Below are 55,697 nucleotides of genomic sequence, written 5' to 3' on the forward strand. Positions count from 1 at the left end.
CCTCGTCACGTACGCCTGCCTCGAAGCCTTCCCGGAGACCTGGGAGGCGCTGCTCGTCGCCATCGTCGTGATGGTCCTCGTGTCGTACGTGGCCGTCGGCGTCTCGCCGCGCACCATCGGCCGCCAGCACCCGCTGAACACGGCGACGGCCGCCGCGTACGTCCTGCTGCCGCTGGCCCGGATCATGGGGCCGATCCCGCAGCTCCTGATCCTCATCGGCAACGCGCTGACCCCGGGCAAGGGCTTCCGCAAGGGCCCCTTCGCCTCCGAGGCCGAGCTGCGGGCCATGGTGGACCTCGCCGAGCAGGAGTCGCTCATCGAGGACGAGGAGCGCCGCATGGTGCACTCCGTCTTCGAGCTGGGCGACACGCTCGTGCGGGAGGTCATGGTGCCGCGCACCGACCTCGTCTGCATCGAGCGGTACAAGACGATCCGTCAGGCCCTCACCCTCGCGCTGCGCTCCGGTTTCTCCCGGATCCCGGTGACCGGCGAGAACGAGGACGACATCGTCGGCATCGTGTACCTGAAGGACCTCGTCCGGAAGACGCACATCAACCGCGACTCCGAGGCCGACCTCGTGTCGACCGCGATGCGGGCCGCCGCCTTCGTCCCCGACACCAAGAACGCCGGCGACCTCCTGCGCGAGATGCAGCAGGAGCGGAACCACGTCGCCGTCGTCATCGACGAGTACGGCGGCACGGCCGGCATCGTCACCATCGAGGACATCCTGGAGGAGATCGTCGGCGAGATCACCGACGAGTACGACCGCGAGCTGCCGCCCGTCCAGGACCTGGGCGAGGGCAGTCACCGCGTCACGGCCCGCCTCGACATCGGCGACCTCGGCGAGCTGTACGGCCTGGGCCCCGACGAGTACGACGACGAGGACGTGGAGACCGTCGGCGGACTGCTCGCCAAGGCCCTCGGCCGCGTCCCGATCGCGGGCGCGAAGGCGGTCGTGGAGCTGCCGGACGGCCGCTCGCTGCGGCTCACGGCGGAGTCCCCGGCCGGCCGCCGGAACAAGATCGTCACCGTGCTGGTGGAGCCCCTGGAACCGGAGGACGAAACGGAATGACCCCCGACGAGCTGCGTGCGCTCTGCCTGGACTTCAACGACGCCTCGGAGGAGTTCCCGTTCGGACCGGACACCTCCGTCTTCAAGGTCGCCGGGAAGATGTTCGCGCTGTCGTGGCTCGACGGGGACCCGCTGCGGATCAACCTCAAGTGCGACCCGGACGAGGCGGTACGGCTCCGCGCGGAGCACCCCGCCGTCGCCCCGGGCTACCACATGAACAAGCGGCACTGGAACACCGTGACCGTCGGAGAGCTCCCGGACCGCATGGTCCGGGAGCTCGTCGAGGACTCGTACGACCTCGTCGTCGCCGGTCTCCCCAAGGCGGTACGGCTCCGACTCGACCGGCCGTAGGACGGGTCGGGGCCCGCCCTGGGGGTGTTTTGTCGATCACGCCGCGAGCCCGGCCTGATCGGCAAGACACCCCCTGGGCTCAGGCGCGTCGCCGCAGGCCGAGGGCGACGAGCACCGCCGTGCCGAGCACGATCGCCGCGTCCAGGGCGAGGACCGTGCGGACACCCCCGAACAGGTCCCCGCCCGTCGTCGCGAGGACCCCGAGCAGTGGGATCCCGATGGTGAGCCCGACCTGCTGGGTGGTCGTCACCAGGCCGGTCGCCAGGCCCTGCTCCTCGTCCGGGACGCCGGAGGTGACGATCAGTCCGTACGAGATGATCGCGCCGAGATGGAACATGCAGGCCAGCGAGGCCGCGACCGTCGCCAGGAGCGCACCCGACTCCTGGCCCACACCGAGGATCGCCGCCGTCAGCAGGCCCTGCCCGGCGAGCGAGCCGACCAGGACGCGGCGGGCGCCGAGCCGGCCGATCACCTTCGGCGCGAGCATCCCCGCCACGACCGCGAAGACGCCCTGGACGCCGAAGACGAGACCGGTGGCGAAGGACGACAGGCCCAGCGTCTCCTGGAGGTACAGGGTCAGGACGAAGATGACGGTCGACATCATCGAGAAGGTGATCAGGCCGCCCAGGTTGCCGAAGGCGACCGTGCGCCGGCGCAGCATCGGCAGCGAGACGAGCGGGGCCGCGTGCCGGGACTCGACCCGGACGAAGACCGCGAGCAGCAGCAGCCCGGCCGCCAGGGTGACCAGGACGTCCGTCCGGCCGAAGCCGTGCTCGGCGGCCGTCGACAGGGAGTAGATCAGGGCGAGCAGACCGCCCGTGACCGTCACCGCGCCCGGCACGTCGAGCCGGGGCTTCTCGGGGGTCCGGGACTCGGGCAGCAGGCTCGGCGCCAGCGGCAGCACGATCACGGTGAAGAGCGCGAGCAGGCCCATCGTGGAGCGCCAGCCGAGCGTGTCGGTCATGACCCCGCCGAGCACCATGCCGACGGTGAAGCCCAGCGACAGCAGGGTGCCGGAGATGCCGAGCGCCTTGTCCCGCAGGGGGCCCTCGGGGAAGGTCGTCGTCAGGAGCGACATGCCGGTGGGCACGATCGCGGCGGCGCCGATGCCCTGGAGGGCGCGCCCGGTGAGGAAGGCGGCCGGGTTCCAGGCGAAGGTGGCGAGCAGCGAGGCCGCTCCGAAGAGCGCGAGCCCGGCGAGGAAGAGCTTCTTGCGGCCGTAGAGGTCGCCCATCCGTCCGAAGAGGAGCAGGAAACCGCCGGAGGGCAGGGCGAAGGCGGTGACGGCCCACTGGAGAGCCGACTGCCCGAGGCCGAGGTCGGCGCCGAGGGCGGGCAGGGCCACGTTCAGGACGGAGAAGTCGAGCGCCACCATGAACTGGGCGGCGCACAGGACGAAGAGGATGAGCCGGTTGCGGCCCGTGAGGGACGCAGGGGCGGCCGGGGGAGCGGCGGGCGGAGCGGGTGAAGTGGTCGTCGTTGCCATGCCCACGACTCTCGCGTCACGGGAACACGGGTGGGGAGCGGGTACTTATCCTGTTGGTCGCACCACCAGGCATCCAGGGGGAGGAAGCAGACGTGGCCACCGCTCTCGAGAGCACCAGCGCGAAGCAGCACCGCCTCGGCGAACTGCGCGAGTTCCTGATGAGCCGCCGGGCCCGGGTGAGCCCGGCCGAGGCGGGACTCCCGGACGGCGGGGCGCGCCGCCGCACGCCGGGCCTGCGTCGCGAGGAGGTCGCGGTCCTCGCGGGCGTCGGGGTGTCCTGGTACCAGTGGCTGGAGCAGGGCCGCGACATCACGGTCTCGCCGCAGGTGCTGGACTCGGTGGCGCGGGTGCTGCGGCTCAGCCCGGCGGAGCGGCGCCATCTGTACGTCCTCGCGGCGCTCAACCCGCCGGCCCTGGAGGCCGCCCCGGAGGACCGGGACATGTGCCAGGGGCTGCGGCGGCTGATCGACACGTGGATGCCGTTCCCCGCGCACATCATGGACGTGTACTGGAACACGGTGCTCTACAACGACGCGGCGGCGATCGTGCTCGGGATGCGGCCGGAGGCCTCGCAGAACTGCCTGGTCACCTTCTTCACCGACCCGCTGTACCGCTCGCGGATGGGGCACTGGGAGGAGCTCGCGCCGCGGGTCGTCGCCCAGTTCCGGTCCGCCTGCTCGGAGTGCCCGGACGACGAGGGGTTCCGGGCGGTCGTCGAGGAGCTCAAGGAGCTGAGCCCGGAGTTCGCCGAGCTGTGGGAGCGGCGGGACATCCTGCCGGGCGGCCAGAACCGCAAGGAGATGGAGCACCCGCTGGTCGGCACGCTGGTCGTGGAGGCCACGCAGCTCAGGGTCCCGGCCCGGCCGGACCTGGTCATCGTCATGCACACCCCGCTCCCGGAGGCCGACACGGCCGCGAAGCTGGAGTGGCTGGTCTCCCCGGAGGGCCGCCGCGGGGCGATGTACCCGGTCGCGGGCTGAGATCCGCAGGGCCGTGGGGTGAGACGGAGCGCGGCCGTCCGCGGGCTCCGACCTATGCTCGGGCCATGACACTCAGCAGCGAGCACGGCGACCTCGGCGCCGAGGACCTCAAGATCATCACCCTGGCGCGCAGCGCCCGCGCACGCAACGGCGTGCCCGAGGGGGCGGCCGTACGGGACGAGACCGGGCGGACGTACGTGGCGGGGACCGTGGAGCTGGAGTCGCTCAAGCTGAGCGCGCTGCAGACCGCGGTGGCGATGGCGGTGGCCAGCGGTGCCCAGTCCCTGGAGGCGGCGGCCGTCGTGTCGAACGCCGGTGCCGCGTCGGCGGAGGACCGCGCGGCCGTACGGGACCTCGGCGGCCCGGAGACGCCGGTGCTGCTCGCCGGTCCGGACGGAAAGCTGCGCGAGGCCGTCACCGCGGGCTGACACGCCGTCGTCGCGGGCTGACACGCCGTCGTCGCGAAGGGCGACAATGAGACATCGAGGGCCCGGCCGTGTGCCGGGCCCTTGCGCGTTTGTGAAGGATCACCGCAACTTCTCTTGCCTTCCCCGGCCGTCTGCGTCTCAATGAGCATCGGTTCGCCCGACGGACCGTCAGATATTCGCCGTTCACGCAGCGCCCGCACCCCTGCGTTCGTCATCGGAAGGGGTTCGAACTCGCCATGAGAAGCAGAAGCACCTTAGGGACGGTCGCGGTACTCACCGGAGCACTCGCCGCCGCCGGACTCGCCTTCGCCCCGACGGCCGGAGCCGTCTCGCCGGGGTCCGCGTCGGCGCAGTACGACTGCGGCAGCTGGGGCGGCGGCACCGCCAACATCACCGCGACCCAGAGCGGTACGTCCGCGACCATGACGATCAGCACGGCCGTCACGACGCCGATCCCGGTCGGCGCCGACCAGATCAACGCCACGCTGACGCTGGCGAAGGCGGGCGGCGGCACCCGGGTCTTCACCGGGAAGAAGAACCCGGCGGTCGGCGCCGGGCAGCCCGTCACCATCGGCCCCCTGAGCGGGATCGTGGCCTCCGGCGACAGCCTCAACTCGTACTTCGCGGGTGTCGCCCTCAAGATGGTGATCTTCGGAGTCACGGTGAACTGTGACGCCGTGACCTCGCAGACGCCGGGCCCGTTCGTGTTCAGCTGAGCCCTGCCCCACCCCTGACCGGTGTCGCCGACGGCGGCACCGGTCTCTGGCGTGACCTGGGCAAATGCCAGGAATATGCTGATCTTGACAGAATCTGATGGGTCATCAGTCGATGGTTTTCGATTCCATTGACTTCTCTCGGCCCGCAGCCGTCAATGGCGCCCTCTCATCCCTCAGGAGGGGGCCCACACATGGCACTCACCCGATCCAGGGCGGCGACCCGAAGACGGCGCTGGACCGCCGTCCTCGGCGCCACCGCCCTCGCGGTCGCCGCAGGCGGCGCCATCGCCGCTCCGGCCCACGCGACCACCGACTCCGCCCCGGTGGAGTTCCAGACCCGATGCGTCCCGCCGCCGATCGCCGGCATCCCGCCCATCACGGGCACCACGACCGCCGAGATCACGGTCGACAAGGCCGCGCCCAAGGTCGGCGACACGGTCACGGTGACCTACACGATCACCAAGCCCGCCGCGTCGAACCCCGTCGACCTCGCGCTCCCGGCCGACATCATGACCCCGAGCGGCAAGGTCGTCCTCGGCGGCGCCCAGACCGGCGCGGTGAGCGTCACCGGACCCAAGAAGAACCCGCCCATCCCGGGCAAGGGCTCCTTCCCGGCCTTCTCCATGACCGGCACCTTCACGGTCACCGAGGCCGGATCGATCACCCTCTCGCCGGGCGACTACAACATCCACACCAGCTACCTCATGGAGCTGGACACCCCCTGTACGGTGCTCAACCCGCCCGCCCCGGTCTCCGAGACGGTCGTCGCGAGCCCCGTGACCAGCCCCAACGCCCGGACGCTCCAGCTCGACAGCGCCTCGGGCGACCCCGGGGTCCGGGTGACCGTCACCGGCGCCAAGTTCACCCCGCTCGCCGAGGTCACCGTCGTCGGCCGGGCCGGCGGCGCCGAGACCGCGGACAAGATGACCGTCACGACCGACAGCGAGGGCGGCTTCGCCGCGCGCCTGAAGGTCAACGACCCGGCGACCACCGGTGTCGTGGCGTACGAGGGCGCGGCCTGGGACCCGGAGAAGGGCGCCGGACCCGCCGCGTACAAGGTCGTCGTACCGGCCCCGCCGAACAGCCAGACGATCACCGCGGCCGTCACGGCGGGCGAGCTCTCCATGAGCCAGGCCGGGGACGCCGTCGAGCTGACCTCGGTCGACTTCGGGCAGGGCGGCGCGGCCACCGGCGATCTGAAGACGGTGACGGTCAAGGACTTCCGCGGCGGTCCCGCGGGCTGGTCCCTCACCGGCAAGGTCACCGACTTCACCGGCCCCGGCGGAGCCATCGGCGCCGGGAACCTCAGCTGGACCCCTGCCTGCGCCGCCAAGGCCGGCAGCCCCAGCGCCTGCGCGGCCGGCTCGGCCGGTCCCGTCGGCAGCGGCGGCGCGACCCTCGCCTCCACGCCGAACGGCACCCTCACGGGCGGCGAGTTCACCGTCGACGCCAAGCTCTCCCTCGACGTCCCGGCGTTCACCGCGCCCGGTTCGTACGCGGGCGTGCTGACGCTGACCCTGTCCTGACCACCCGGCGGGCCGGCCGGGCGACCCCCGGCCGGCCCGCTCCGCACCCGGGGGTTCTCCGCACTGTGCGCAGCAAGCCGTACGTCCTCCGACCGCTCCTCCTCGGCGCGCTCCTCGCGTCCCTCGTCTCCCTCGTGTCGCTCGTGCTCCCCGGCGCCGCACCGCGGGCCGCCGCCGCCGAGAACGGCGAGTGGGCCGTCTACCCGGCCGCCGCGAAGCCCGGCAGCCGCCCGTACTTCTACCTCTCCGTCGACCCCGGCACCTCGCTCACCGAGCGCGTCACCGTCACCAACAAGACGGCCGCCCCGCTCAGCTTCCGGCTGTACGGCGCCGACGCCTACAACACCGACCGGGACGGCGGCTTCGCCATCCGCACGCAGGCGGAGAAGCAGACCGGCGCAGGTGCCTGGATCAAGCCCCGGCAGACCCGGGTCACCGTCCCGCCGCGCTCCGCCGTCACCGTCCCGTACACGCTGGCCGTCCCCGCCGACGCCGACCCCGGCGACCACCCCGGCGCCCTCGTCGCCCTCGACGAGCGGATCAGCCCCAGCGGGCAGGGCTCCGTCGCCGTCGGCGTCCAGCGCGCGGTCGGCGCCCGCGTCTACCTCCGGGTCAACGGCCCTACCGTCCCCGCCCTCGCCGTGGAGGACGTCACCCTCGACCAGGACCGGCCGCTCGTCCCCGGCACCGGCACGAGCAGCGCCCTCGTCTCGTACACCCTCCACAACCGGGGCAACGTCACCCTCAACCCCAAGGTCGTCCTCAAGGCCGAGGGGCTCTTCGGGCGCACGCTCCTCGACCGGGACCTGGCGAAGGTGCCGTCCGAGCTGCTGCCCCGCCAGAAGATCCGGCTCACCGAGCGGTGGAACGGCTCCCCGCAGTTCGACTGGGGCGACGTGACGCTCACCGCCAGCGCGAAGAACGTGAAGGAGACCGGCACCGTGTCCTTCACGGCCCTGCCCTGGCTCGCCGGCGGGACCCTCCTCGTCGCGACCGTGACCGGCTTCTTCGGCCTCCGGATGCGCCGCCGCCGGGCCCTGGACGAGGCCTGAGGCGGGCCCCGGGACGTCCTGAGTGCGTGAGGCGGGCGCTCATCGGGGACAATGGCCCCCATGAGCGCTCGCAACCCTGAAACCGAAGCCGTCCACCGGGCCGGCTTCGCCTGCTTCGTCGGCCGCCCCAACGCGGGCAAGTCCACCCTCACGAACGCTCTGGTCGGCCAGAAGGTGGCCATCACCTCGAACCGGCCGCAGACCACCCGGCACACCGTCCGCGGCATCGTGCACCGCCCGGACGCGCAGCTGATCCTGGTCGACACCCCCGGCCTCCACAAGCCGCGCACCCTCCTCGGCGAGCGGCTCAACGACGTCGTGCGCACCACCTGGGCCGAGGTCGACGTGATCGGCTTCTGCCTGCCCGCCGACCAGAAGCTCGGCCCCGGCGACAAGTTCATCGTCAAGGAACTCGCCGCGATCAAGAAGACCCCGAAGGTCGCGATCATCACCAAGACCGACCTGGTCGACTCCAAGACGCTCGCCGAGCAGCTCATCGCGGTCGACCAGCTCGGCAAGGAGCTGGGCTTCGAGTGGCAGCAGATCGTCCCGGTCTCGGCCGTCGGCGACAAGCAGGTCCAGCTCGTCGCCGACCTGATCATCCCGCTGCTGCCCGAGTCCCCGCCGCTCTACCCGGAGGGCGACCTCACGGACGAGCCGGAGCAGGTCATGGTCGCGGAGCTGATCCGCGAGGCCGCGCTCGAAGGCGTACGGGACGAGCTGCCGCACTCGATCGCGGTGGTCGTCGAGGAGATGATCCCGCGCGAGAACCGCCCGGCGGACCGGCCGCTGCTCGACATCCACGCCAACGTGTATATCGAGCGCCCCAGCCAGAAGGGCATCATCATCGGCCCGAAGGGCAGCCGCCTCAAGGAGGTGGGCATGAAGTCCCGCAAGCACATCGAGGCCCTGCTCGGCACCCCGGTCTTCCTCGACCTGCACGTGAAGGTCGCGAAGGACTGGCAGCGGGACCCCAAGCAGCTGCGCAAGCTCGGTTTCTGAACCCGTCGACTTCCCCCCGGCCGCGTGCCAGCATGACGCGGTGACGCAGATCATCAAGGGGGGAAACCTGCCGGTCCCCGGGCAGGTGTGGCGGGTCGCGGTCGTCCGGCGGGCCGCCGGCGACGGGGTGCCGGAGGTCGACGCCTCCGCGCTGCTCCTGGACGCCGTGGGCAAGGTCAGGGGCGACGGCGACCTGGTCTTCTACAACCAGCTCGCGCACGCCTCCGGCGCCGTCCGCCACGTCGGGCAGGTGCGGGACGAGGAGCGGCGCGTCGCCGACTGGCTGGAGATCGACACGGCGCGCGTCGAGCCCGACGTCCAGCGCATCGCGATCACCGCCTCCTGCGACGAGGGAAGCTTCGGCCAGGTGCCCGGGCTGCTCGTGCGGACGATCAGCGCCGGTACGGGGGAGCAGCTGGCGCTGTACGAGGTGGACGACGCGACGACGGAGACGGCGTTCGTCCTCGGCGAGTTCTACCGGCGCGACGGCACGTGGAAGTTCCGCGCGGTGGGCCAGGGGTACGACTCCGGGCTCGTCGGCCTCGCCGAGGACTTCGGCATCGAGGGCAGCGGCCCGGCCGCGGCGCCCGGGCCCGAGTCCCTTGCCGTCGAGGGCGTGACCGAGCTCCCGGCGCCCGGGCCCGAGCCCGTCGCTGTCGAGGGCGTGACCAAGCTCCCGGCGCCCGAGGTCCTCGCAGCGGCGTCCTCGTCCCCCGCCGCGCTCTTCGGCAGGGACTTCCCGGAGTACGTCCGGGAGGGCGAGGGCAATCAGGACGTCACCGTCGACGTGCCCCTGCCGCCCGGCATCCTCCTGATCGACACCGAGCGGCAGGGCGACGGCTACTTCTGTGTCCGGAGGATCGACGAAGAGGGCGAGCCGGGCCCCGGCCACGCGCTGGCCAACACGACCCTGACGGACTTCGAGGGCCGGGCGGCGCTGTGGTTCGACGGAAAGGGCCCGCTCTACCTGCGCGTCGACGCCTCGAACCGCAGATGGAAGATCACACTCCGGCCGGTCGGCGCCGTGGCGGAACTCGGCCGAGGGGCCAAGGGCCGCGGCGCGGACGTGCTGCTCCACACGGGACCCGCCGCCGAGCTCGCCGCCGCCCTCCGCCCGGTCGGGGACCACGCCTACTTCGAGGTGCGGGGCTACGCGCCGGACTCCCGGGACTGCCACGACTACAAGTCGCTCGCCAACGAGGCCGGCAAGCGCCCGAAGTCCCTGAGACGGCTGCCGACGGGACCCCTGCTGGTGGCGGTCGGGTCCTCCGAAGGCGACTGGACGCTGGAGGTCCGGCGCCCGAAGGAGCAGGGGGCCGGCGGGTTCTGGCGCCGCGGGTGACCGCTACGCGCCCTCCTTGAGGACCCTCGTCACGAGGGTCCTCTGCGCCTCCGTGAGACGGGGGTCGCAACAGCGGACCGTGCGGCCGTCGACGGTGATCTCGTACGAGAAACCGTCCGGCACGCCCCGGACGTCACCGTCGCCCTCGGCGAGGACGGTGGCGGCCAGGGACTCCCACTCGGGGTCCGAGACCTCCACCTCCGCCGACCGCTCGATGCCCGCGAAACCGCCCGTGCGCCGCACTCGAATCCGCATGGGCCCTGTCTACCAGCCGGTCAGTCGGTGGGCACCCCCACCGCCGCCCAGGCCTTCAGGACGGCCTGGATCTCCTCCCCGTCGCCGTACCGGGCCTTGGCCGCCGCCACCGTGGCCGCCGCGAACTCCGAGAACCGGGTCTCGGGGGTGAGCGTCCCGCCCGTCATCACGTCGTACCAGACCTGCCCGGGCCGCTCCCAGGCGTTCCCGCCGAGCTCGGTCGCGAACAGGTAGAAGGCGTGGTTGGGGATGCCCGAGTTGATGTGCACCCCGCCGTTGTCCCGGCTCGTGCGGACGTAGTCGTCCATGTGGGCGGGCTGCGGGTCCTTGCCGAGGACGTCGTCGTCGTACGCGGTGCCCGGGGCCTTCATCGAGCGCAGGGCCGTGCCCTCCACGTTCGGGTGGAAGAGTCCCTCGCCGATCAGCCAGTCGGCCCGGTCGGCGCTCTGCCCGAGGGCGTACTGCTTCACGAGCGAGCCGAAGACGTCGGAGACGGACTCGTTGAGCGCGCCGGACTGGCTGAAGTACTCCAGGTTCGCCGTGTGCTGGGTGAAGCCGTGGGCCAGCTCGTGGCCGATGACGTCCACCGGCAGCGTGAAGTCGAGGAAGATCTCGTCGTCGCCGTCGCCGAACACCATCTGCTCGCCGTTCCAGAAGGCGTTGCCGTAGTTCTCGTCGTAGTGGACCGAGGCCCGCAGCGGCAGCCCCGAGCCGTCGATCGAGTCCCGCCCGAAGGCGTTCAGGAAGAGGTCGAAGGTGGCGCCGAGGCCCGCGTACGCGCGGTTGACGGTGGCGTCGCCGGTCGCCTCCTCACCCTCGGCGCGGACCCGCGTGCCCGGCAGCTCGGTGCCGCGCTCGCAGTCGTAGACGGTGCGGTGCGGCCGGCCGACGTCCGCCGGGGCGAGCGTCGGCGCGCTGCCGGGCAGCGGCAGCACCCGGCTCGTCCGGGCCGAGGCGTCCGCGATGAGGGTGCGGCGCGCGGCGGCGGCGACCGCCGGGTTCGAGGAGCGCGCCAGGTGCTCCAGGAGGTGCGGCGGGACGATCGAGCAGAAGACGGGCGTCTGGGGAGTCATCCCAGCAATGTGGCACTGCGTGATGTCACTGTCACGAGTTGAGACGAGGATTGGCGAAATGGAGTGATACGTCACTGATCAGCCTTGACGCGCGGCCCGTCCCGCATACTGAAACAGGACGTCCGTCTCCGACGTCCCTGGGCTAAGCTGCGGCACATCATGCGTTTCGGGCTGCTTCTCCTTAGCTGCCGCGGCGAGGGCCTGTAGTCGTAGGCCGACCCCCTCCCCGCGGGACCTGGTGTTGCGTTCGACAGTCGGCCGTCCTTCTTGAAGCTGGACCCGAGGAGCCAAACGCAATGACCCAGTCCCCGTTCGTCAGCCGCCCCACGCCCGTCACCAACGCGACGCAGCTGCAGAAGCCCTCCGGGATGCCGATCCACAAGTACGGCCGCTACGAGGCCGTGCAGATCCCCGACCGCACCTGGCCCGAGCAGCGCATCACGCAGGCGCCCCGCTGGCTGTCGACCGACCTGCGCGACGGCAATCAGGCCCTGATCGACCCGATGTCCCCGGCCCGCAAGCGCGAGATGTTCGACCTGCTGGTCCGCATGGGCTACAAGGAGATCGAGGTCGGCTTCCCCTCCTCCGGCGAGACCGACTTCAACTTCGTGCGTTCCATCATCGAAGAGGGCGCGATCCCGGACGACGTCACCATCTCCGTACTGACCCAGGCCCGCGAGGACCTGATCGAGCGGACCGTGGAGTCCCTGGTCGGCGCCAAGCGCGCCACCGTCCACCTGTACAACGCCACCGCGCCCACCTTCCGCCGGGTCGTCTTCCGCGGCTCGAAGGAGCAGATCAAGCAGATCGCCGTGGACGGCACCCGCCTGGTCATGGAGTACGCGGAGAAGCTGCTCGACGAGCGGACGGTCTTCGGCTACCAGTACAGCCCCGAGATCTTCACCGACACCGAGCTGGACTTCGCCCTGGAGGTCTGCGAGGCGGTCTGTGACGTCTGGCAGCCGGGCCCGGGCCGCGAGATCATCCTCAACCTGCCCGCCACCGTGGAGCGTTCGACGCCGTCCACGCACGCGGACCGGTTCGAGTGGATGTCCCGGAACCTGACCCGCCGCGAGCACGTCTGCCTGTCCGTCCACCCGCACAACGACCGCGGCACCGCGGTCGCGGCGGCCGAGCTGGCCATCATGGCCGGCGCCGACCGCATCGAGGGCTGCCTGTTCGGCCAGGGCGAGCGCACCGGCAACGTCGACCTGGTGACCCTGGGCATGAACCTGTTCAGCCAGGGCGTCGACCCGCAGATCGACTTCTCGCAGATCGACGAGATCCGCCGCACGAGCGAGTACTGCAACCAGATGGAGGTCCACCCGCGCCACCCCTACGCGGGCGACCTGGTCTACACCGCCTTCTCCGGCTCCCACCAGGACGCCATCAAGAAGGGCTTCGACGCGATGGAGGCCGACGCGGCCGCCAAGGGCGTCACCGTCGACGACATCGAGTGGGCCGTGCCCTACCTGCCGATCGACCCGAAGGACGTCGGCCGCTCCTACGAGGCGGTCATCCGGGTCAACTCGCAGTCCGGCAAGGGCGGCATCGCGTACGTCCTGAAGAACGACCACAAGCTGGACCTGCCCCGCCGGATGCAGATCGAGTTCTCGAAGATCATCCAGCAGAAGACCGACAGCGAGGGCGGCGAGGTCACGCCGGCCGCGATCTGGTCCGTCTTCCAGGACGAGTACCTGCCCAACCCGGACAACGCCTGGGGGCGCATCCAGCTGCGCTCCGGTCAGACGACCTCCGACACGGACGGCACGGACACGCTGACCGTCGAGGCGATCGTCGACGGTGCCGAGACCGTCCTGTCCGGCTCCGGCAACGGCCCGATCTCCGCCTTCTTCGCCGCCCTGCAGGCGATCGGCGTGGACGCCCGCCTGCTGGACTACCAGGAGCACACGATGAGCGAGGGCGCCTCCGCGCAGGCCGCCTCGTACATCGAGTGCGCCATCGACGGTCAGGTCCTGTGGGGCATCGGCATCGACGCCAACACGACCCGCGCCTCGCTGAAGGCCGTCATCTCGGCGGTCAACCGCTCCGCCCGCTGACACGCTGAGCCGCTGACGCGCTGCACGGCCGCTGCCCCGCACCCTTCCTCCCGGAGGGTGCGGGGCAGCTTCGTGTGTGAGCTGCGTCACGGTTTCAGATTCACTTAAGGAAGATCATGGCGTCATGCCGGATTCGGCGTCATATCGGGTGAGTTGACGGCACATCGGGGAATGGCGGAAGGTCACCTCGTCCCCTCGGACACTCCCCCCACGCGCCCCCTTCGCACCTCCCTGACCTGGAGTTTCGCATGCGCACGACCGCTGCCGTGGCCGCTGTCCTCGCGGTGACCGGCACCGCCCTCGCCTGGGCCCCCGCCGCCTCCGCCACCCCCGCGACGTCGTGCGCGACGAACCCGCTCGGCACGGCCGGCCTCTTCGCCGAGTTCGTCGAGAAGGACTCCGTCCGCCACTCCGACTCCGAGGGCGCGGTCGCGGTCGGCGGCGACGCCACCTTCGGCGACCCGAAGCAGCCCTCGGGCTTCTCGATCGGCCACAAGCTCACCGGCGCCGACCTCGCGAAGCTGCCCGGCGGCCACAGCCTCGTCGTCGGCGGCACCCTGTACGCGAACCAGGTCGTCCTCGACAACGGCACCGGCATCGCCGGCAAGGTCGTCGACCGCTCCACCCCGGGCCAGGGCTTCGGCGTCGACGGCGACAAGGTCGAGGAGGGCGCCACCCCGGCCTCCCCGATCGACTTCGCCAAGGAGTTCGCCGACCTGCGCGCGCTCTCCACCGCCTGGGCGGGGATCACGCCGGGCGGCACGGTCGCCGGCGACAAGGACGCCCAGGGCCTGTTCCTCACCGGCACGGACGCGAAGCTCAACGTCTTCGCGGTGGACGCCGCCGACCTGGAGAAGGTCCGGGCGATCACGCTCAAGGTCCCGGCCGGCTCCTCCACCCTCGTGAACGTGCTCGGCGCCTCGTACGACATGAACAAGTCGGCCACCTACGGCGTCTACTACCAGGGCGCGGACGGCACGGCCCCGGTCATCGACGACTACGTCCTGGCGAGCGAGGACTTCCGGCAGATCCGCTCCAAGCTGCTCTGGAACTTCCCGCAGGCCGAGAGCGTGAAGAAGAACTACACCTCCTGGCCCGGCACGATCCTCGCGCCGAACGCCAAGGTCGAGATGGGCGGGGCGAACATCGGCCCCGGGCACGTCAACGGCTCGGTCGTCGCCGAGGAGCTCGTCACCGTCCCCGGCGCCGAGACCCACCAGATGAACTTCGCCGGCTGCCTCCCGAAGGAGACCACGCCCGGCCCCGTCGTCACCCCCGAGCCGCCCGCGCCGACCGAGACGCCCGTCCCCACGCCGCCCGCGACTCCCGAGCCGACCCCGAGCGAGGGCGGCGGGACGCCCACGGCCCCCGCGACCCCGGGCGCCTCGCAGACCCCCGGGACCTCCGCCTCCCCGTCGACGCCCGCAGGCACCCCCGAGGCCCCGGGCACCGCCGCCACCCCGGGGACGCCGGGCGAGGCGACCACCGCCCCGGCCTCGACCCCGGCGCCGTCCGCCACCCCGGAGGGTGATCTCGCGACGACCGGTTCGGCCATCGGACCCGGGACGATCGGTGCCGCCGTGGCCGCCGTCCTCGTCGGCGGAGGCTTCCTGGCCTTCGCAAAGCGTCGTCGCCGCGCCTCCTGAGGCCGCTCGGACGGTGTCGTGTCTCGGCCATCTCCACGGCGATCTGCTGACGGGGTGCTGACGCCACATCAAGGATGTGGCTAACATCACGCCAACGCCGGCAGTGCAGCCGGGCCGTTGAGGAGGTGCGTGTGCGGTCTGCCCGGAATTCACGTGGTGGGAAAGTGGGCGTCTGCGGAATCCGCACCTCCTGGAACACGGTCGGAGACGGCGAGTTCTTCTGCGAGGAGTGCGGCGGCGACCGGAACTACCGGCGCCGCACCGGCCGCCGCAGATTCGCCGTCCTGGGCGTCCCGGTCCTGCCCAGGGGCTGTACGGGCCCCGTCGTCGAGTGCGCGGCCTGTCACACGCACTTCGGTACGGAGGTCCTCGACCGCCCGACGACGAGCCGCTTCTCCGCCATGCTCCGGGACGGCGTGCACACCGTCGCCCTGGCCGTGCTCGCGGCCGGCGGTACGGATTCCCGCGCGGTCCTCGACCGGGCCGTGAGCGCGGTCCGGTCCGCCGGCTTCGCCGAGTGCACGGCCGTCCAGCTCGTCGACCTCGTCGAGGCCCTGGAGGCCGACACCGGCCGCTTCATGCCCGAGGTGAACCCCGAGGGCAGTCTCCTCGCGATCGAGCTCCACGAGGCCCTGGAGCCGCTCACTCCGCACCTGGCGCCCGCCGGGCGGGAGTCGATCCTGCTCCAGGCCGCCCGGATCGCCCTCGCCGACGGCGTCTACAGCCCGACCGAGATGGAGGTCCTCGGGACCGTCGGGAACGCGCTCTCGCTCGCGCCCGACGACACCGTCCGCCTCCTCGCCTCGGCCCGGACGGTGCCGTAGGGACCCCGTCGTCCTCAGGGCGCGATGTTCTGGTTGAGCCGGAACACGTTGTCGGGGTCGTACCGGCGCTTGACCGCGCGCAGCCGGTCGAAGTTCTGCCGGTAGTTGACCCGGACCCGGTCCTGGTCGTCGGTGTCCATGAAGTTCACGTACCCGCCCTCCTCGGTGTGCGGGCGCAGCGCCTTGTCGTAGGCACGGGTCCAGGCGATGTTCGCCTCCGCGTCCGCCACGCCGGTCGACCAGGTCGCGCCGATGGAGTGCGAGAAGACGGCGTCCCGGTAGGCGAACGCGGTCTCCTCCGGCCCCACCTCGTGGCAGGCCCCGTCGATCGGGAAGATCGCGGTGTCCGACTCCATCGACGGCATCGTCCCGCCGTACTCCATGTGCGCGTCGATCGCGCCGTCCGTGAGGTCGCGGCTGAAGTTGCCCTTCCAGTAGTGGAAGAGCCCCGGCGGCAGCTGCTCGTCGAAGAGGGTGTTGATCACCGGGTAGGGCATCCGCTCCATGAACCGGCCGACGACCGGGCCGAGCCCGTCGAGCCGGGCGAGGACCTTCTCGTCGTCCGCCGCCGGGCCGCTGAAGCAGGTGAACGCGGCGCAGATCGGGCGGCCGTGCCAGCGCTCCGGCAGGAACGGTTCCTCGGGGCCGAGGGCGATCACCAGGATCGTGTTGAGCTCGACCGGCGCGTCCTCGATCATCCGCTGCCAGCCGCGGACCACGTCCGGGCCGAGCGGGTAGCAGGTCAGGCCGGCGAAGACGTCCGAGACCGGGTGCAGCCGGTATGCGAGCGAGACGGCGACCCCGAAGTTCCCGCCACCGCCGCGCAGCGCCCAGAAGAGGTCCGGATGCCGCTCCGCGTCGCAGGAGACGAGCGTGCCCTCGGCGGTCACGACGTCCGCGGCGATCAGGTTGTCGCAGCTCAGCCCGCAGCGGCGGGCCAGATGCCCCATGCCGCCGCCGAGCGTCAGACCGCCGACGCCGGTCGTCGACACGACCCCGCCGGTGGTGGCCAGCCCGAAGGCGTGGGTGGCGTGGTTGAAGTCGCCCCAGGTGGCCCCGCCCTCGGCCCGGGCCGTACGGGCCTCCGGATCGACCCGTACGCCCCTCATGCGGGACAGGTCGACCACGAGGCCGTCGTCCACGGTGCCGAACCCGGCGACCGAGTGGGAGCCGCCGCGCACGGCGAGCGGGAGGGAGTGCTCCCGGGCGTACAGCACCGCGGCCATGACGTCGCCGGCGTCCACGGCGTGGACGACGACGGCCGGGCGGCGGTCGTGCAGGGCGTTGTAGACCCGGCGGGACTCGTCGTACGAGGGGTCGCCGCGGGTCACGACGGTGCCGCGCACGGCACCGCGGAGCGTGTCCAGGAGGGGGGCTGTGGTGGTCATGGTTCCGGTGTAGCCCGGGGGAGCGGTGCGGGGCATCGCCCGAACCGCCCATGTGGGGCGGTGGGCGGGCGTGGGCCGTTCGCACCAGTCGGCACCGGGGGCCCCGTCCGTGCGGGGCGAAGCCGGTCAGACCAGGCCGTGGGCGTACGCGTAGGCCGTCGCGGCGGCCCGGGAGCCCACGCCCAGCTTGGCGAAGATGTTGTTCAGGTGCCGGGAGACCGTGTGCTCGCTGATCACCAGCGCCTGGGCGATGTCCTTGTTCGTGCCGCCCCCGGCGACCAGCCGCAGGACCTCCGCCTCGCGGGCCGTGAGACCGCCCGGCAGCCGCCGCCGCTTCCCGCCGGAGAGCAGCGCCGCCGCGCGCCGGGCGTCCGGTACGGCGCCGAGCCGCTCGAAGACCGTCCGGGCGGCCGCCAGCTCCAGCCGGGCCGCCTCCTCGTCGCCCACCGCCCGGTCCGCCGCCGCGAGCAGCATCCGCACCTGCGCGGCCTCGTACGGGACACGGAGCTCCAGCCAGCCGGCGAGCGCCTGCCGCAGGAGCGGCAGCGCCCGCTCGTGGGCGGGGGTGCCGGGCGCGGTGCCCGTTTCGGCGCCCGCCAGGGCCACCGCGCCGCGCGCCGTGTCGGCGATCGCCCGCAGCAGCGGTACGTCTCCGGCCAGCGTGTCCAGCTCGTCCGCCGCCTCCGCCGCTCCCGGTACGTCTCCGACGGCGAGGGCCACCTCGGTGGTGGCGCCGAGCAGGCGGGCCCGGCCGAGGAGGTCGTGGCGGGAGTCGCCCGCACAGGCCAGGGCCAGCCTCAGTCCCGCCACCGCCGCGTCCGTCCGGCCCTGGGCGAGCCGCAGCAGCGCCAGGCCCGGCTGTGGGATCCGGCCCAGCTCGTGGGCGTGCGCGTACGAGACGGTCGCCGCGTCGAGCCTGCCCTGGCGCCGCTGGACGTCCCCGGCGGCGTAGTACGCGGCCGCCGCCGACTCCAGGCAGTCCGCCGGGACCTCCCGGCACGCCTGCCGGGCCTCCGCCTCCGCGAGCGCCCAGGAGCCCAGCAGGTCCAGCACGTCGACCCGGTGCGCCCGGCACACTCCTCGGAAGGGGTTCTCCCCGGACGGCAGGGCCGCGGGCACGGGCTCGTCGTCCCCCTCGCCGTGCCCTTCGGGCGGACGCCCCGCCCAGGGCGGGGCGCACCACTCCATCGCCGCGTTCGTCCACTCGACCGCGCGCGGGAAGTCCGCCGCCTCCATGCACTGGGTGAGGGCCAGACAGTAGAGCCAGCCCGTGACCATGCCGCTCAGTTCGCCCGCCGTCGCGGCGCAGATCGCGTCGTCGAGGAGCGACAGCGCCTCCGCGCGGCGGCCCTGGGCGAGCAGCGTCGAGGAGGCGGCCTGGCGGCTGAGGGCGAGGAGATCGGGGCTTCCGGAGCCGACGGCGAGGCGGGTCATGCGGTCGCTCGCCGCGAGGGCGCCGGCGGGGTCGCCGTGGGCCAGGGCCTCTTCCGCGTCCGTCCAGGCGAGGAAGCACTGCTCGGGGCAGTCCGGCAGGCCCTCCAAGTGGTGGCGGGCGCGGTGCAGCCAGCCGGAGGCGGCCGCGGGCCGCCCCAGGCCCGCGTACTCGTAATGGAGCCACCAGGCTTCGAGGCCGGCGCCGCGGTGGTCGTCGGCCGCCACGTAGGCGGAGTGGGCCCTCAGCCGGGCGGCGACCGACTCGTCGACGTGTCCGGACCACCAGGCCGCGTCCGCCAGCGCGGACAGGTCGGTGGCGGTGAGCGCCCGGGTGGGATGGAGGTCCTGCGCGTGCAGGAGTGCGTACGCCTCGGCCCAGGACTCCCGGGCCACCGCGTCGCGGGCGTGCTCGACCGTGTCGGCCGTCCCGGCTCCGGCGGTCGCGTCGGCGGTGTGCAGTGTGGGTGCGGACATGGCCTCGCCCCTTCCCGGTCCTTTCAGGGTAGGACCGGGAAGGGGCGAGGGCCTCGGCTCGCGCCGGTGACTACTGGATGGCGCCGCTCGCGCGCAGCATGTCCTCGCGCTCGACGATCTTCACGCGCTCGCGACCCTGCGGCTCGCCGAGCGCCTTCTCGGCGGCGTCCAGGGCGTACCAGCCCTCCCACGTCGTGTACGTGATGCCCTTGCCCTCCAGGAAGGACACGACCGCGTCCGCCTCCGGGGTCTCGGGCGTCAGCAGACGGCCGTTCGCGAAGTCGTCCAGCAGGTTCGCGACGGTCTCGTTGGCGTCGCCCTTGGTGTGGCCGATGAGGCCGACGGGGCCGCGGCGGATCCAGCCGGTGCAGTACGTGGAGGCCAGGTGCTCGCCGGTCTCCTCGATGACCCGGCCGCCCTGGTCGGGGATGGTGCCGGTCGTGGTGTCCCACGGGATCTTCGGGAGCTCGTCGGAGAGGTAGCCGACCGCGCGGTAGACGGCGGACACGTCCCAGTCGGTGGTGGCGCCGGTGCCCGTGACGTTGCCGGTGCCGTCGAGCTCGGTGCGCTCGGTGCGCAGGCCCACGACCTTGCCGTCCTCGCCGAGGATCTCGACGGGCGACTCGAAGAAGTGCAGGAAGAGCTTGTGCGGGCGGTCGCCGACGTCGCGGATCGCCCAGTTCTCCAGGGTCTTCGCGACCATGTCGGTCTGCTTGTTCTTGCGCCGCTCGGCGATCGAGCCCTCGTCGTAGTCGATGTCCTCGGGGTTGACGATGACCTCGATGGTGGGGGAGTGGTCCAGCTCGCGCAGCTCCATGGGGCTGAACTTGGCCTGGGCCGGGCCACGACGGCCGAAGACGTGGATCTCGACGGCCTTGTTGACCTTGAGACCGTCGTAGACGTTCGCCGGGATCTCGGTCGGGAGGAGCTCGTCCGCCGTCTTGGCGAGGATGCGGGCGATGTCGAGCGCCACGTTGCCGACGCCGAGGACGGCGACCTTCTCGGCCTCCAGCGGCCAGGTGCGCGGGACGTCCGGGTGGCCGTCGTACCAGGAGGCGAAGTCGGCGGCGCCGTACGAACCGTCGAGCTCGACGCCCGGTATGCGGAGCTCGCGGTCGAACATGGCGCCGGTTGAGAAGACCACCGCGTCGTAGAAGGAGCGCAGGTCGTCGAGGTGGACGTCGGTGCCGTAGTTCACGTTGCCGAAGAGACGGACCTGCGGCTTGTCGAGCACCTGGTGCAGCGCTGTGATGATGCCCTTGATGCGCGGGTGGTCCGGCGCCACGCCGTAGCGGATCAGGCCGAAGGGGGCGGGCATCCGCTCGAAGATGTCGATGGACACGCCCGGCTCGGTGGCGGCGTCGGACTTCAGCAGCGCGTCGGCGGCGTAGATGCCGGCGGGGCCGGCGCCGACGATCGCGACCCGGAGGGGGCGGGGCATGACGGGATTCCCTTCGCAAGCGAGGTGGCGGCGAAGCCGCCGACACTTAGGTCACCCTAAATAACAACACGCGCAAAGTGGTACCCGGGCCCGGTCTATGGACTCATAAGCCAGACTTATGAGTTCTATAGGCGAGACTTGGGGCCTCGTGGGGCAGGCCCCGGGGGTCAGCTCTGGGCGGCGGCTTCCACCATCAGCCCGACCGTCGCTGCCGCCCCGAGGATCCCGCAGAAGAGGAGGAACACTCCCGCTGTGAGGCCGAGGCGCTGCATGAATCCCGGCCGCAGCGTGACGACGTCCGCCGGGTCCTCCCGGTCGTACGCGACCTCCAGGTAAGGCCCCCCGCCGAAGTGGATGACGGCGCGGTGCAGCCCGGTGGCGTCGACGTAGAGCCACGACCCCGGCAGATTGGCCGGCCGGGCGAACTCCTGGGCGCCGTGCTTGCGGATGCGCCGCCTGTGGAGCCAGTCCGTCAGTTCGTGCTGGCTGCCCGCGAGGCATGCGACGGTGAAGCTCATGAGCGGGACGGTGAGGACGGGGTAGAGGGCGCCTCCGGTCATCCCGCCGACCACGGCCATGACGACGGTCGCCACGAGGCCCGCGAGCGAAAGCCGCTTCAACCGGCGCATGGCCCGCTGGGCCCGGCGCGTCCTCCGGGTGTCGCAGACGACGAGGGAAAGGCCGTCGACCTCCTCGTCGGGTTCGAGCAGCAAGGAGTTCACCCCGTCGGCGAAGGCGACGGCGTGAGCCTCGTCCACCCCCTCGATCCGGTACACCACCGGCGTCGCCCCGGCGGGCGCCCGCAGCTCGACGGCGACCGCCGCCCCCTCGGCCCGCACCCGGGCCACGGCCTCCCCGGGGATGTTGAACTGCTCGTGCCGGCTCCGCAGGAGCAGTCCCTCGGGGATGGCGGAGAGGTTGGTGTGGTCCTCACCCTTGAGCACGGGTATGGACGCGATGATCGACATGGCGGGATCGTAGGGGCGGGAGCCCGCCGTTGTCAGCGAGTGGACGCCACGGCCGTCATCCGGCGACGACGCCGGCGATGAACGCGGACCAGGCGGCGACGGGGATGACGAGGGCGGGGCCGTCGGTGGCCTTGCTGTCCCGGACGGGGACGACGCCGGGGACGTCGTGCGAGACCTCGACGCAGTCGCCGCCGTCACCGTTGCTGTAGGAGCTCTTGAACCAGTTGGCGTTGCTCAGGTCGTACTGGCGCATCGTCTGTAGTCCTCCGCCGCCGACTCGATCAGGGTCAGGGACGCCTCCGGCGACAAGGTTGCGACCCTGAGCAGATCGTAGGTGCGCTGTGCTTGCTTCACCACCGCCGGATCGTCGAGCAGCGTCCCCGAAAAGGCCGTCTCCGTATAGGCCGTTGGCGGCTGGTCCTCGAACTCCATGAGCTTGAGTGTGCCGGTCATGTGCGCGTGTGCGCCGACTGAGCGAGGCAGGACCGCCACCAGTGCCCGTCGTTCCCGCGCCAGCGTTGCGATGTGGCCCAGCGTCGCCGCCATTACCGACGGACCTCCCACAGGCGTGAGCAGCGTGTTCTCGTGCAGAACTACCCAATACTCGGGCCTTGTAGTGCTTCGGAGGATCGCTGCCCTGTCGATCCGTGCGGTGACCTTCTCCTCGATGAACTCCTCCGTGGCGAACGCGTGCGTCGCCACCGTCACCGCCCTTGCGTACTCGGGGGTCTGCATCAGCCCGGGTACGACCACCGGCGCGAACTCGCAGATTCTCGTCGCCACCGCCTCAAGCTCCGCCACCTCGTGGAAATAGGAGGCGTACGGCGACTTGTTGATGAGTTTGCGCACCGTCCGTTCGAAAATACCGCCGGTTTGTAGGACCTCGTCGAGCCTCTGTGCCACATCAAGCTGCGGCCTTCGAATTCCCTGCTCGAAAAGTCCGATGTACCCACCGGACACGAACACCCGTGCGCCCAGATCGCCCTGGGAGAACCCCGCCGTCTCCCGGCGGTCCTTGAGGAGCTCCCCGAAGAACTCCCACGCCTCGTCCTGCTTGCCCTTGGCCATGGATTAACTCTCCAACCCTACGCCGCAGTTGTACGACCTGCGCATCTGCCGATTCTACGGATCCCGACCCACCCTGGAGAGGCGAAGCGGGAAATGGATTCAGAAAGGCATACGTTGGTGAAGGAAGACATCATGAAGACGACCACGGGGGCACTCGAAGCCACGCAAGAGGCAGTGACGGAATTGCGCGAGGCGCTCGCGAGGGCGGGAATCACCCTCCCCTCGCTCGGGCTCGACGTCGTCACCCTCGCCGCCGACCCCCCGAGGCCGCTCGTCGAATTGGGATGCTGCACGGCGGAAACGGCGCGGCTCATCGCCGCGGCCCTGCTGCCGGGGGAGGAGGACAGGCCATGACACTGCCCATCGGGTCGTACGTCGTGGAGATCCGCACCGGACGGGTCGGGAGAGTCATGGGGCACGAGGGGCCCTACGTCCAGATCCGCCCGCTCGGTGGCGGGCGGGAGTGGGACGTGGAGCCCGAGGGTGTGCGCGAGGCGACCTCGTCCGAGCGGCTGAGCGCCGCCACGGCCCACGTCAACGCCCGGAGCCGGGGCGAGGTGCCCTGAAGGTCCCGCGCCCCCGGCCGCGCGGTGCGCGTCACTCCGGCCGGTGGAGCGTGCGGCCGAACGCGAGCAGGAGGAGTTCCCGGGCGGGGCGGCTCACCACCCGGGAGCCGGTCCCGTACGACCAGTCCAGGTCGGTGGCCCGCAGGACGGTGCCGTCGAGGTCCGCCCCGAAGAAGCGCAGCGACCGAGGGGTGACCGTCCCCAGCAGGATCCGCAGGCGCTCCTCGGGGACGCGGCGCCCGAGGCCGAGCGGGACGGTGATGTCCAGGCCGTGGACCACGTCGTGGCCGAGGGCCGCCGTCAGGCCGCCCGGCGGCTTCCAGGGATGGTGGGCGTTGTCCCGCAGGGCCGCCGCGAGTTCGCGCGGGGTGAGGGCGGCGGAGTCTCGGCGTGCGAGGCGGTCGGTCATCCGGTGCAGGTTGCCGCGGGCGCGGGCGAGCTCCAGCGCCGTCCTGCCGAGGGAGTACCGGAACCCCATGCTCATGTGGCCGGCGACCTCCCGTACGCGCCAGCCGTCACACAGCGTCGGTGCGTCCCACTGTTCGTCGGTCAGTCCGTCCAGGACGTCCGCGAGTTCGCGCCGCTCGGCCGCGATCTCCGCCCGTATCCGTGCTCGTATCCGTGCCCGTGCGTCTGCCCGCGTCCCCGCCGTCGTGGTGTCCATGGTCACCAGCGTGGTGAACGGCTTGCCATAAGTCCAAGAGTGAGTTCTTCTCCCGACTAGAATCACTGGTTATGGAGCTTCGCCAGCTGCAGTACTTCCTCGCCGTCGTCGAGGAGGCCAACTTCACCCGTGCCGCCGCCCGCCTCCATCTCGCGCAGCCGGGCGTGAGCGCGCAGATCCGGCAGCTCGAACGGGAGCTCGGGCAGCCGCTGCTCGACCGCTCCGGCCGGACCGTGACCGCGACCGCCGTCGGCGAGGCGGTCGTCCCCTTCGCGCGGGCGGCGCTCGCGGCCGTCGAGGGGCTGCGGCGGACCGTGGACGAGTACACCGGGCTCGTCCGGGGGCAGGTCACGATCGGGCTCGTGTCCGGCGCCGCCGCCGAGGAGTTCGACGTGGCCGCCGTCCTGGCCGACTTCCACGACGACCACCCGCAGGTCGAGATCTCCCTCACCGAGGACACCTCGGAGCGGATGCTGGCCGCCCTGCGCCGGGGCGAGCTCGACCTCGCCGTGATCGGCCTCGCCGACGAGGAGCCCCCGCAGGGCGTCGACCTCCAGGTCTTCGTCGACGTACCCCTGGTCGTCGCCGCGGCCCCGGACGACCCGCTGCTCGCCACCGCCGAGGGCGGCCGCACGGCGCTCCCGCTGGCCGCGCTCGAAGGCCGTCCCCTGATCAGCCTGCCGCGCGGCACCGGCCTGCGCGGGGTGCTGGAGCGCGCCTGCGCCCGGGCGGGCTTCCGGCCGCACGTCGCCTTCGAGGCCGCCGCGCCGCTGCTCCTCGCGCGGCTCGCCGCCCGGGGCCTCGGGATCGCCGTCCTCCCGGAGCTCCCGCCCGGCGCGGTGGCCGAGCTGGGGCTCCGGACCCTCCCCCTCGCCGAACCCGACCTCCGCGGCCGGGTCGCCCTGGCCTGGCCGGCGGACGGACCCGCGGCCCCGGCGGCCGAGGCCCTTCTCGCCCGTATGCGGAAAGCGTTCCCCGCGGTCGGAGTGCCCTCGCCGTACGGGAGAATGGCTCCATGAGTCTGTTCCGCGACGACGGCATCGTGCTGCGCACCCAGAAGCTGGGTGAAGCGGACCGCATCATCACGATCCTCACGCGCGGTCACGGGCGCGTACGCGCTGTCGCACGCGGGGTGCGGCGGACGAAGTCCAAGTTCGGGGCGCGGCTCGAACCGTTCTCGCACGTGGACGTGCAGTTCTTCGCCCGGGGGAGTGAGCTGGTCGGACGCGGGCTGCCGCTCTGCACGCAGAGCGAGACGATCGCCGCGTACGGCGGCGGGATCGTCACCGACTACGCCCGGTACACCGCCGGCACGGCCATGCTGGAGACGGCGGAACGGTTCACCGACCACGAGGGCGAACCCGCCGTCCAGCAGTACCTGCTGCTGGTCGGAGGCCTGCGGACGCTCGCCAGGGGCGAGCACGCGCCGCACCTCATCCTCGACGCCTTCCTGCTCCGCTCGCTCGCCGTGAACGGCTACGCGCCCAGCTTCGACGACTGCGCGAAATGCGGACTTCACGGGCCGAACCGGTTCTTTTCGGTCGGGGCGGGCGGGGTCATATGCGGCGACTGCCGGGTGCCCGGAAGCGTCGTACCCTCTGCGGAGGCCATCGGCCTGCTCAGCGCGCTGCTCACCGGCGACTGGGCGACGGCGGACGCGTGCGAGCCGCGTCACGTCAGGGAGGGCAGCGGACTCGTGTCCGCCTACCTGCACTGGCACCTGGAGCGCGGCCTGCGCTCCCTGCGGTACGTAGAGAAGAACTAGGAGAGACCACCCATGGCCATCGGACGACTTCTCGGGCGGCAGCGTCGGGAGTACAGCATCCCCGAGCCGCACCCCTCCGGTGCCCGCCCGCCGAAGCTCCCGAGCGAGCTCGTCCCGGAGCACGTGGCGATCGTCATGGACGGCAACGGCCGCTGGGCCAAGGAGCGCGGCCTGCCGCGCACCGAGGGGCACAAGGTCGGCGCCGAGCAGGTGCTCGACGTGCTCCAGGGCGCGATCGAGATGGGCGTCGGGGCGATCTCGCTCTACGCCTTCTCCACCGAGAACTGGAAGCGCTCGCCCGAGGAGGTGCGCTTCCTCATGAACTTCAACCGCGACTTCATCCGCAAGACCCGCGACCAGCTCGACGAGCTCGGCATCCGGGTGCGCTGGGTGGGCCGCATGCCCAAGCTGTGGAAGTCGGTGGCCAAGGAGCTCCAGGTCGCGCAGGAGCAGACCAAGGACAACACCAAGCTCACGCTCTACTTCTGCATGAACTACGGCGGCCGCGCGGAGCTCACGGACGCGGCGCAGGCGCTGGCGGAGGACGTGAAGGCGGGCCGGCTCGACCCGGCGAAGATCACCGAGAAGACCATCCAGAAGTACCTGTACTACCCGGACATGCCGGACGTGGACCTCTTCCTGCGGCCCAGCGGCGAGCAGCGCACCTCCAACTACCTGATCTGGCAGAGCGCGTACGCCGAGATGGTCTTTCAGGACGTGCTGTGGCCGGACTTCGACCGCCGCGACCTGTGGCGCGCCTGCGTCGAGTTCGCGTCCCGCGACCGCCGCTTCGGCGGCGTCGACCCGGCCGACCTTGCCGTCCTCGACAAGGCCTGATCACTCTCCGGGGGGACGTTCCGTGGAAGCGAACGAGCGGGTCGAGCTGGCCTATCCGGCCGAGTTCCAGGACGTGCACGAAGCGGTACGGGTCCGCCTGCGGGCCACCTGGTGGTGGAAGCTGCTGCGGTGGGCGGCGTGGGGCGCGAGCCTCCTCGCCCTGCTGGTCACGATCCTGAGCCTGCTGCCGCCCTCGCCCGAACCGGGGGAGAGCGTCCCGCTGGTGGCGCTCTGCGTGGTGGCCGTGGGCTGCGCGGAGTCGCTGCCCTGGCTGACGGCCCAGAGCATCTTCCGGCTGATCAGGGCACAGGGGGACGCGACGGCCGTCGTCGACGACGGCGGGGGGCGGTGGACCTCCAGGGACACCGAGACGACGATCCGCTGGGCCATGCTGCCCCGGTACGTGGAGACGCCACGGCTCTTCGTCCTGCTCACCGCCAAGCAGTCCGGCACCGGCTTCGCCTACCTGCCCAAGCGCGGGCTCGCGGACCCCGCCGACGCGGACCGGCTGCGGGCGGTCCTCGACCGGTGCAGCAGCAGGATCTGACACGACGAGCGGGCCCGTACCGAAGGGATTCGGTACGGGCCCGCTCTCGTCCGCGTGCGGGCGTCGACTCCGCGTGCTCCGCTGCGTACAGGCGCTACTTCTGCGCGCACTCCGCGCACGTGCCGAAGATCTCGACCGTGTGCGCCACGTTCACGAAGCCGTGCTCCGAGGCGATCGTCTCGGCCCACTGCTCCACCATCGGGCCCTCCACCTCCACGGCCTTGCCGCAGACGCGGCAGACCAGATGGTGGTGGTGGTCGCCGGTCGAGCAGCGGCGGTAGACCGTCTCGCCGTCGCTCGTGCGCAGCGCGTCGACCTCGCCGGCCTCCGCGAGGGACTGGAGCGTCCGGTAGACGGTGGTGAGGCCGACCGAGTCGCCGCGGTGCTTGAGCATGTCGTGCAGCTCCTGGGCGCTGCGGAACTCGTCCACCTCGTTCAGCGCCGCCGACACGGCGGCCCGCTGCTTGGTCGAGCGGCCTCGTACGGGGGGTCCTGCCGTCACCACGCGGGCCTCCTTGAATGCTTGTCTGCCCCCGCCATTCTGCCAGCCCCCCGTGTGCCCGCGGTCAGACCGCGTACTGCGGGTCAGACCTTCACGTCGTCGCTCGGCCGCGGACGCGGCGGCTGCGGGGCGTCACAGCCCTCCGCGTCCGCCTCGGCGGCCCGGGCCCGCCGCTTGGCGAGCGGGGTGGCCAGGAGCGTCAGGAGGACGAAGACGCCGATCGCGTACAGGACGATCGTCGCGCCCGGCGGGACGTCCTGGTAGTACGAGGTGGCCGTGCCCGCCAGGGTGACCGTGATGCCGGTCGCCACGGCGAGGACGAAGGTCGTGCGGAACGACTTCGACAGCTGCTGGGCCGCCGCCACCGGCACCACCATGAGCGCGCTGACGAGGAGCAGGCCCACGACCCGCATCGCGACCGTGACCGTCACCGCGGCCGTGACCGCGACGAGCAGGTTCAGGGCGCGCACCGGAAGGCCGGTGACCCGGGCGAACTCCTCGTCCTGGCTGACGGCGAAGAGCTGGCGGCGCAGGCCGACCGTGACCAGGACCACGAAGGCCGCGAGGATCGCGATCGCGGTGATGTCCTCGGAGGAGACCGTCGAGAGCGAGCCGAAGAGGTACGAGCTGAGGTTGGCGTTCGAGCCGGTCGGCGAGAGGTTGATCAGCAGGACGCCGCCGGCCATGCCGCCGTAGAAGAGCAGCGCGAGCGCGAGGTCGCCGCGGGTCTTCCCGTACGCCCGGATCAGCTCCATGGCGACCGAGCCGGCGATGGCGACGATCGTCGCCATCCAGACCGGGCTGGAGTTCAGCAGGAAGCCGAGGCCGACGCCGGTCATGGCGACGTGGCCGATGCCGTCGCCCATCAGCGCCTGGCGGCGCTGGACGAGGTAGATGCCGACGGCGGGCGCGGTGATGCCGACGAGCACGGCCGCGAGGAGCGCGCGCTGCATGAAGGCGAGATCGAGCATTTCCATGATCAGGTCGGCTTCCTCAGGTCAGCAGACCCGTGCGGAGCGGCTCACCGGCCGCGTGCGGATGGACGTGGTCGTGGCCCGGCAGCGCGTGCTGCCCGACGGCCTCGGGCGGCGGGCCGTCGTGGACGACGCAGCCGTCGCGCAGGACGACCGCCCGGTCGATCAGCGGCTCCAGCGGGCCCAGCTCGTGCAGGACGAGGAGGACGGACGTACCGCCCGCGACCTGCTCGCGCAGCGTCGCGGCCAGGATCTCCTGGCTCGCGAGGTCCACGCCGGCCATCGGCTCGTCCATGATCAGCAGTTCGGGCTCGGAGGCGAGCGCACGGGCGATCAGGACGCGCTGGTGCTGGCCGCCGGAGAGCGCGGAGACGGAGTCCTTGGCGCGCTCGGTGAGACCGACGAGGTCGATGGCCCGCGCGACGGCGGCCTTGTCGTCCTTCGTCAGCCAGCCGAAGCGGCGGCGGGAGAGCCGGCCGGAGGCGACGACCTCGCGGATGGTGGCGGGGACGCCGCTGGCCGCGGTGGTGCGCTGCGGCACGTAGCCGACGCGGGACCAGTCGCGGAAGCGCTTCTGCTCCGTGCCGAACAGCTCGATCCGGCCGCCGGTCAGCGGCACCTGGCCTATGACGGAGCGGACGGCGGTGGACTTGCCGGAGCCGTTGGCGCCGAGCAGGGCGACGACCTCACCGCGGCGGACGGTGAGGTCGACGCCCCGGAGGACGGGCCGGGCGCCGAGGGCCGCCGTGGCTCCGCGGACGGAGATGACGGGTTCCGGATCCAGTTCCTGGGCCATGGCTCGTGCCTCCTGCTGCGCTGCTGTGGTCACTTCGCGCCGAGGGCCTTCTTCAGCGCGGCGAGGTTGGACTGCATGACCTCGATGTAGTCATCGCCCTTGGACTTGTCCGTGATTCCCTCCAGCGGGTCGAGCACGTCGGTCGTGAGACCGGTGTCGCCGGCGAGGGTCTTCGCGGTCTTGTCGCTCGCGAGGGTCTCGAAGAAGACGGTGGAGACCTTGTCCTTCTTCGCGATGTCCTGGAGTTCCTTGATGCGGGCGGGGCTCGGCTCGGACTCGGGGTCGATGCCGGTGATGCCCTCCTGCTCCAGTCCGTAGCGCTCGGCGAGGTAGCCGAAGGCGGAGTGGGTGGTGATGAAGGTCCTGGTGGTGGTGTTCTTCAGGCCCGTCGCGAACTGCGTGTTCAGGTCGCCGAGCTTCTTCACCAGGGCGTCGGTGTTCTTCTTGTAGTCCGCGGCGTGGGCCGGATCGGCCTTCTCCAGGGCGGCTCCGACACCCTTGGCGACCTCGGCGTACTTCACGGGGTCGAGCCAGATGTGCGGGTCGGTGCCGGCCTCGGTGCCGTGGTCGTGGCCTTCGTGGCCTTCGTGGGCCTCGTGGCCCGCTTCCTCGGCGCCGTGCTCCTCGCCCTCGTGCTCGTGGCCGACCTCGGTGCCGTGCGCTTCGAGCTTCGTGAGGGTGGCGGCGTCGACGGTGTTCTTGACGCCGGCCTGGGCGATGGCGTCGTCGACGGCGGGCTGGATGCCCTTGAGGTAGAGGATGACGTCGGCCTCGCCGAGCTCGCCGATCTGCCGCGGCTTGAGCTCCAGGTCGTGGGGTTCGACGCCGGGCTTGGTGAGCGTGTCGACGGAGACGTGGCCGCCGCCTATCTGCTCGGCCAGGTACTGCATGGGGTAGAACGACGCGACCACGTCCAGCTTGCCGCTGCTCCCCTTGTCGGCGGCGTCGGAGGTTCCGGCGCAGGCGGACAGGGTGACGAGTCCGAGCGCGACGGCTCCGGTGACGGCGGTGGCGGGTATCAGTCGACGTACGTTCATGACACTCATTTTCAACAAAACTGGAAACGATTGTCAATTGTCATACGTGTGGTCCGGCCCACGTGAGACCTCGGGAGCCCTCGGGATCCCCTGACGCCGGACCGATTTGATGCGGGGGGTACGGGCGCCGGTAACCTGTGGCATTCGCACTTCGTCGTCGTAATGAAGAGAGCACCGTGGCCGCCGACAAGATCGACACCATCGTCAGCCTGAGCAAGCGCCGTGGCTTCGTCTACCCGTGCAGTGAGATCTACGGCGGCCAGCGTGCCGCCTGGGACTACGGACCGCTGGGTGTCGAGCTCAAGGAGAACCTCAAGCGCCAGTGGTGGCGTTACATGGTCACCGCGCGCGAGGACGTCGTCGGCATCGACTCGTCGGTGATCCTGGCCACCGAGGTGTGGGAGGCGTCCGGTCACGTCGCCACCTTCACCGACCCGCTGACCGAGTGCACCTCCTGCCACAAGCGCTTCCGCGCGGACCACCTGGAGGAGGCGTACGAGGCGAAGCACGGCCGCCTCCCCGAGAACGGCTTCGCCGACCTCAACTGCCCCAACTGCGGCAACAAGGGCACCTTCACCGAGCCCAAGCAGTTCTCCGGCCTGCTCTCCACGCACCTCGGCCCGACCCAGGACACCGGCTCCGTCGCCTACCTGCGTCCCGAGACCGCCCAGGGCATCTTCACCAACTTCGGCCAGGTCCAGCAGACCTCGCGCAAGAAGCCGCCGTTCGGCATCGGCCAGATGGGCAAGTCCTTCCGGAACGAGATCACTCCGGGCAACTTCATCTTCCGCACGCGCGAGTTCGAGCAGATGGAGATGGAGTTCTTCGTCAAGCCGGGCGAGGACGAGCAGTGGCAGGAGTACTGGATGGAGCAGCGCTGGAACTGGTACACGGGTCTGGGTCTCCGTGAGGAGAACATGCGCTGGTACGAGCACCCGAAGGAGAAGCTCTCCCACTACTCGAAGCGCACCGCCGACATCGAGTACCGCTTCCAGTTCGGCGGCAACGAGTGGGGCGAGCTGGAGGGCGTCGCCAACCGCACCGACTACGACCTGAACGCGCACTCCAAGGCCTCCGGCGCCAACCTCACCTACCTGGACCAGGAGACCGGCGAGCGCTACACGCCGTACGTCATCGAGCCCGCCGCCGGTGTCGGCCGCGCGATGCTGGCCTTCCTCCTCGACGCGTACAACGAGGACGAGGCCCCCAACGCCAAGGGCGTCATGGAGAAGCGCGCCGTGCTGCGCCTCGACCCGCGCCTGGCCCCGGTCAAGGTCGCCGTCCTGCCGCTGTCCCGCAACCCGCAGCTCTCCCCGAAGGCCAAGGGCCTCGCGGCGGACCTGCGTCAGAACTGGAACATCGAGTTCGACGACGCCGGCGCCATCGGCCGCCGCTACCGCCGCCAGGACGAGATCGGCACCCCGTTCTGCGTGACCGTCGACTTCGACACCCTCGACGACAACGCGGTGACCGTGCGCGAGCGCGACACCATGAAGCAGGAGCGCGTCTCCCTCGACCAGATCCAGGGCTACCTGGGCAGCCGCCTGCTCGGCTGCTGAACTCCCTGATCGCGTACGGCGAAGCCCCCGGTTCCGGATGTCGGAACCGGGGGCTTTCCCGTGCCGTCAGGCCGACGCGGTGGCCGACTCGGCCTGTGCGTCGGCCTCCGCCTGGCGCCGGCCCCTCGGCCGCCCTGCGCTTTCCGAACCAGGCCGTCCATGCGCCGAGGGCGCCGAGGACTCCCCTCGGTCAGGGTGTTGTACGTGAGGATCGGCGCGACCACGTTGAGGCCGATGGTGAGGACCCAACCGATCGCGGAGGCGGCGCCCGACCGGGCCGGCGGCTTGGCGGGTGTGGACATGGCTCCCCCTGGGAGCTTCTACGGTCGCGGTGCGGGAGAACGCTGGTGAGGCACCGGGAAGGGAAGGGGAAAGTCCAGGCCAAGTGATCTTCAAGAGCGCCGGGGCTCAGGCGCGCAGCGCCCTCTGCACCAGGGAGACCACCGCCGTGAAGGCGTCCTCGGCGGCCGGGGACGACCAGTCGGCGGCGTGGGCCGGGTTGTGGAATCGGTCCGTGGCGTCGAAGACCGCGCGGGCCGTCGCCTTGGCGTCCCGCTCCGGCGCGGCGAACAGGCCCTCGGTGCGGCCGGCCGCCAGGATCTCGGCGATCTGCTCGACGAGGTGGTCCTCGTGCCGGTCGACGACCGCGCTGTTCTCGCCGATCAGTACCTGGAACGTCGCCATCAGCTCCGGGTCGCCGCCCGCCTTGCGGCGCTTCAGGGTGAAGAGGGCCGTGAGCCAGCCGGTGAGCCGCTCGTCCGCGGGCTGCCCGCCATCGACGTACGGCCGCAGCGCGACGATCGTCCGCTCCAGCCACCGCTCGGTGACCGCCTCGCGGAGGGCCGCCTTCGTGCGGAAGTGGCGGTAGACGCTGCCGTGGCTGACGCCGAGCACCCGGGCCACGTCGACGACGGTCGCCTTCGCGGGGCCGTAGCGCCGGAGCACCTCCTCGGTGGCTTCGAGGATGCGCTCGGCGGTCAGGGTCTCGGTGGCGGCCATGGAATGACAGTACCTGTCAGTGCTCGCTGTCCAGGTGGGCCATCTGCGCCGCCGGGTAGCGCTCGCCGGCCGCGGCGCCCGCCGGTACCGCCTCCTCGATCGCCGCGAGGTCGGCGGCGTCGAGCGTGACGTCCAGGGCGCCGAGCGCCTCCACGAGCCGGTCCCGGCGCCGGGCTCCGACCAGCGGGACGATGTCCGCGCCCTGCCGCTCGCCCTGCGCGAGGACCCAGGCGATCGCGGTCTGCGCGACCGTCACGCCCTTCGCCTCGGCGAGGGCGCGCAGCCGGTCCACCAGGTCGAGGTTCCGGTGGAGGTTGTCCCCCTGGAAGCGCGGGCTCATGCCCCGGAAGTCGCCCGGTGCCAGCTCGCGGTCCCGGGTGAAGTGGCCGCTGATCAGGCCGCGCGACAGCACTCCGTACGCCGTGATCCCGATGCCCAGCTCGCGCGCGGTGGGCAGGATCTTCTCCTCGATGGAGCGGGAGATCAGCGAGTACTCGATCTGGAGGTCCGCGATCGGGGCCACGGCCGCCGCCCTGCGCAGGGTGTCCGCGCCGACCTCGGAGAGGCCGATGTGCCGGACGTGGCCCGCCTCGACCAGCTCGGCGATGGCGCCGACGGTCTCCTCGATCGGTACGTCGGGGTCGACGCGGGCGATCCGGTAGATGTCGATGTGGTCCGTGCCGAGGCGCTGGAGCGAGTACGCCGCGAAGTTCCTCACCGCGGCCGGGCGGCCGTCGTAGCCGGTGAAGCCGCCCTCGACCGTGCGCAGCGCGCCGAACTTCACACTGGTCAGCGCCTGCTCGCGGGCGGCGGCGGGGGCGCTGCGGAGGGCTTCGGCGATCAGGAGTTCGTTGTGCCCCATCCCGTAGAAGTCGCCCGTGTCGAGCAGGGTCACCCCGGCGTCCAGGGCGGCGTGGATCGTGGCGATCGACTCGGCGCGGTCGCTCTCCCCGTACAGCGCGGACATGCCCATGCAGCCGAGACCGAGGGCGGAGACCGCGGGGCCGGTGGCGCCGAGGTGACGGGTGGGGACGGTGGTGGCGTTCTGGTTCGTGGTCATGGAACAACCATGGCATGACCGATGACAGATTTCAATATTTGTCATTCGCTGGGGTGGGAGATGGGGGATGGATGGAGTGGAGGGAGAGGGGGATGGGAGGGGGATGGGGATGGGGTGGAGGGGGATGGGGTGGCGAGGGTGGGAAAAACGGGTGCCGCCTTCGAGGGGCCGGGGTAGCGTCGACGGCATGTCTCTGTTCTTCCAGATCTACGAGTGAGCGCGCCGCACAGGCCGTCCGACCACCGCACACCTCACTGATTGGGAGAACCCCATGGGTAAGAGCCGAAACGACCTCCTCGGCGTCGGCGGACAGCGGAAGAAGCTGTCCCGCGCCGACCAGCACGGCACCGGACGGAGCCGTGGCGCCGTCCGCCGCACGGCCGACGAGCAGAAGCAGGAGCTCCTGAAGAAGATGCGCGAGCGCGCGCAGGGAGCCGGGGCCGCCGAGAGCGGTCAGGAGTAGCCGTCGTCATCGAGTGACGTGGGGGCCCGGGGTGTTCGCATCCCGGGCCCTTTTGCTCCTCACCTCAGGTGCTTCGGCAGGCGCAGCGCCGCCACCGCCGTCACGAGCGCCGTCGCCAGCTGGAGCAGCAGGGTCACCGTCAGGGCCGTCCCCGAGTCCGGGTCGGCGGCGGACAGGCTCAGGAAGAGCGTGCCGAGGGTGGCCACGCCCAGGGTCAGCGCCGCCTGCTGGGTCGTGACCAGGACCCCGCTGCCCACACCCGCCCGCTCCGCCGGCACCTCCGAGAGCACCACCCGGAAGAGCACCGGAAGCTGGAGGCCCTGCCCGAGCCCCGCGAGCGCCATGCCCGGAGCGAGGCTTCCCACCGACAGGTCCGGCCAGGAGCGCCAGGCCGTCAGGGCGAGCAGTCCCAGGCCGAGGGCCTGGAGCAGGGCGCCCGCCGGAACCACCCGGGTGCCCCAGCGCCGTACGAGCCGAGGGCCTGCCAGTGAGGCCCCGAAGAAGGCCACCGCCATCGGGACGAGCGCGAGCCCCGAGGCCACCGCCCCCAGGCCCAGGCCCTGCTGGAGCGCGACCGCGATCACGAACATGAAGCCGCCGAAGCCCCCCGACAGCGGCAGGACCAGGAGCAATCCGCGCCGCAGCGGGACCAGGCCGAGCAGGCTGGGCGGGACCAGCGGGGTGTCGCCCCGGGCCTCCGCCCGCCGCTCCACCCGCCAGAAGGCGGCCGCCGCGAACGGGAACACGGCGAGCGAGACCCAGGTCCACAGCGGCCAGCCTGCCGTCCGGCCCTCCGTCAGCGGGGCGAGCAGGGTGAACAGCGCGACCGCGAGCAGCAGCGTGCCCCGCACGTCGACCGGGGCCGGCCGGTCCGAGCGGGTCTCCGGCACGGTCCGCAGGGCGAGCAGGAGGCCCGCGACCGCCACCGGCACGTTCACCAGGAAGACCGACCGCCAGCCCGTGCCCGCGAGGTCGGCGGCGACGAGGACGCCGCCCAGGATCTGACCGGCCACCATCGACAGGCCGGCGGTCGCCCCGTACAGGCTCAGCGCCTTCGCGCGGCGCGGTCCCGTCGTGGAGGCGTGGATGGTCGCGAGCACCTGCGGCAGCATCAGTGCCGCCGCCGCGCCCTGCGCCACCCGGGCCGCGACGAGGGTCCACGCGTCCGGGGCGAGCCCGCAGGCCAGCGAGGTCAGGCCGAAGGCGGTCATGCCGGCGAGGAAGAGGCGGCGGCGTCCGAAGAGGTCGCCGAGACGTCCGCCGAGGACGAGGAGGACGGCGTACGACAGGCCGTATCCGGCCACGATCAGTTCGAGGAGCGAGGGACCGGCCGCCAGGTCCCGGCCGATGGACGGCAGGGCGACGTTGACGATGAAGAAGTCGATCAGCGGCAGCGCGGCGCCGAGAAGGACCGTGAACAGGCCCAGCGGGCCGAGCGTCGCGGGGCCGGGACCGGCGGTCGGTGCGCCGGTGGGGGCGGGGGTGGAGGTGGAGGCGGAGGCGGAGGTCGAAGTCACGCCTTCGACGATCCGCTCACCCTCAGCCTGGTACCAGAGTCTTCTTATCCTGGTAGTGGCGCTACCTGGCAACCGGACGGCCGGTCCGTCACCCTGGAGGAGTGACGATCATGACGACGCCCGTGACAGAGGCTTCGCCGGGGGCTGCGGCTTCGCCCGTGACGGAGGCTTCGCCCGTGACGGAGGCTTCGCCCGTGACGGAGGCTTCGCCCGTGACGGAGGCTTCGCCCGTGACGGAGGCTTCGCCCGTGACGGAGGCTTCGCCCGTGACGGAGGCTTCGCCCGTGACCGCGGCCTCCCCCCGGGCCCGGCGGCACGAACTCGCCGCCTTCCTTCGCAGCCGCCGCGAGCGCATCACCCCCGAACAGGTCGGCCTTCCGCGTGGCCGCCGCCGGCGAACCCCCGGCCTGCGCCGCGAGGAGGTCGCGCACCTCTCCGCCGTCGGCGTCACCTGGTACACCTGGCTCGAACAGGCCCGCGACATCCAGGTCTCCCCGCAGGTCCTCGACGCCCTCGCCGACGCGCTGCTCCTCGACCCGACCGAGCGGACCCACCTCTTCGCCCTCGCCGCGCAGGCCGACCCGCACCCCGGGACGAGCTCCCCGGCCGTCACGCCCGCGCTGCGGCAGATGCTCGACCAGCTGGAACCCCTGCCCGCCGCCGTCCAGAACAGCCGCTTCGACTTCCTCGCCTACAACCGCACCTTCGGGCGGCTCTTCCGCGACCTCGACTCCCTGCCCCGCGAGGACCGCAACTCCCTCTGGCTGGCCTTCACCGACGCGGACTTCCGGGCCGCCGCCACCGACCTGCCGGACCTCCTCCCGATCCTCGCCGGGAAGCTCCGCGCCGCCATGGCCGAACACCTGGCGGAGCCCGCCTGGAAGGCGCTCGTCCAGCGGCTCGAACGGGCCTCGCCCGAATTCCGGGAGATCTGGGCCCGGCACGACGTGGTCGCCCCGGGCGGGCGCACCAAGGTCATCCACAACGCCCTGGTCGGGGTGCTGCGCTTCGAGCACACCAACCTGTGGCTGGGCCCGACGTCCGGGCCGTGCCTCGTGACGTACGTCCCGGTGGACGCGGCGACCCGGGCGGGCGTCGAGCGGCTCCTCGCGCTGGTCGTCGAGGGGGAGGGGGAGGGGGAGGGGGAGTAGGGCGAGTCGCCGTCCGCGCCCGTCGGTCAGTCGGCCGGCCGGGGCGGTCCCGTCGGTCCGCCGGTCAGTACGGGCGGTCCCGTCGGTCCGCGGGTCAGTACGGGCGGTCCCGTCGGTCCGCGGGTCAGTACGGGCGGTCCCGTCGGTCCTCGGGTCAGTACGGGCGGTCCCGTCGGTCCTCGGGTCAGTACGGGCGGTCCCGTCGGCCGGTCCCGCCCGCCAGCTCCTCGGCGGACCCGACGGTCAGCCCCGCGGCGGACCCGCCCGCACCGCCGTGTGAACGTCCTCCTCCGCCGCCAGGAACCGGGCCGTCCGCTCCGCCGTGTGCCGCGCCCACGCCCCGCTCGTCAGCGCACCCACCAGGAGGACGGCGGCCCCGCAGGCCGTCACGATCCAGTAGCCCGGGCGGGCCGGGGCGACGAACGTCTCCGGGGCCGTGCCCGCGCCCACGCCCGCCGCCAGCACCGCGCCGACCACCGCCACCCCGAGGGTCTGCCCGACCTGGCGGCTCGTCGAGGCCACCGCGGCGGCCACCCCCGCCTGCGCCCGGGGCATCCCGGAGACCGCGGTGTTCGTGATCGGCGCGTTCGCCAGACCGAAGCCGATGCCGAAGAGCACGTACCCGGTGAAGAGCAGCGGATCGCTCGTCTCGGCCTCGAAGGCGGCGAAGAGCAGCGACCCGGCCGCCATCGTCGCGCCGGAGAGCAGCAGCGAGGGGCGCGGCCCGCGCGCTGCCGTCAGCCGCCCCGACAGCGGTGCGAAGACGAAGGTCATGCCGGCCAGCGGCAGCATGTAGAGCCCCGCCTCCAGGGGGGAGAGGCCTCGCACGTCCTGGAGGTACAGCGTGTTCAGGAAGAGGAAGCCGCCCAGCGCCGCGAAGGCGCAGACCGCGATCACCGTGGCCCCGCTGAAGGGCGCGCTGCGGAAGAACCGCAGGTCGATCAGGGGCTCGCGGCGCCTCGGCTCGTAGACGAGCACCCCGGCGAGGGCGGCGACGGCGATCCCGGCGAAAAGGGGGTCGCGCTCGATGATCGCGTACGTGAGCGAGCCGAGGAGCGCCGCGACGAGGAGCTGTCCGACGGGGTCGGGGCGCCGGGGCCGGGGCGCGCGGGACTCGGGGACGTACCGCAGGGTGAGGAGCAGGGCGACGAGGGCGACCGGCAGGTTCACCCAGAAGATCGCCCGCCAGCCGACCGACTCGACGAGCAGACCGCCCACCAGCGGGCCCGCGGCCATGGAGATGCCGACCACCGCGCCCCAGGCGCCGATGGCACGCGCGCGTGCGGCGGGCTCGGTGAAGGTGTTGGTGATGATCGACATGGCGACCGGGTTCAGCATCGAGCCGCCGACGGCCTGCACCGCCCGGAAGGCGATCAGGGCCTCCAGGCTGGGCGCGAGGGAGCAGAGCAGCGAGCCGAGGGCGAAGACGACCAGGCCCGTGACGAAGACCTTGCGGCGGCCGATCCGGTCGGCGGTCGAGCCGGCGAGCATCAGCAGCGAGGCGAGGACCAGCGTGTAGGCGTCGATGACCCACTGCAGGCCGGAGACGGAGGCGCCCAGGTCGCGCCGCAGGGAGGGCAGGGCGACGTTGAGGGCGGTGTTGTCCAGGCTGACGATCAGCAGGCTCATGCAGCAGATCGCGAGGACGACGAGCTGCCGGCGCCGGGGGAGCTGCGAGCGTGTGAGCTCTGGCATGTTCGGATAGTACGGCTAACTAATGACCGGCGCAGTGCGCGACAATGGCCCAATGACCGCGTTCTCCCCCCTCGCCATCGGGCCGCACATCGTGCAGCCGCCGGTGGTGCTCGCCCCGATGGCCGGCATCACCAACGCCCCCTTCCGTACCCTCTGCCGCGAGTTCAGCGGCGGCAAGGGGCTGTTCGTGAGCGAGATGATCACGACGCGCGCTCTGGTCGAGCGCAACGAGAAGACGATGCAGCTCATCCGGTTCGACGAGACCGAGAAGCCGCGCTCGATCCAGCTGTACGGGGTGGACCCCGTGACGGTCGGCAAGGCCGTGCGGATGATCGTCGACGAGGACCTCGCCGACCACATCGACCTGAACTTCGGCTGCCCGGTCCCCAAGGTGACGCGGAAGGGCGGCGGCTCGGCCCTGCCCTACAAGCGGCCGCTGCTGCGCGCGATCCTCAACGAGGCCGTGGGCAACGCGGGTGACCTGCCGGTCACGATGAAGATGCGCAAGGGCATCGACGACGACCACATCACCTATCTCGACGCGGGCCGGATCGCGGTCGAGGAGGGTGTCACGGCGATCGCGCTGCACGGGCGGACGGCGGCCCAGCACTACGGCGGTACGGCGGACTGGGACGCGATCGCGCGCCTCAAGGAGCACGTCCCGGAGATCCCGGTCCTCGGCAACGGCGACATCTGGTCGGCCGACGACGCCCTGCGGATGATGCGGGAGACGGGCTGCGACGGTGTGGTCGTCGGGCGCGGCTGCCTGGGGCGGCCGTGGCTCTTCGGCGACCTCGTGGCCGGCTTCGAGGGCACCGGCGAGTACGCGCAGCCGGGTCTGCGGGTGGTCGCGGACGCGATGGTGCGGCACGCGCGGCTGCTCGGCGAGTGGCTCGGCGACGAGGCACGCGGTGTCATCGACTTCCGCAAGCATGTCGCCTGGTACTTGAAGGGCTTCGCGGTCGGCTCCGAGATGCGCAAGAAGCTCGCCATCACCTCTTCCCTGGACGAGCTGCGCGCTCAGTTGAGCGAGCTCGACCTGGACCAGCCGTGGCCGGTGGGCGCGGACGGTCCGCGGGGCCGTACGTCCGGAAACAACCGAGTCGTCCTGCCGGATGGCTGGTTGAAGGACCCGTACGACTGCGCGGGCGTGAGTGAGGACGCCGAGCTGGACACGTCCGGCGGGTGAGATCCGTGCAGGAAACGACCTTTCCTGAGGAGTGATCCTCGCCACCCCTGAGGGGGGTGGCGCTCACATGAGCAGATAACGGTCGGCTGCACAGCCTGAAGGGTGGCACTGGGTGCCACCCTTTTTGCGTTCAAGAAGTGAACACAAGTGCTCGGATGTATGCTCACCTGAGCGGCAAGCCTCTATTTTGGGTCATCTGAGCTTCGGGGCCTGAAAGCGGAAGCTACCTCTCAGTTACTTTCGATGTGCTGGCGGACGGGTGGTTAAGACCATGTGACCGGCAGGCGTACCTCCACAGACGCCTTCGATCTGGGTATGTTCCTCGCCGTCAGGGCAGCCAACCGAGTCATCGAGGAGTCGGGACCCGTGTCGGAAATTAATGATCAGAAGTTCGTCTACGACTTCACCGAGGGCAACAGGGACCTGAAGGACCTGCTCGGTGGCAAGGGCGCGAACCTCGCCGAGATGACCAACCTCGGCCTGCCGGTTCCCCCCGGCTTCACGATCACCACCGAGGCGTGCAAGGTCTACCTCGAGAGCGGCTCGGAGCCCGTCGCACTGCGCGACGAGGTCAGCGCCCACCTCGACGCCCTTGAGCAGCAGATGGGCAAGAAGCTCGGCCAGGCCGACGACCCGCTGCTCGTCTCCGTCCGCTCCGGAGCCAAGTTCTCCATGCCGGGCATGATGGACACGGTCCTCAACATCGGCCTCTCCGACGAGTCCGTGGCCGGCCTCGCCCGCCAGGCCGACAACGAGCGCTTCGCGTGGGACTCGTACCGCCGCCTCATCCAGATGTTCGGCAAGACCGTCCTCGGCGTCGACGGCGAGCTCTTCGAGGAGGCCCTCGACGAGGCCAAGGCCGCGAAGAAGGTCGCCAGCGACACCGACCTGGACGCCGCCGACCTCAAGAAGGTCGTCAAGCACTTCAAGAAGATCGTGAAGGCCCAGACCGGCCGCGACTTCCCCCAGGACGCGCGTGAGCAGATGGACCTCGCCATCGAGGCCGTCTTCAACTCCTGGAACACCGACCGCGCGAAGCTCTACCGCCGCCAGGAGCGCATCCCGGGCGACCTCGGCACCGCCGTCAACGTCTGCTCGATGGTCTTCGGCAACCTCGGCCCGGACTCCGGCACCGGCGTCGCCTTCACCCGCGACCCCGCCTCGGGCCACGCCGGCGTCTACGGCGACTACCTGCAGAACGCGCAGGGCGAGGACGTCGTCGCCGGTATCCGCAACACCGTGCCGCTGGCCGACCTCGAGTCGATCGACAAGAAGTCGTACGACCAGCTCATGCACATCATGGAGACGCTGGAGACCCACTACAAGGATCTCTGCGACATCGAGTTCACCATCGAGCGCGGCCAGCTCTGGATGCTCCAGACCCGTGTCGGCAAGCGCACGGCCGGTGCCGCCTTCCGCATCGCCACGCAGCTCGTGGACCAGGGCCTGATCGACGAGGCCGAGGCGCTCCAGCGCGTCACCGGCGCCCAGCTCGCGCAGCTCATGTTCCCGAAGTTCGACGAGAACGCGAAGGTCGAGCAGATCGGGCGCGGCATCGCCGCCTCCCCGGGCGCCGCCGTCGGCAAGGCCGTCTTCGACTCGTACACCGCGGTCAAGTGGTCCCGCTCCGGCGAGAAGGTCATCCTGATCCGACGCGAGACCAACCCGGACGACCTGGACGGCATGATCGCCGCCGAGGGCATCCTCACCTCGCGCGGCGGCAAGACCTCGCACGCCGCCGTCGTCGCCCGCGGCATGGGCAAGACCTGTGTCTGCGGCGCCGAGGAGCTCGAGGTCGACACCAAGCGCCGCCGGATGACCACGGCCGACGGCCAGGTCGTCGAGGAGGGCGACGTCGTCTCCATCGACGGCTCCACCGGCAAGGTGTACCTCGGTGAGGTACCCGTCGTGCCGTCCCCGGTCGTCGAGTACTTCGAGGGCCGCATGCACGCCGGCGCCGACGACGCCGACGAGCTCGTCGCCGCCGTGCACCGCGTCATGGCCTACGCGGACCGCGTCCGCCGGCTGCGCGTCCGCGCCAACGCCGACAACGCCGAGGACGCGCTGCGCGCCCGCCGCTTCGGCGCCCAGGGCATCGGCCTGTGCCGCACCGAGCACATGTTCCTCGGTGAGCGCCGCCAGTACGTCGAGCGCCTCATCCTCGCCGACACGGACGCCGAGCGCGAGGAGTCGCTGAAGGCCCTCCTGCCGCTGCAGAAGCAGGACTTCATCGAGCTCTTCGAGGCCATGGACGGGCTGCCCGTCACGGTCCGCCTGCTCGACCCGCCGCTGCACGAGTTCCTGCCCGACATCACCGAGCTGTCGGTGCGCGTCGCCCTCGCCGAGTCCCGCAAGGAGCCGCACGAGAACGACCTGCGCCTGCTCCAGGCCGTGCACCGGCTGCACGAGCAGAACCCGATGCTGGGTCTGCGCGGCGTCCGCCTCGGCCTGGTCATCCCCGGCCTGTTCACCATGCAGGTCCGGGCGATCGCCGAGGCCGCGGCCCAGCGTGTCGACGCCAAGGGCGACCCGCGCGTCGAGATCATGATCCCGCTCGTCGGCACCGTCCAGGAGCTGGAGATCGTCCGCGAGGAGGCCGAGCAGGTCATCGCCGAGGTCCAGGCGCAGACCGGCGTCGAGCTGAAGCTCGCGCTCGGCACCATGATCGAGCTGCCGCGCGCCGCCGTGACCGCCGGACAGATCGCCGAGGCCGCGGAGTTCTTCTCCTTCGGCACGAACGACCTGACGCAGACGGTCTGGGGCTTCTCCCGCGACGACGTGGAGGCCTCGTTCTTCACCGCGTACCTGGAGAAGGGCATCTTCGGCGTCAGCCCCTTCGAGACCATCGACAAGGACGGCGTCGGCGCGCTCGTGCGCAGCGCCGTCCAGGCCGGCCGCGCCACCCGCCCCGACATCAAGCTCGGCGTCTGCGGCGAGCACGGCGGCGACCCGGAGTCGGTGCACTTCTTCCACGAGGTCGGCCTCGACTACGTCTCCTGCTCGCCCTTCCGGATCCCGGTGGCGCGCCTGGAGGCCGGCCGTGCGGCGGCCGAGTCGAAGGGCAGCGACAGCCGCTGAGTCCTGCTGAACCGGTGTTCAGGAGCGGCGGTCGGGCCCTCCTGAACGCCGGTTCAGCAGCGGTACCGGTCCTTGCTGAACCCCGGTTCAGCAGCCGTGCCGATCCTTGCTGAACCCCTGTTCAGCAGCGGAAACGCGGAACCACCGGGGTCGCCGTCGGTCACTTTCGACCCTCACCGACGGGCGGCGGCCCCGGGCGCCAAAGAGAGACGGGGCGGACACCTTTGTGCGGAGGTGTCCGCCCCGTCGCGTTTCACCCTGATCGAGGCCGCTCATTTTGCTTGGCCGTCGATCAGATGTGAGTTCCTGTTCAATTTCGGCCGATTGAATTATTGGCCATTGAACTTTTCTGTTTCCTCGACGCAAAGAACGGGGCGGGCGCGACCCCCGGATCCCCACCCAGGGGCCGCGCCCTTTACCGATGTCGGGCAGGTGAGCCGCAACCTCGCCGACCGCCGCCGGACGCGCAAAGCCCCCCACGGTCTTCGCCACGTCACCTCGGTCCTGAAGGTTTCCTGCCCGACCCGCACAGCTTTTCGTTTCCTCCCTGATTGCCGCGATGCTTTTCAACTGTGGCTGAAACACCCTGGTAACGTGCTGTGATGCTGTGCATACTCGTCGTCGGGGGTGGTTGCGAGTGCACAGGTGGGGACGTCATGCTGCGGATTCATTTCACCGGAAACGACTTGGCGGGGGTGCGGACGGCCGCCCGGCCGGATGTTCTATGGGAAACCATTCTCAGCTTTCACCGCTTAAGGGACCGGCGCGGATCGGTCGTCTACCGGGAATGGCGTACGGCGGCCCGGACACGGCTCGGGGGTGAGACCCGGCTCCTGGCCGCGCTCGTTCCCAGCCGCGGCTATTTTCCCGACTTCCTGACGCCCGCCGAAGGCGTCCACGGCCTCGACGAGGGCCTCCAGGCGATCCGTGCGACCGACTCGGGCCGGCTCCGCGGCGAGCTCTCCCTGCTCGCCGCCGACCGCTCCGGGGCCCGGACCGTGCCCCACTCGCTGCGCGCCCTCGCCGACGGCGGCGCGGAGCCCTTCGACCGGCTCGTGGGGGCCCTGCGCAGCTACCACCGGGCCGCGATCGAGCCGTACTGGCCGCACATCCGCGCCCGCGTCGAGGCCGACAGGGCGCGCCGCGGCCGGGCCCTGCTCGACGGCGGCGCCGACGAACTGCTCGCCTCGCTGCCGCCGATGCTGCGCTGGCGCGCACCCGTCCTGGAGGCCGACTACCCGGTCGACCGGGACGTCCACCTCGACGGGCGGGGGCTGCTGCTCCAGCCCTCGTACTTCTGCCGGGGGACACCGGTGGTGCTGCGCGACCCCGCGCTGCCGCCGGTCCTCGTCTACCCCGTCACCCACGGCGAGGCGCCGACCGTCCGCGAGCCGGGCGGCTCCTCGCTCGCCAAGCTGGTCGGCCAGACCCGCTCGACGGTCCTGCACGCCATCGGGGACGGCGGCACGACGAGCGAGCTCGCGCGCCGCGCGGGGGTCTCGCTCGCCTCCGCCAGCCAGCACGCGGGCGTGCTCCGGGAGGCCGGGCTCATCGCGACCCTGCGCCACGGGAACGCGGTCCTGCACACCCTGACGCCGTTGGGCGCCGCCCTGCTCGGCGGCGCCCAACGGACCACGGTGGACCTGCGGTGCTACGCGCGGAACGGGCCGGTCACCTCGTAGGTGATACCGCCCGAGGAGCTGCCGCTCGTGCCCCGCTGGCTGGAGAAGTACAGGCGCGAGCCGTCGGGGGAGAAGGCCGGTCCGGTGATCTCGGAGCTCGACTGGCCGGTGATCCGGAGGAACGGCGCGACGACGTCGTCCGGGGTGATGACGCAGATCTCCATGTTGCCGCCGTCCTCGGCGACGAACAGGTCGCCGGAGGACGTGCCGGTGATGTTGTCGACGCCGGTCAGCGGGGCGCCGCCGCCGGAGACGAGCGAGTCGTCGTAGGCCAGCTCGTAGGTGCCGGCGGCGAGGTTCACCTGCCAGACGCGGTTGTCGCCCTTGGTGGTGAACCAGACGGTGTCGTCCGCGTAGTAGCAGCCCTCGCCGCCGTTGAAGCGCTTGGCGCCGGAGACCTGGTTGCGGGTGGTGGTCGGCGAGCCGTCCGGGTCCGGCACGTTCTGCCAGGTGAAGGTGCCGGAGGTGGCGGTGCCCGCCTTGAAGACCTGGAGGGTGCCGGAGGAGAGGTTGCCCCAGGTCGTCGGGAGGAAGCGGTAGAAGCAGCCGTCCGACTCGTCCTCGGTCAGGTAGATCGCCTGGCGGACCGGGTCGGCCGCGGCGGCCTCGTGCTTGAACCGGCCCATCGCGTCCCGGCGGGTGGCGGTGCCGCCCCACGGGTTCGTCTCGTAGACGTAGCCGAGGGACACCTCCTCGCAGGAGAGCCAGGTGTTCCACGGGGTGGCGCCGCCCGCGCAGTTCTGCCGGGTGTTGGAGAGGATCCGGTACGCGCCGGTGATCGTGCCCGCGGAGTTGAACTTCACCGCGCTCGCGCCGCCGCTCGGGTTGATCTCCGAGTTCGAGACATAGATCCAGCCGGTGCCGTCGACGAAGCAGGCGCCGCCGTCGGGGGCGTTGTGCCAGGTGTAGGAGGTGCCGGTCACGGTCTGGCCGGACCGGGCGATCACCCGGCTGGTGAACCCGGCCGGCAGCAGGATGCCGTTCGAGTCCGCCGCGCCGAGCGCCCCGTAGGGGCCGGCGCCGGGCTGGGCGGGGGCGGCGAAGGCCGCCCCGTGCCAGAGGCTGCCGCCGAAGGCGGCGGCGGAGGTGCCGATGACCGCTCCACGCAGGAAACTGCGTCGCTCCACGTCTCACTCCTGAAGAGGGTGATGAACCGCCCCGCGCCGGTCGGCGGCGGGGTCGCGCGCTTCCGGAACCTAGGAGTCCCGCGTTGACGGTGCATCAACGAGCGATGACGTGGAAGAGGCGGGGACGGGGCGAAGGGCCGCGCCGAGGGAGGGCGGGGGCGTGAGGGGAGTACGGGGTGCCCGGGACGTTCGGCACTGGGGGAACGGGGGCCGGGCGGGCAGACTGGGAGGCATGCGCTCCACCACCCGGGACATCAGCGACCGCGACGACCTCGACGTCATCCTGCGCCGCTTCTACACGGCCGCCTTCGCGGACCCGCTGATCGGGCCCTTCTTCACCGAGATCGCCGGCACGGACCTGGAGGTCCACCTGCCGCGGATCACCGACTTCTGGGAGCGCGCCCTCTTCCGTACCGCCGACTACGGGCGGGACGCCTTCGCGCCGCACGCCGCGCTCCACTCCGCGCGCCCGCTCACCGCCGCTCACTTCGGGCGCTGGACACAGCTCTGGCGCGCCACCGTCGACGGCCTCCACCAGGGCCCGAGGGCCGAGCGGGCCAAGGCGCAGGGCGAGCGGATCGCCGTCGCGATGCTGCGGCGGCTGGCCGGGCCGGACGCGGCGACCGAGGGCGGAGGCAGCGGGGGATTCGTCCCCTTGGCGGCGTTCGAGCTGCGCTCGGTGGCCTGACCGGAGAAACCTTCGGAGAATTTCCCGGGAGAGCGATGAGTTCCGGGCGGGACGCCCGTCTTACCTCTCGACAGCGCCGGAACGCACCGAGCACCCCGGCCGCCCGATGGAAGAGAGCACGTCATGGCCCCGCAGATGATCTTCGTCAACCTGCCCGTGAAGGACCTCGACGCCAGCAAGGCCTTCTACGAGAAGATCGGCTACTCCATCAACCCGAACTTCACCGACGAGACCGCGGCCTGCGTCGTCATCAGCGACACGATCTTCGCCATGCTGCTCACCGAGGAGAAGTTCAGGAGCTTCACCGCCCCGGGCAAGACGATCTCCGACGCCACGAAGACCACCGAGGTGCTCATCACGCTGAGCGCCGAGAGCCGCGCGAAGGCCGACGAGCTGGCCGACGCGGCCCTCGCCGCCGGCGGCTCCCCGGCGAAGGAGCCGATGGACATGGGCTTCATGTACGGCCGCTCCTTCGCCGACCCGGACGGCCACCACTGGGAGGTCTTCTGGATGGACCCGGCGGCGGCCCAGGGCTGAGCCCCGCGCGGCAGCACGTCAGGCGGAGACCCCGCCGTCGATCACCAGGTCGGTGCCGACGGCGGAGCCCGCCGCGTCCGAGGCGAGGTACAGGACGGCCGCCGCGACCTCGGCGGCCGACGAGATCCGGCCCAGCGGCGACTGCTCCTTCATCCGGACCTCCCGCTCGGCCTCGGTCTCGCCGGGCAGCAGCGACATCGAGGACTCCGAGGCGCCCGGGCTGACCGCGTTGATCCGGACCCCGTCGGCGATATGGTCCAGGGCCGCGGCCCGGGTCAGGGCCGAGACGGCCGCCTTCGAGACCTGGTAGCCGAAGACTCCGGGGATCCGGACGTGCGGGCCCAGGTTGGACGAGACGTTCACGATCGCCCCGCCGCCGTGTGCCCGCATGTGCGCCACCTCGGCCTGGAGGGCGTGGAGCACGCCCGTCACGTTGATGTCGAGCAGCGTGTGCCAGTCCTCCAGGGGGAAGTCGGCCGCGCTGTGGCCGCCCCGGAAGACCCCGGCGTTGTTGACGGCGACGTCGAGACCCCCGAAGAGCTCGACCGAGCGGCGGACCAGCTCCCGCGTGGACTCGGCGTCGGACACGTCGGCCGGCACGGCGGCCGCGGTGCCTCCGGCGGCCTCGATCAGGGCGACCGTCTCGTCGAGCGGCCCGGGGGTCCGGCCGGCGACGACGACCTTCGCGCCCTCGGCGGCGAAGGCGAGCGCGATGACCCGGCCGAGCCCGGAGCCGGCGCCGGTGACGAGGGCGGTGTGGCCGGCGAAGCGCTCGGAGGTTACGGATGTTGCGGACATGTGTGTCGACTCCCCTGTGAATGCTTCTACTTGGTGCGGATCGTGGTGGTCGCGAGGGCGACGGCCAGGGCGGCGAACAGGGCGGCCGAGGCCGCCAGCGACACCGCGTCGCCGCCGAAGGTGAGCAGTGCGGCGAAGAGCACGGTCGGCCCGAGCTCCATCGCCGTGTTCAGGACGCCGCCCGCGAGCCCCGCGCGGTGCGCAGGGATGCCGTCGGTGGCGAGGACGGCGGCGCCCGCGAAGGACAGGGCGCCACCGGCCGGCAGCAGCAGGAGGCCGGGCAGCAGTCCGTACACGTACGGGACGGAGCTGTCGAAGCCGGTCGCGGCGAGCAGCCCGAGCCCGGCGGCGGCCGTGGCGAGCCCGGCGCCGGTCACCCGGGCGGCGCCGTACCGCCCGATCAGCGGGCCGGCGAGGCGGCCCGAGGCGAGGAGGGCGACCGCGAAGGGCACGAAGGCGGCGGAGGTGAGGAGCGCGGACCAGCCGCTTCCTTCCTGGAGGGCGAGGGACAGCAGGATGAAGACCGACGCCGTCCCGGCGGCCGTGAGCCCGATCGCCGCGAGACCCAGGAGGCGGCGGCCGTCGCGCAGGAAGTCCGGCGGCAGCAGCGGGTCGGCCGTCCGCCGCTCCACGGCCGTGAAGGCGGCGAGGAGGGCGAGGCCGGTGAGCAGCGGGACGAGGACCGGGGCGGAGTCCCAGGGGTGGGCGTCGGCGAGGACGAGCCCGGAGCTGGCGAGCGTGATGCCGGCGGTCGCGAGGAGCGCGCCGGGCAGGTCGAGGGACCGGTCCGCGCCGGGCGGGGTCGCGGGCAGCAGCCGGGGTGCGAGGAGCAGTGCGGCGAGGGCCACGGCGACCGGTACGGCGAAGGTGCCGCGCCAGGAGGAGGCGGCCGCGATCACGCCCGAGAGCAGGTTCCCGGCGGTCGCGCCGAGGACGGAGAGCCCGCCCCAGGTGGCCATCGCCCTGCCGTACGTGGCCGGTGCGGGGAACAGTGCCCGGAGCACGGCCATCGCGGCCGGGGCGACGAGCGCCGCGCCGACGCCCTGCCCGAAGCGGGCGGCGAGCAGCGCCTCGTACCCGGGGGCGAGGGGTGCCAGGGCGGAGGCGGCGCCGAAGACCAGGAGTCCGGCGGTGAGGGTCCGGCGTCCGCCGAAGCGGTCGGCGAGCCGGCCGCCGAGCAGGAGCAGCCCGGCGAAGGTCAGGCCGTAGGCGGCGCTCAGCAGGATCAGGTCGGCGCGGTCGAGCCGGAACTCGGCGCCGATGCGGGGGAGGGGGACGGCGAGGGCGGCGAGCGTGAAGATGAGCGTCATCTGTACGCAGCCGAGCAGGAGGAACCCGCTCCGTGACCGCACGCCGGGTGTCGGTTCCGCTCCGGCCGTCGGCGCCCCTGCGGCCCGTGGAACCGTCGCTGTCGCTGTCGCTGTCGCTGTCGCTGTCGCTGTCGCTGTCGATGGCGATGTCACTGGAGTCCCCCCTATACCTGACCGTACATTCCAATAAGAGATCCGAACAAAAGGGTGCCCCCGTGGGCACCCTTTCCCGGGTCCTCAGTCCAGCAGTGCCAGTGCCTGCTCCGCCGCGTCCAGGACCCTGCCCGGGTCCGTCGAGGCCTTGCCGACCACCCTGATCCCCTGGAGCAGGACCAGCAGCATCCGGGCCAGGGCCCGCGGGTCCCGGTCCGCCGGGAGCTCGCCCCCGGCGCGGGCCCGGGTGAGCGCCCCGTACAGGAGCGTCTCGATCTGCTCCCAGCTGAGCTCGACCCTGCGGGCGACGGCCGTGTCGTGAGGGGCCAGCTCCGTCGCCGAGTTGGTGACGAAGCAGCCGTTCAGCCGCTCGCCCTCCGTCGCCGCCTCGGCGGCGAAGCGGCGGACGAGCGCCCGCACGGCCGGCAGTGCCGGACCCGGCGTGGACAGCTCCTCGACGAGCGCCGGGTCCCGGGTCTCCAGGTAGCGGTCCATCGCCTTCATGTACAGCTCGTGCTTGTTGCCGAAGGTCGCGTAGATGCTGGCCCGGCCGACGCCGAGGTGCTCCACGAGGTCCGACATCGTCGTCGCCTCGTAGCCCCGCGCCCAGAACAGGTCGAGAGCGGCCTGGAGCGCGGCGTCGGGATCGAATTCCTTGGTCCTGGCCACAGGGCGACAGTACGTCTTTCTGGAACGATCGGTCAAGCTAGATGGAGCGGAGGGGATAGACCGCCACCGCGACCTCGTCGTCGTCCAGGCAGCGGCCCGTCTCCAGGTCGAAGCGCTGCTTCAGGAGCGGTGAGGCCACGAACGGCCGCCCGTCCACCGAGCCGACCAGCCCACGGGACAGCACCTGCGCCCCCGTGAACGGGTCGCGGTTGTCGATCGCGTACGTCCGCCCGGCCCGGTCCCGGAAGACCGCCGCCTGCCGGCCGTCGGGCAGCAGCGCCGCCACGCCCCGGCCCGGTGTCAGCCGGGACTCCTCGCAGACCGTCATCCAGGAATCCGCGGCGGGGGAGAGTTCGAGAGTCGTCGTCATCGGGAGGTGGCTCCTTCCAGGGTGCCGATCGTGAGGATCGTCAGGTCCGGCTTGATCTGGTCGCGCTCCGGCATGAACCGCACCGACGGGTCCGGTGCCTCCGGCGCGTTCACGAAGGAGACGAAGCGCCGCAGCCGGTCCGGGTCGTCCAGCGTCTGCGCCCATTCGTCCTGGTAGTCCGCGACGTGGGCCGCCATCAGCGACTCCAGCTCGTCGCACAGGCCGAGCGAGTCGTGCACCACCACGTCCTTGAGGTGGTCGAGCCCGCCCTCCAGGCGCTCCAGCCAGGTCGACGTCCGCTCCAGGCGGTCCGCCGTCCGGATGTAGAACATCAGGAACCGGTCGATCAGCCGGACGAGTTCGGCGTCCGAGAGGTCCTGCGCGAGCAGGTCCGCGTGGCGCGGGGTCGCGCCGCCGTTCCCGCCGACGTACAGGTTCCAGCCGTTCGCCGTCGCGATGATCCCGAAGTCCTTCGACTGGGCCTCCGCGCACTCACGGGCGCAGCCCGAGACCGCCGACTTGAGCTTGTGCGGGGAGCGCAGACCCCGGTAGCGCAGCTCCAGCTGGATCGCCATCTTCACCGAGTCCTGCACGCCGTAGCGGCACCAGGTCTGCCCCACACAGGACTTCACGGTGCGCAGCGACTTGCCGTAGGCGTGCCCCGACTCGAAGCCGGCGTCGACGAGCCGGGTCCAGATCGCCGGCAGCTGCTCGACCCGGGCGCCGAACATGTCGATCCGCTGACCGCCCGTGATCTTCGTGTAGAGCCCGAAGTCCCGGGCCACCTCGCCGATCACGATCAGCCCGTCCGGGGTGATCTCGCCGCCGGGGATGCGGGGCACGACCGAGTACGAGCCGTTGCGCTGCAGGTTGGCGAGGAAGTGGTCGTTGGTGTCCTGGAGGGAGGCCTGCTCGCCGTCGAGGATGTAGCCGTTGTTGAGGGAGGCCAGGATGGACCCGACGGTCGGCTTGCAGACCTCGCAGCCCTCCCCGCCCTTCGCCTCGTCCCGGCCGTGCGAGTCGAGCAGCGCGGCGAAGGAGGTGATCCGGAGCGTGCGGGCGACCTCGTACAGCTCGCTGCGGGTGTACGAGAAGTCGCGGCACAGGCCCTTGTCGGTGGGGGCCGGCAGCAGCTTCTCGATCACCTTCACGCAACTGCCGCAACCCGTACCGGCCTTGGTGCACTTCTTGACCTCGGCGAGCGATTCGCACTGGCCGATCGCGTGCTTCGTGACGTTGTGACAGGAGCAGATGACCGCGTCGTCCGGCAGCGCCGAGGGACCGAGCGCCACCGGCGCGCCGGCGCCCGCCGGGAGCACCAACTGCTCGGCGGAGACGGGCGGTACGGTGCCGGTCAGCGGCCGGAGGAGGCCGTACTGCTCGGCGTCGCCGACCAGGACGCCGCCGAGGAGGCGGCCCTCGCCGTCGATCACCAGCTTCTTGTAGACGCCCGAGCGGGAGTCGGAGTAGACGACGTCGAGGCAGCCCTCGGTCGTGCCGTGCGCGTCGCCGAAGGAGGCCACGTCCACGCCGAGGAGCTTCAGCTTGGTCGACATGTCGGCACCGGTGAAGCCGTCGCCTTCGCCGGCCTCGTCGGCGATCGCCGCCGCCACCGTCTGCGCCATCTCGTAGCCCGGCGCCACCAGGCCGTACACCCGGCCGTCCGAGGCGAGCGCGCACTCGCCGATCGCGAAGACCGCAGGGTCGGACGTGCGGCACAGCTCGTCGACCGCGATGCCGCCGCGCTCGCCGACGTCGAGGCCGCAGTCGCGGGCCAGCTGGTCCCGGGGCCGTACGCCCGCCGAGAAGACGACCATGTCCGTGGCCAGTTCGGAGCCGTCCGAGAGCTTCATTCCGGTCACGGCGCCGTCGGTCGTCACGACCTCCTGGGTGCCCGTCCCCGTGTGGACGCTCAGGCCCATCCGCTCGATCGTGCGCAGCAGCGCGGTGCCGCCGCCCTCGTCGACCTGCACCGGCATCAGGCGCGGCGCGAACTCCACCACGTGCGTCTCGAGTCCGAGCCCCTTGAGCGCGCCGGCCGCCTCCAGGCCGAGCAGTCCGCCGCCGACGACCGCGCCGGTCGTCGCCGTCTTCGCGTACTCCTCGATCGCCAGGAGGTCCTCGATCGTGCGGTAGACGAAGCAGCCGCGGGCGTCCTTGCCGGGGACCGGCGGGACGAAGGGGTACGAGCCGGTGGCGAGGACGAGCGTGTCGTACGCGAAGACCTGCCCGGAACGGGCGGTGACCGTGCGGGCCGCCCGGTCCACCGACTCCGCCGCGTCGCCCACGTACAGCTCGATGCCGTGCTTCTCCATGAAGCCGGCCTCGACCATCGACAGGTCGTCCGGGGTCTTGCCGGAGAAGTACGAGGTCAGCTGGACGCGGTCGTAGGCCGGGCGCGGCTCCTCGCAGAGAACCACGACGCGGGCCCGCTCGGTGACGCCACGGTCGGCGAGCGCCTCCAGGAAGCGCTGGCCGACCATTCCGTGGCCGACCAGGACGATCGTGGGGGTGGACGCGGTCGTCATGTCAGCGCTCATGTCAGGAGCCTCCGTCGTGGGTGAGCAGGTGCAGCAGGGGGGCCTCCGGGAGGGCTTCGTCGCCCTCCCAGGCCCGGGCGAGCGCGCCGACCGCGGCCAGGTCGCCGAGGAGGACGCCCCCGACGAGCCGGTCACCGCGGACGACGACCTTGCGGTAGGCGCCTCGGGTCGCGTCGGTCAGCTGGACGACGTCGTCGCCCGGCCGGGCGGTCGCCTCGCCGAAGGCGGCGAGGTCGAGCGGCTGCGCGCCGCCGAGGGTGAGACGGGTGAGGGCGCGGGTGCCGGTGTAGCGGGGTCCGGAGTCCGTCGGGGCGGGGGCACCTGCCGTGGCCGTCTCCGACAGCAGCAGGTCCGCCAGGACGTCGGCCTGTTCCAGCGCCGGGCCCGCCAGGCCGTACACCCGGCCGCCGTGCTCCGCGCAGTCGCCGATCGCGTGGATGTACGGGTCGGAGGTGCGGAGTTCGTCGTCGACGACGATGCCGGTGGCGATGTCGAGCCCCGCCTCGCGGGCGAGGGCGACCCGGGGCCGGACCCCGCAGGCCAGGACCACGACCTGGGCGTCGAGGACGAAGCCGTCGGCCAGTTCGACCGCCGTCACCGCCCCGTCACGCTGCCGCAGACCGCTCACCCGGCACTCCGTGTGCACCTCGACGCCGAGGGACTCCACGTGCTCGCGCAGCAGGGCCGAGGCCTGGACGTCCAGCTGGCGCTCCATCAGGCGCTCGCCCTGCTGGGTCAGTACGACCTCCGCGCCCAGCGCCGCGAGCGCCCGGGCCGCCGAGACGCCGAGGAGGCCGCCGCCGATGACCACCGCCCGCACTCCGGGCCGGACGACGGAGCGCAGCTCCAGGCAGTCGTCGAGTGTACGGAAGGGGTGGACGCCCGCCGGCAGCGCCCCGCGCAGTCCGCGCAGCGGCGGCAGCACCGGGTTGGAGCCCGTCGCCAGGACCAGCCGGTCGTAGCCGACGAGGGAGCCGTCCGCGCACTCCACCGTCCGCGCCGCCCGGTCGATCCGCACCGCCCGCACCCCGAGCCGTGCCGGCTCCCGGGTCCCGGGCACGGCGGTGACCTCGGGGGCGTACCGCCCGGCGAGGACGTCGGCGAGCAGCACCCGGTTGTACGGGGCGTGCGACTCCTCGCCGAGGAGGGTGACGGGCAGGCGCTGGGCGAGTCGGGCGCCCGCCGTTCCGCCCCCGACCACCACGATCCGTGTACTCATAACGGGAAGCGTGCGCGGCCGGTGTTACCCGGCGGCATCCCGGCTGTTTCCCGTACGGAACGCTGATCTCCGCCCCCGGTCCCGGGCACTGTGAGGGCCCGGCGGGATTAACCCGCAGTGAGCCTCGGCTCAAGCCCGCCTTAAGGATCCGGGGGACGGGGCCGAGCCGCGGATTCCCGTATACGGGCGGACCTAGGGTGCCGGATGTGACCACCGAGGCCCGCCACCACCCTCTCTACGTGCCGCTCCCCGACCAGCCGGCCCCCACCCCTCCGGCCGCTCCGCGGGCACCGGGCGCACGCGCGCCCGTTCCCGCTCCCGTCCCCGCTCCCGTCCCGTCGGAGCGCGTGCGCGTCCCCGCGCCCACCCGGTCGGAGCCAGCGCGCGTCCCCGCGCCCACCCGGTCGGAGCGCGTGCGCGTCCCCGCTCCCGTCCCCGCCCTCCGGCTCGCCCCCGAGCGGCTGCGGACCGGGATCGTCGCCGGGGCCGGAGCGGTCGCGCTCCTCTGGGGCCTCCAGGCCCGGCCCTCCGCCCGCCTCGACGCCCTCTTCGCGACCGGCGCCCACCTCACCGGGCTCCTCGCCGGCTATGGCGTCCTCGTCCTCCTCCTGCTCATGGCCCGCGTCCCGGCCGTCGAGCACGGCGTCGGCGCCGACCGGCTCGCCCGCTGGCACTCCCTCGGCGGCCGTCACGTCCTCGGTCTCATCGCCGCCCACGCCCTCCTCGCGCTCTGCGGGTACGCCGTGCACACCCACACGGACCTCGTCACCGCCACCGGGGACCTCCTCTCCTACGGGGCGATCGCCGCCGCCACCGCCGGCACCGCCCTCCTCGCCGCCATCGGCGTCACCTCGGCCCGGTCCGTCCGCCGCCGCGTCCGGCACGAGACCTGGCGGGCCGTCCACCTGAGCGGCCTCCTCGCCGCAGCGCTCGGCTTCGTCCACCAACTCGCGGGCCCCGACGTCGCCGGGAGCCTCCTCACCGTCTGGCTCTGGTCGATGGCCCACGCGACCGTCGGCGTCCTCCTCGTCTGGTACCGGATCGTCGTCCCCGTCCGCGCCGCCCTCCGGCACGAGCTGCGGGTCGCCGAGGTCCGCGACGAGGGCCCCGGGGTCGTCTCCGTCCTCGTCCAGGGCAGGGGAGTGGCCCGGCTGCGCGCCGAACCCGGCCAGTTCTTCCGCTGGCGCTTCCTCCGGCGCGGGCTCTGGGCGACGGCCCTGCCCTTCTCCCTCTCCGCGCCCGTCCGCGACGACACCCTGCGGATCACCGTCAAGGCGCTCGGCGACCACACCCGCCGGATCCGGCGCCTGCGCCCCGGGACGCGGGTCCTCGCCTCCGGCCCCTTCGGCGCGCTCACCGCCCACCGCCGCACCCGCCGCAAGGTCCTGCTGCTCGCGGGCGGCGTCGGCATCACCCCGCTGCGCGCCCTCTTCGAGACCCTGCCCGGCGGCCCCGGCGACATCACTCTCCTTTATCGGGCCTCCGACGCGGGCGGCCTCGTCCTGCGCGAGGAGCTGGAGGCCATCGCCCACGAACGCCGGGCCGCCCTCCACTACCTCCTCGGCCCCTCGGACGGCTCCTACGACCCCCTCGCGCCGCGCGCCCTGCGCGAGCTCGTAC

The 55,697-nt window shown here is 71.9% G+C and carries 52 protein-coding genes (2 of these 52 cut by a window edge); 27 read left to right on the forward strand and 25 right to left on the reverse strand.

Annotated elements, in window-relative coordinates:
- Both IE124_RS02210 and IE124_RS02215 read left to right on the forward strand, forming a co-directional pair.
- On the forward strand, positions 1-1,072 hold the 3' portion of the coding sequence (locus IE124_RS02210; protein ID WP_189504179.1) for a hemolysin family protein. It extends 224 nt beyond the left edge of the window; the window shows 1,072 of its 1,296 coding nt (coding positions 225-1,296); its start codon lies beyond the left edge, outside the window; its stop codon occupies positions 1,070-1,072.
- On the forward strand, positions 1,069-1,422 hold the full coding sequence (locus IE124_RS02215) for an MmcQ/YjbR family DNA-binding protein (RefSeq protein ID WP_189504181.1): 354 nt from the start codon (positions 1,069-1,071) through the stop codon (positions 1,420-1,422). The genes IE124_RS02210 and IE124_RS02215 overlap by 4 nt, the downstream gene beginning before the upstream one ends.
- 79 nt (positions 1,423-1,501) lie before the next feature.
- Here the strand turns inward: IE124_RS02215 and IE124_RS02220 are convergent, their stop codons facing one another.
- Positions 1,502-2,908, reverse strand: a complete 1,407-nt coding sequence (locus IE124_RS02220) for an MFS transporter (protein ID WP_189504183.1) — start codon at positions 2,906-2,908, stop codon at positions 1,502-1,504.
- Between the two features lie 158 nt (positions 2,909-3,066).
- Here IE124_RS02220 and IE124_RS02225 point away from each other — a divergent pair, with 158 nt between their 5' ends.
- From IE124_RS02225 to IE124_RS02255, 7 genes are all read left to right on the forward strand, one after another.
- Positions 3,067-3,888 carry a helix-turn-helix transcriptional regulator gene (locus IE124_RS02225; RefSeq protein ID WP_370468728.1) on the forward strand — a complete coding sequence of 274 codons (822 nt, stop codon included), beginning with the start codon at positions 3,067-3,069 and terminating at the stop codon, positions 3,886-3,888.
- A gap of 65 nt (positions 3,889-3,953) precedes the next feature.
- Positions 3,954-4,316 carry a cytidine deaminase-like protein gene (locus IE124_RS02230; RefSeq protein ID WP_055643534.1) on the forward strand — a complete coding sequence of 121 codons (363 nt, stop codon included), beginning with the start codon at positions 3,954-3,956 and terminating at the stop codon, positions 4,314-4,316.
- A 236-nt stretch (positions 4,317-4,552) separates the two neighbouring features.
- Positions 4,553-5,032 carry a hypothetical protein gene (locus tag IE124_RS02235; RefSeq protein WP_189504187.1) on the forward strand — a complete coding sequence of 160 codons (480 nt, stop codon included), beginning with the start codon at positions 4,553-4,555 and terminating at the stop codon, positions 5,030-5,032.
- Positions 5,033-5,223: 191 nt separating this feature from the next.
- Entirely contained in the window at positions 5,224-6,558 is a 1,335-nt protein-coding gene (locus tag IE124_RS02240) for a beta-xylosidase (RefSeq protein WP_189504189.1), read from the forward strand.
- Between the two features lie 65 nt (positions 6,559-6,623).
- Positions 6,624-7,610: a WxL protein peptidoglycan domain-containing protein gene (locus IE124_RS02245; protein ID WP_189504191.1), complete on the forward strand. Its 987-nt coding sequence runs from the start codon at positions 6,624-6,626 to the stop codon at positions 7,608-7,610.
- Between the two features lie 51 nt (positions 7,611-7,661).
- The gene (era, locus tag IE124_RS02250; protein WP_370468724.1) at positions 7,662-8,612 is read left to right on the forward strand and encodes a GTPase Era; all 951 of its coding nucleotides are present in this window, start codon (positions 7,662-7,664) and stop codon (positions 8,610-8,612) included.
- 40 nt (positions 8,613-8,652) lie between these two features.
- A complete protein-coding gene (locus IE124_RS02255) occupies positions 8,653-9,954 on the forward strand; it encodes a TerD family protein (protein ID WP_189504195.1) in 1,302 nt (433 codons plus the stop codon).
- 3 nt (positions 9,955-9,957) lie between these two features.
- Here IE124_RS02255 and IE124_RS02260 read toward each other — a convergent pair whose 3' ends face one another.
- Together IE124_RS02260 and IE124_RS02265 are read right to left on the reverse strand one after the other, a co-directional pair.
- On the reverse strand, positions 9,958-10,209 hold the full coding sequence (locus tag IE124_RS02260; protein WP_189504197.1) for a protealysin inhibitor emfourin: 252 nt from the start codon (positions 10,207-10,209) through the stop codon (positions 9,958-9,960).
- 20 nt (positions 10,210-10,229) lie between these two features.
- Positions 10,230-11,282: a M4 family metallopeptidase gene (locus IE124_RS02265; protein ID WP_189504199.1), complete on the reverse strand. Its 1,053-nt coding sequence runs from the start codon at positions 11,280-11,282 to the stop codon at positions 10,230-10,232.
- 296 nt (positions 11,283-11,578) lie between these two features.
- Between IE124_RS02265 and leuA the strand changes: the two genes are divergently transcribed.
- The 3 genes from leuA (at position 11,579) to IE124_RS02280 (ending at position 15,812) form a co-directional block, all read left to right on the forward strand.
- A complete protein-coding gene (gene leuA / locus IE124_RS02270) occupies positions 11,579-13,342 on the forward strand; it encodes a 2-isopropylmalate synthase (RefSeq protein WP_189504201.1) in 1,764 nt (587 codons plus the stop codon).
- A gap of 248 nt (positions 13,343-13,590) precedes the next feature.
- On the forward strand, positions 13,591-14,988 hold the full coding sequence (locus IE124_RS02275; RefSeq protein ID WP_189504204.1) for a choice-of-anchor A family protein: 1,398 nt from the start codon (positions 13,591-13,593) through the stop codon (positions 14,986-14,988).
- A 131-nt stretch (positions 14,989-15,119) separates the two neighbouring features.
- Positions 15,120-15,812, forward strand: coding sequence for a TerB family tellurite resistance protein (locus IE124_RS02280; RefSeq protein WP_189504206.1), 693 nt, complete (start codon positions 15,120-15,122; stop codon positions 15,810-15,812).
- A 14-nt stretch (positions 15,813-15,826) separates the two neighbouring features.
- On the opposite strand, the gene IE124_RS02285 is transcribed toward IE124_RS02280, so the two are convergent.
- The 6 genes from IE124_RS02285 to IE124_RS02310 form a co-directional block, all read right to left on the reverse strand.
- A complete protein-coding gene (locus tag IE124_RS02285) occupies positions 15,827-17,200 on the reverse strand; it encodes an FAD-binding oxidoreductase (RefSeq protein ID WP_189504209.1) in 1,374 nt (457 codons plus the stop codon).
- A gap of 126 nt (positions 17,201-17,326) precedes the next feature.
- Positions 17,327-19,108 carry a LuxR family transcriptional regulator gene (locus IE124_RS02290; protein WP_189504211.1) on the reverse strand — a complete coding sequence of 594 codons (1,782 nt, stop codon included), beginning with the start codon at positions 19,106-19,108 and terminating at the stop codon, positions 17,327-17,329.
- A 70-nt stretch (positions 19,109-19,178) separates the two neighbouring features.
- Complete coding sequence (locus IE124_RS02295; RefSeq protein WP_189504212.1) at positions 19,179-20,549, reverse strand: FAD-dependent oxidoreductase; 1,371 nt, start codon at positions 20,547-20,549, stop codon at positions 19,179-19,181.
- A gap of 167 nt (positions 20,550-20,716) precedes the next feature.
- Positions 20,717-21,517 carry a hypothetical protein gene (locus IE124_RS02300; protein ID WP_189504215.1) on the reverse strand — a complete coding sequence of 267 codons (801 nt, stop codon included), beginning with the start codon at positions 21,515-21,517 and terminating at the stop codon, positions 20,717-20,719.
- Between the two features lie 55 nt (positions 21,518-21,572).
- Positions 21,573-21,770: a DUF397 domain-containing protein gene (locus tag IE124_RS02305; protein WP_189504217.1), complete on the reverse strand. Its 198-nt coding sequence runs from the start codon at positions 21,768-21,770 to the stop codon at positions 21,573-21,575.
- Positions 21,752-22,585 carry a helix-turn-helix domain-containing protein gene (locus IE124_RS02310; protein ID WP_189504219.1) on the reverse strand — a complete coding sequence of 278 codons (834 nt, stop codon included), beginning with the start codon at positions 22,583-22,585 and terminating at the stop codon, positions 21,752-21,754. The genes IE124_RS02305 and IE124_RS02310 overlap by 19 nt, the downstream gene beginning before the upstream one ends.
- 132 nt (positions 22,586-22,717) lie before the next feature.
- Between IE124_RS02310 and IE124_RS02315 the strand changes: the two genes are divergently transcribed.
- Together IE124_RS02315 and IE124_RS02320 are read left to right on the forward strand one after the other, a co-directional pair.
- Positions 22,718-22,939 carry a hypothetical protein gene (locus IE124_RS02315; protein ID WP_189504221.1) on the forward strand — a complete coding sequence of 74 codons (222 nt, stop codon included), beginning with the start codon at positions 22,718-22,720 and terminating at the stop codon, positions 22,937-22,939.
- Positions 22,936-23,151, forward strand: a complete 216-nt coding sequence (locus tag IE124_RS02320; RefSeq protein ID WP_055643552.1) for a hypothetical protein — start codon at positions 22,936-22,938, stop codon at positions 23,149-23,151. Before IE124_RS02315 ends, IE124_RS02320 begins: the two co-directional genes overlap by 4 nt.
- Before the next feature lie 31 nt (positions 23,152-23,182).
- On the opposite strand, the gene IE124_RS02325 is transcribed toward IE124_RS02320, so the two are convergent.
- Positions 23,183-23,815, reverse strand: a complete 633-nt coding sequence (locus IE124_RS02325) for a maleylpyruvate isomerase family mycothiol-dependent enzyme (protein WP_189504223.1) — start codon at positions 23,813-23,815, stop codon at positions 23,183-23,185.
- 71 nt (positions 23,816-23,886) lie between these two features.
- On the opposite strand from IE124_RS02325, the gene IE124_RS02330 reads away from it, so the two are divergent.
- From IE124_RS02330 to IE124_RS02345, 4 genes are read left to right on the forward strand one after another with little or no spacing between them, the layout of a single operon-like run.
- Positions 23,887-24,834, forward strand: coding sequence for a LysR substrate-binding domain-containing protein (locus IE124_RS02330; protein ID WP_189504224.1), 948 nt, complete (start codon positions 23,887-23,889; stop codon positions 24,832-24,834).
- Complete coding sequence (gene recO, locus IE124_RS02335; protein ID WP_189504226.1) at positions 24,831-25,580, forward strand: DNA repair protein RecO; 750 nt, start codon at positions 24,831-24,833, stop codon at positions 25,578-25,580. Before IE124_RS02330 ends, recO begins: the two co-directional genes overlap by 4 nt.
- 12 nt (positions 25,581-25,592) lie before the next feature.
- A complete protein-coding gene (locus IE124_RS02340) occupies positions 25,593-26,417 on the forward strand; it encodes an isoprenyl transferase (protein ID WP_189504228.1) in 825 nt (274 codons plus the stop codon).
- A gap of 22 nt (positions 26,418-26,439) precedes the next feature.
- Complete coding sequence (locus IE124_RS02345; RefSeq protein ID WP_189504230.1) at positions 26,440-26,964, forward strand: YcxB family protein; 525 nt, start codon at positions 26,440-26,442, stop codon at positions 26,962-26,964.
- Positions 26,965-27,058: 94 nt separating this feature from the next.
- Here the strand turns inward: IE124_RS02345 and IE124_RS02350 are convergent, their stop codons facing one another.
- The 4 genes from IE124_RS02350 to IE124_RS02365 form a co-directional block, all read right to left on the reverse strand.
- Positions 27,059-27,469: a Fur family transcriptional regulator gene (locus IE124_RS02350; RefSeq protein ID WP_189504233.1), complete on the reverse strand. Its 411-nt coding sequence runs from the start codon at positions 27,467-27,469 to the stop codon at positions 27,059-27,061.
- 80 nt (positions 27,470-27,549) lie between these two features.
- A complete protein-coding gene (locus tag IE124_RS02355) occupies positions 27,550-28,443 on the reverse strand; it encodes a metal ABC transporter permease (protein WP_189504235.1) in 894 nt (297 codons plus the stop codon).
- A gap of 16 nt (positions 28,444-28,459) precedes the next feature.
- A complete protein-coding gene (locus IE124_RS02360) occupies positions 28,460-29,236 on the reverse strand; it encodes a metal ABC transporter ATP-binding protein (RefSeq protein WP_189504237.1) in 777 nt (258 codons plus the stop codon).
- A gap of 29 nt (positions 29,237-29,265) precedes the next feature.
- On the reverse strand, positions 29,266-30,273 hold the full coding sequence (locus IE124_RS02365) for a metal ABC transporter substrate-binding protein (protein ID WP_189504239.1): 1,008 nt from the start codon (positions 30,271-30,273) through the stop codon (positions 29,266-29,268).
- A gap of 176 nt (positions 30,274-30,449) precedes the next feature.
- On the opposite strand from IE124_RS02365, the gene IE124_RS02370 reads away from it, so the two are divergent.
- Positions 30,450-31,832 (forward strand): glycine--tRNA ligase, encoded by a 1,383-nt coding sequence (locus IE124_RS02370; protein ID WP_189504241.1) that lies wholly within the window; start codon positions 30,450-30,452, stop codon positions 31,830-31,832.
- A gap of 408 nt (positions 31,833-32,240) precedes the next feature.
- Here the strand turns inward: IE124_RS02370 and IE124_RS02375 are convergent, their stop codons facing one another.
- Positions 32,241-32,831 (reverse strand): TetR/AcrR family transcriptional regulator, encoded by a 591-nt coding sequence (locus IE124_RS02375; protein ID WP_189504243.1) that lies wholly within the window; start codon positions 32,829-32,831, stop codon positions 32,241-32,243.
- Between the two features lie 16 nt (positions 32,832-32,847).
- The gene (locus IE124_RS02380; protein ID WP_189504245.1) at positions 32,848-33,891 is read right to left on the reverse strand and encodes an aldo/keto reductase; all 1,044 of its coding nucleotides are present in this window, start codon (positions 33,889-33,891) and stop codon (positions 32,848-32,850) included.
- Between the two features lie 271 nt (positions 33,892-34,162).
- Here IE124_RS02380 and IE124_RS02385 point away from each other — a divergent pair, with 271 nt between their 5' ends.
- Positions 34,163-34,354: a DUF6243 family protein gene (locus tag IE124_RS02385; protein WP_189504247.1), complete on the forward strand. Its 192-nt coding sequence runs from the start codon at positions 34,163-34,165 to the stop codon at positions 34,352-34,354.
- Between the two features lie 59 nt (positions 34,355-34,413).
- Here IE124_RS02385 and IE124_RS02390 read toward each other — a convergent pair whose 3' ends face one another.
- The gene (locus IE124_RS02390; RefSeq protein ID WP_189504249.1) at positions 34,414-35,871 is read right to left on the reverse strand and encodes an MFS transporter; all 1,458 of its coding nucleotides are present in this window, start codon (positions 35,869-35,871) and stop codon (positions 34,414-34,416) included.
- Positions 35,872-36,155: 284 nt separating this feature from the next.
- Between IE124_RS02390 and IE124_RS02395 the strand changes: the two genes are divergently transcribed.
- Positions 36,156-37,022, forward strand: a complete 867-nt coding sequence (locus tag IE124_RS02395; RefSeq protein WP_189504251.1) for an MmyB family transcriptional regulator — start codon at positions 36,156-36,158, stop codon at positions 37,020-37,022.
- A 243-nt stretch (positions 37,023-37,265) separates the two neighbouring features.
- Here the strand turns inward: IE124_RS02395 and IE124_RS02400 are convergent, their stop codons facing one another.
- Positions 37,266-38,717, reverse strand: a complete 1,452-nt coding sequence (locus tag IE124_RS02400) for an MFS transporter (RefSeq protein ID WP_189504253.1) — start codon at positions 38,715-38,717, stop codon at positions 37,266-37,268.
- A gap of 52 nt (positions 38,718-38,769) precedes the next feature.
- Here IE124_RS02400 and dusB point away from each other — a divergent pair, with 52 nt between their 5' ends.
- The 3 genes from dusB (at position 38,770) to IE124_RS02415 (ending at position 44,666) form a co-directional block, all read left to right on the forward strand.
- Positions 38,770-39,906, forward strand: coding sequence for a tRNA dihydrouridine synthase DusB (dusB, locus tag IE124_RS02405; RefSeq protein ID WP_189504255.1), 1,137 nt, complete (start codon positions 38,770-38,772; stop codon positions 39,904-39,906).
- 366 nt (positions 39,907-40,272) lie between these two features.
- Positions 40,273-42,984, forward strand: a complete 2,712-nt coding sequence (ppdK, locus tag IE124_RS02410; RefSeq protein WP_189504741.1) for a pyruvate, phosphate dikinase — start codon at positions 40,273-40,275, stop codon at positions 42,982-42,984.
- A gap of 656 nt (positions 42,985-43,640) precedes the next feature.
- Positions 43,641-44,666 (forward strand): ArsR/SmtB family transcription factor, encoded by a 1,026-nt coding sequence (locus IE124_RS02415; RefSeq protein ID WP_189504257.1) that lies wholly within the window; start codon positions 43,641-43,643, stop codon positions 44,664-44,666.
- Here IE124_RS02415 and IE124_RS02420 read toward each other — a convergent pair.
- Positions 44,636-45,793: an alkaline phosphatase PhoX gene (locus IE124_RS02420; RefSeq protein ID WP_189504259.1), complete on the reverse strand. Its 1,158-nt coding sequence runs from the start codon at positions 45,791-45,793 to the stop codon at positions 44,636-44,638. The two genes, IE124_RS02415 and IE124_RS02420, sit on opposite strands and share 31 nt — an antisense overlap.
- A 232-nt stretch (positions 45,794-46,025) precedes the next feature.
- On the opposite strand from IE124_RS02420, the gene IE124_RS02425 reads away from it, so the two are divergent.
- Positions 46,026-46,481, forward strand: coding sequence for a group III truncated hemoglobin (locus IE124_RS02425; protein ID WP_189504261.1), 456 nt, complete (start codon positions 46,026-46,028; stop codon positions 46,479-46,481).
- Between the two features lie 123 nt (positions 46,482-46,604).
- A complete protein-coding gene (locus IE124_RS02430) occupies positions 46,605-47,018 on the forward strand; it encodes a VOC family protein (protein WP_189504263.1) in 414 nt (137 codons plus the stop codon).
- A gap of 18 nt (positions 47,019-47,036) precedes the next feature.
- Here IE124_RS02430 and IE124_RS02435 read toward each other — a convergent pair whose 3' ends face one another.
- The 6 genes from IE124_RS02435 to IE124_RS02460 form a co-directional block, all read right to left on the reverse strand.
- Positions 47,037-47,816 (reverse strand): SDR family NAD(P)-dependent oxidoreductase, encoded by a 780-nt coding sequence (locus IE124_RS02435; RefSeq protein ID WP_189504266.1) that lies wholly within the window; start codon positions 47,814-47,816, stop codon positions 47,037-47,039.
- A gap of 26 nt (positions 47,817-47,842) precedes the next feature.
- Entirely contained in the window at positions 47,843-49,126 is a 1,284-nt protein-coding gene (locus IE124_RS02440) for an MFS transporter (RefSeq protein ID WP_189504269.1), read from the reverse strand.
- 237 nt (positions 49,127-49,363) lie between these two features.
- Positions 49,364-49,948 carry a TetR/AcrR family transcriptional regulator gene (locus IE124_RS02445; protein WP_189504271.1) on the reverse strand — a complete coding sequence of 195 codons (585 nt, stop codon included), beginning with the start codon at positions 49,946-49,948 and terminating at the stop codon, positions 49,364-49,366.
- Between the two features lie 37 nt (positions 49,949-49,985).
- Complete coding sequence (gene nirD, locus IE124_RS02450; protein WP_189504273.1) at positions 49,986-50,318, reverse strand: nitrite reductase small subunit NirD; 333 nt, start codon at positions 50,316-50,318, stop codon at positions 49,986-49,988.
- Entirely contained in the window at positions 50,315-52,858 is a 2,544-nt protein-coding gene (nirB, locus tag IE124_RS02455; protein WP_229832033.1) for a nitrite reductase large subunit NirB, read from the reverse strand. The genes nirD and nirB overlap by 4 nt, the downstream gene beginning before the upstream one ends.
- 1 nt (position 52,859) lies before the next feature.
- On the reverse strand, positions 52,860-54,077 hold the full coding sequence (locus IE124_RS02460; RefSeq protein ID WP_189504275.1) for an NAD(P)/FAD-dependent oxidoreductase: 1,218 nt from the start codon (positions 54,075-54,077) through the stop codon (positions 52,860-52,862).
- 413 nt (positions 54,078-54,490) lie between these two features.
- Between IE124_RS02460 and IE124_RS02465 the strand changes: the two genes are divergently transcribed.
- On the forward strand, positions 54,491-55,697 hold the 5' portion of the coding sequence (locus tag IE124_RS02465; protein ID WP_189504745.1) for a ferredoxin reductase family protein. The gene runs 128 nt beyond the window's last position; the window shows 1,207 of its 1,335 coding nt (coding positions 1-1,207); its start codon is at positions 54,491-54,493; its stop codon lies beyond the right edge, outside the window.

The organism is Streptomyces narbonensis, assembly GCF_014649015.1.
Lineage (GTDB): Bacteria > Actinomycetota > Actinomycetes > Streptomycetales > Streptomycetaceae > Streptomyces > Streptomyces narbonensis.

Bases quoted from the DNA above. Each gene is read 5' to 3' on its own strand.
- IE124_RS02435 (WP_189504266.1), bottom strand. From the start codon at position 47,816: ATGTCCGCAACATCCGTAACCTCCGAGCGCTTCGCCGGCCACACCGCC.
- IE124_RS02275 (WP_189504204.1), top strand. From the start codon at position 13,591: ATGCGCACGACCGCTGCCGTGGCCGCTGTCCTCGCGGTGACCGGCACC.
- IE124_RS02315 (WP_189504221.1), top strand. From the start codon at position 22,718: ATGAAGACGACCACGGGGGCACTCGAAGCCACGCAAGAGGCAGTGACG.
- IE124_RS02340 (WP_189504228.1), top strand. From the start codon at position 25,593: ATGGCCATCGGACGACTTCTCGGGCGGCAGCGTCGGGAGTACAGCATC.
- IE124_RS02220 (WP_189504183.1), bottom strand. From the start codon at position 2,908: ATGGCAACGACGACCACTTCACCCGCTCCGCCCGCCGCTCCCCCGGCC.
- IE124_RS02260 (WP_189504197.1), bottom strand. From the start codon at position 10,209: ATGCGGATTCGAGTGCGGCGCACGGGCGGTTTCGCGGGCATCGAGCGG.
- IE124_RS02295 (WP_189504212.1), bottom strand. From the start codon at position 20,549: ATGCCCCGCCCCCTCCGGGTCGCGATCGTCGGCGCCGGCCCCGCCGGC.
- IE124_RS02425 (WP_189504261.1), top strand. From the start codon at position 46,026: ATGCGCTCCACCACCCGGGACATCAGCGACCGCGACGACCTCGACGTC.
- era (WP_370468724.1), top strand. From the start codon at position 7,662: ATGGCCCCCATGAGCGCTCGCAACCCTGAAACCGAAGCCGTCCACCGG.
- nirD (WP_189504273.1), bottom strand. From the start codon at position 50,318: ATGACGACGACTCTCGAACTCTCCCCCGCCGCGGATTCCTGGATGACG.
- IE124_RS02235 (WP_189504187.1), top strand. From the start codon at position 4,553: ATGAGAAGCAGAAGCACCTTAGGGACGGTCGCGGTACTCACCGGAGCA.
- IE124_RS02285 (WP_189504209.1), bottom strand. From the start codon at position 17,200: ATGACCACCACAGCCCCCCTCCTGGACACGCTCCGCGGTGCCGTGCGC.
- leuA (WP_189504201.1), top strand. From the start codon at position 11,579: ATGACCCAGTCCCCGTTCGTCAGCCGCCCCACGCCCGTCACCAACGCG.
- recO (WP_189504226.1), top strand. From the start codon at position 24,831: ATGAGTCTGTTCCGCGACGACGGCATCGTGCTGCGCACCCAGAAGCTG.
- IE124_RS02400 (WP_189504253.1), bottom strand. From the start codon at position 38,717: ATGCCAGAGCTCACACGCTCGCAGCTCCCCCGGCGCCGGCAGCTCGTC.
- IE124_RS02415 (WP_189504257.1), top strand. From the start codon at position 43,641: ATGCTGCGGATTCATTTCACCGGAAACGACTTGGCGGGGGTGCGGACG.
- IE124_RS02385 (WP_189504247.1), top strand. From the start codon at position 34,163: ATGGGTAAGAGCCGAAACGACCTCCTCGGCGTCGGCGGACAGCGGAAG.
- IE124_RS02290 (WP_189504211.1), bottom strand. From the start codon at position 19,108: ATGTCCGCACCCACACTGCACACCGCCGACGCGACCGCCGGAGCCGGG.
- IE124_RS02380 (WP_189504245.1), bottom strand. From the start codon at position 33,891: ATGACCACGAACCAGAACGCCACCACCGTCCCCACCCGTCACCTCGGC.
- IE124_RS02320 (WP_055643552.1), top strand. From the start codon at position 22,936: ATGACACTGCCCATCGGGTCGTACGTCGTGGAGATCCGCACCGGACGG.
- IE124_RS02365 (WP_189504239.1), bottom strand. From the start codon at position 30,273: ATGAACGTACGTCGACTGATACCCGCCACCGCCGTCACCGGAGCCGTC.
- IE124_RS02430 (WP_189504263.1), top strand. From the start codon at position 46,605: ATGGCCCCGCAGATGATCTTCGTCAACCTGCCCGTGAAGGACCTCGAC.
- IE124_RS02375 (WP_189504243.1), bottom strand. From the start codon at position 32,831: ATGGCCGCCACCGAGACCCTGACCGCCGAGCGCATCCTCGAAGCCACC.
- IE124_RS02240 (WP_189504189.1), top strand. From the start codon at position 5,224: ATGGCACTCACCCGATCCAGGGCGGCGACCCGAAGACGGCGCTGGACC.
- IE124_RS02355 (WP_189504235.1), bottom strand. From the start codon at position 28,443: ATGGAAATGCTCGATCTCGCCTTCATGCAGCGCGCGCTCCTCGCGGCC.
- IE124_RS02215 (WP_189504181.1), top strand. From the start codon at position 1,069: ATGACCCCCGACGAGCTGCGTGCGCTCTGCCTGGACTTCAACGACGCC.
- nirB (WP_229832033.1), bottom strand. From the start codon at position 52,858: ATGAGCGCTGACATGACGACCGCGTCCACCCCCACGATCGTCCTGGTC.
- dusB (WP_189504255.1), top strand. From the start codon at position 38,770: ATGACCGCGTTCTCCCCCCTCGCCATCGGGCCGCACATCGTGCAGCCG.
- IE124_RS02310 (WP_189504219.1), bottom strand. From the start codon at position 22,585: ATGGCCAAGGGCAAGCAGGACGAGGCGTGGGAGTTCTTCGGGGAGCTC.
- IE124_RS02225 (WP_370468728.1), top strand. From the start codon at position 3,067: ATGAGCCGCCGGGCCCGGGTGAGCCCGGCCGAGGCGGGACTCCCGGAC.
- IE124_RS02440 (WP_189504269.1), bottom strand. From the start codon at position 49,126: ATGACGCTCATCTTCACGCTCGCCGCCCTCGCCGTCCCCCTCCCCCGC.
- IE124_RS02230 (WP_055643534.1), top strand. From the start codon at position 3,954: ATGACACTCAGCAGCGAGCACGGCGACCTCGGCGCCGAGGACCTCAAG.
- IE124_RS02360 (WP_189504237.1), bottom strand. From the start codon at position 29,236: ATGGCCCAGGAACTGGATCCGGAACCCGTCATCTCCGTCCGCGGAGCC.
- IE124_RS02460 (WP_189504275.1), bottom strand. From the start codon at position 54,077: ATGAGTACACGGATCGTGGTGGTCGGGGGCGGAACGGCGGGCGCCCGA.
- IE124_RS02305 (WP_189504217.1), bottom strand. From the start codon at position 21,770: ATGCGCCAGTACGACCTGAGCAACGCCAACTGGTTCAAGAGCTCCTAC.
- IE124_RS02300 (WP_189504215.1), bottom strand. From the start codon at position 21,517: ATGTCGATCATCGCGTCCATACCCGTGCTCAAGGGTGAGGACCACACC.
- IE124_RS02325 (WP_189504223.1), bottom strand. From the start codon at position 23,815: ATGGACACCACGACGGCGGGGACGCGGGCAGACGCACGGGCACGGATA.
- IE124_RS02265 (WP_189504199.1), bottom strand. From the start codon at position 11,282: ATGACTCCCCAGACGCCCGTCTTCTGCTCGATCGTCCCGCCGCACCTC.
- IE124_RS02330 (WP_189504224.1), top strand. From the start codon at position 23,887: ATGGAGCTTCGCCAGCTGCAGTACTTCCTCGCCGTCGTCGAGGAGGCC.